This window comes from Flavobacterium sp., from assembly GCF_031422135.1.
Classification (GTDB): domain Bacteria; phylum Bacteroidota; class Bacteroidia; order Flavobacteriales; family Flavobacteriaceae; genus Flavobacterium.
Genome location: NZ_JANOQD010000098.1, coordinates 1 through 57,671, shown reverse-complemented (window position 1 = coordinate 57,671; position 57,671 = coordinate 1). Strand labels below are relative to the sequence as shown.

The following is a 57,671-nucleotide window of genomic DNA, read 5'->3' as shown; positions in this document are numbered from 1 at the left end:
CAGATTAGACAAATACGCAAAGCAAGCCAAAATTATTCATTTGGATATTGATCCAGCCGAAATCGATAAAAACGTACAAACAACAGTTTCCGTTTGGGGCGATTGTAAAGAAACATTACCATTATTAACCCATTTAATTCAAAAGAAATCACATCCAGAATGGTTACAGGAATTTCATAACAGATTGAAAATTGAAAATGAGAAATTAATTTTCAACGAATTAAACCCAACAACCGAAGGTTTGACAATGGGAGAAGTTATGAATTTATTGAATGAATTGACTAATGGTGATGCCATAATTGTTACAGATGTTGGTCAGCATCAAATGGTTGCTTGTCGATATACAAAACAAAACCTAACCCGAAGCAATATTACAAGCGGCGGATTGGGCACAATGGGTTTTGCACTTCCTGCGGCAATTGGAGCAAAATATGGAGCGCCAGAAAGACACGTGATTGCCATAATGGGCGATGGTGGCGCGCAAATGAATTTACAGGAATTAGGAACAATTATGCAATTTCAACCCAATGTAAAAATCTTGATTTTAAATAATAGTTTCTTAGGAATGGTGCGCCAATGGCAAGAATTATTTCACGAAAAACGCTATTCATTTACAGATATTAAAAGTCCAAATTTCGTAAAAGTCGCTGCTGCTTATGGTATTGATGGCAAACAAGTTTCTGAAAGACACAACCTGAAATCTAGTTTAAAAGAAATGCTAGATTGCCCTAACTCATATCTTTTGGAGGTAGCGGTTATTCATGAAGATAATGTTTTCCCAATGGTGCCACAAGGAAAAGGCGTTTCAGAAATTATACTAAGTAAAGAAGAAATTTAATCGCAGATTTTAAAATAAAACTTTCGCCTTTCGGCAAATAAAAATGCTATGAAAAAAGAATATACATTAACAATATATACCGAAAATCAGGTTGGTTTAATCAACAAGATTGCGATTATGTTTTCCCGCAGGAAAATTAGCTTAGAGAGTATGAATTCGTCTCCAAGTGAAATTGCTGGTATTTACAGATTTACAATTGTAGTTTCAGAAACCGAAACTGTGGTTAAAAATCTTGTCAAACAATTAGAAAAACTAGTAGATGTTTTCAAGGTTTTTTTTAATACCAATGATGAAATTATTTGGCAACAAATGGCGTTGTACAAAGTGCCAACATCAATAATTATGAAAGATGTAAAAGTCGAAAGATTACTTCGCGAATTTGGGGCAAAAGCCGTTGTTATTAGAGACGATTATACCGTTTTTGAAACAACAGGACAAGACGACGAAATCAATAATTTATTAGAGGAATTATCAAAATATGGTTTGATTGAATTTGTAAAAAGTGCTCGAATTGCAATCATAAAATCAAGCGAAGGCATTCACAAAAAAGTACTAGATATGGAGTTGAATGATCCAAGCAAAAAACCAATTAACAACGAATTTTTAAATCATAAAAGTATGATTTTTGAAATGTAATTCTTTAAGATTAACATCAAAAATCAAAGCAATAACACTATAAAATAAAAAAAATGTTAAATTATTTCAATTCGCTTCCACACCGATTAAAAGTTCAAGAATTAGGAAAATGTAATTTTATGCAAAGCAGCGAATTTGCTGATGGTGTACATAAACTTCTAGGAAAAAAAATAGTAATTGTAGGTTGCGGCGCACAAGGTTTGGCACAAGGTCAAAACCTTCGTGACAGCGGACTTCAAGTGGCGTATGCATTGCGACAAGAAGCCATTGACAACAAACGCGCATCGTATATAAACGCTACCGAAAACGGTTTTGAAGTAGGAACATTTGAAACTATAATTCCAACTGCGGATTTGGTTTCAAACCTTGCTCCAGACAAACAACACACAGGCGTTGTCAATAAAATTGTGCCTTTAATGAAAAAAGGTTCGTGTTTATCGTATTCGCACGGATTCAATATTGTCGAAGAGGGCATTCAAATTCGTGAAGACATTACAGTCATTATGATTGCCCCAAAATCACCAGCCTCCGAAGTTAGAGCAGAATATTTGCGTGGTTTTGGTGTGCCCACATTGATAGCCGTTCACGCTGATAACGATCCAAACAACGATGGTTTAGCAATAGCAAAAGCCTATTGTGTAGGAACTGGCGGACACAAAGCAGGTGTTTTATTATCGTCTTTTGTAGCCGAAGTAAAATCTGATTTAATGGGAGAACAAACCATACTTTGTGGCTTGCTTCAAACAGGTTCGATTTTAAGTTTTAACAAAATGGTCGAATCGGGAATCGATGCAGGTTATGCTTCAAAATTGGTGCAATATGGTTGGGAAGTAATTACCGAAGCCTTGAAAATAGGTGGAATTACAAATATGATGGACAGATTGTCTAATGTTGCCAAAATAGAGGCTTTCAAATTATCAGAAGAATTAAAAATCATAATGAAGCCTTTGTTCATTAAACATATGGACGATATTTTGTCTGGAGAATTTTCAAAAACAATGATGGAAGATTGGGCAAATGGAGATAAAAACCTATTGACCTGGCGTCAACAAACTGGAGAAACAGATTTCGAAAAAACAGTTGCTACCAATTTAGAAATCTCAGAACAAGACTATTTTGACAAAGCAACTTTGATGGTTGCGTTTGTAAAATCTGGTGTTGAATTGGCTTATGAAACAATGGTTTCTGCAGGAATCAAAAACGAATCAGCCTATTACGAATCCTTGCACGAAACACCACTAATTGCAAATACAATTGCTCGCAAAAAATTATTCGAAATGAATAGAGTAATTTCTGACACGGCAGAATATGGTTGCTATTTGTTTGACCACGCTTGCAAACCACTTTTAGCAGATTTTATGAAAAAAATCGAAACCAATTTGATTGGAAAAAACTTTAATGAAACGGCTAAAAACCAAGTTGATAATTTCGAATTAGTAAAAATCAATGCAACAATTAGAAACCATCCCATAGAAATTTGTGGTGCTGAACTTCGGGAAGCAATGACCGCAATGAAAAAAGTTGTAGAATAGAAAATTTATTTTTTGGGCGTGACCCCGAAGAAAAATCGGGGTCGGGCTTTCCGTTCCAATCTTTTGCTTTTGAAAGAAAAAAGCAAAAGGATTTCCACTTAAATCCCTCACGCAAACACAATATCATACAAAATCAACATCAGTTTCAAAATGGACGTTTTCAAAGAAATAGTAGCAGCACAAAATCAATTAAAAGGAGTTGTTCAAGCAACCCCATTAATCGAAAATATTAATTTATCCGAAGAATTCGACGCAACAATCTTACTCAAACGTGAAGATATGAACGTGGTGCGCTCCTATAAAATTCGTGGCGCCTATAACAAAATAAGCACCCTTTCTGAAACCGAAAAACGATTTGGAATTGTCTGTGCATCAGCTGGAAATCACGCGCAAGGCGTTGCTTATTCTTGTAATTTATTACAGATTTTCGGCAAAATTTATATGCCAAAAACGACACCAAAACAAAAAATAAAACAAGTGCAACTATTCGGAAAAACATTTGTAGAAATTGTTTTAACAGGCGATACATTCGACGATTCTTATGCGTCAGCAGTAGAAGATTCTTTGCAAAACGGCACAATTTTGATTCCACCATTTGACGATATAAAAGTCATTGCAGGTCAAGGAACCGTGGGTTTAGAAATTCTTGAAGCACAAGAAAAATTCATTGATTATGTTTTTGTACCCATCGGCGGCGGCGGATTAGCCTCTGGTTTATCAACGGTTTTTAAAATATTGAGTCCAAAAACTAAAATCATTGGAGTAGAACCACTTGGCGCTCCAGCAATGAAAGTGTCTATTGAAAAAGGCACTATCACCAGACTTGAAACTATTGATAAATTTGTAGATGGAGCAGCGGTCAAACAAGTTGGAAAACTCAATTTTGATATTTGCAGAGAAAACCTTGATGCTATAATTCTAGTTCCAGAAGGAAAAGTGTGTACTACAATTTTAAAATTGTATAACGAAGAGGCAATGGTTGTAGAGCCCGCTGGTGCATTATCCATTGCGGCTTTAGATTTTTATAAGGATAAAATAAAAGGTAAAAATGTAGTTTGCATTCTCTCTGGAAGCAACAACGACATTGAACGTACCGAAGAAATCAAAGAACGTTCATTACTTTATGAAGGTTTGAAACATTATTTTATGATACAATTTCCGCAACGACCAGGTGCCTTAAAAGAATTTGTAAACAACATTTTAGGCGATGATGACGACATTACTTATTTCCAATTTACCAAGAAAAACAGCCGAGAAACTGGAGCCGTAATCGTTGGTTTAGAACTCAAAAACAAAACTGATGTTGAGCCAATAACTGCAAAAATGTCAAAATATGGTTTTGAGTTTACCTATTTGAACGAGAATAAAGCGTTGTATGCTCAAATGGTTGGCTAACTAAATTCAGTAGCTTAAAAACTTGCAATTTCACTCTACTCCCTTTAAAAGGAAACGGTTTAAAATAAATATCTTATAAATATATCTACCTCAACAATAATTTAGACTTTTGCTGAATGACAAACGCAACAGATTTGTTTTCGAGTTTACTTTCCAACCAAGAAATAATGTCCAAATATAGAAAAGCTCTTTTTTCGTAGGGATGATTCTCGAAAACTTTTAATGTTTTGTGTATTTTTTCAAACTCGGATTTCAGATCATTCGGATAAATATTTCCAAGATTTTTCAAAAATTTAATTATCAATTTTTGTACTTCATGCAAGTCGTTCATTTTAATTAAAAATTTGTATGTACTTTTTAACTGTACTTCTAGCATATAATCTTGACCTGAATCATAATGTGCAATTAAACTTAAAATTCGGGCGAAACACATTAAATCTTCACGAATAGATAGGTTTTTATTTTCGATAATCTTTTTTAAATAGGCAATACATTTTTTATTATCGCCCATCCCAAAATACAAGCAAGCAATTTTATAATAGAAAACCATTACGTGATGCTCATCAATTCTATCTCGATTCTCAATAATTTTTCTTAAAACTTCATCAACCAAATGTAGTCCTGCATTAAAATCTCCGTCGAGAAAATACAAATTAAATTTATTGTTATAATAACAAATAAAATACTGCGAACTTAAATTATCGTTTTTTGGAAACTGTTCTAATGCAATTGTTTTTTCAAGATTTTCAAGTACAATTTTCATTTTAGTTTTGTGCTTGATTAAATACAAACTTTCTAACAAATAACTATTCCCTTTAATATACCATACTGGATTCAAAAAAATCATTTGCTGATTCTCATCAAACAAGCAAAGCCACTTATTAGCATATTTGTAACAAGACAAAAAATCTTGAATCAAAAAACTATACCATAAGTGGGCCTTAAAAAGCCAAAGTTTTTCTCGAAAACCTAAGGTTTCGATTTTTATTTTAGGGAGTTGTTTATTAAAATATTTTGTTATTTTGCTTGCCTCCTCATCGCTTTTAGCATATCCGCTTTTAAGCATAATGCTATATAATTGCAACGACAAATTAGAAAGTTTGCTTGCAATAACATTTTGTTTACTCAATTCCTTAGCTTGAATTGCTAATGCATCTGCTCGAGTAGTAATACTTCGAGTAATATACTGTGATTCGATTACTTTTTCAAGTTCTACAATTTCAAATGCAATATTTTTCTCTTCATATTCAATGGCTAGAATTTTAGCCTTATCAAGAATTTTTAAACTTTGTTTGTATAGACCCTTATGGTATAATATTGTAGCAAAATCTAACTGTTCTCTAATCAAAATTCTAATATTTTGATTGACAGGATTCATTCTCAAACTCACTAATATTTGTTTGTATAAGTGTGCTTTCAGGTTAGACAGTTGTAGTTTAGTAACAATATTGCTTTTTAAAATTTTCTCTTCGTTATAATCGTCCATTTTCTCAAGAAGATTAAAAAGCAATAAAAACTTAGCATCAATATTGTCACCCAATCGATTTACATACAATTTGAAATGTCGCTTTTCTGAAGGAGACAACGATTGAATTAATACAATTAAATTATCTTTTAAAAGGTTTGCCATTGTAATTAAATTGTAATTAAATCATTGAAAAAGTGTAAGTTACGAATATATTTTTTCGATTAAATATTGTAAACTAAGTTATTTTGGATAATTTTTAGATACAAATCTATATAAATTAGTGTTATAATGACCCAATTAAATCAATTATTGATAATGGATAATCAAAAAATACAAATTTTCGATACAACTTTGCGCGATGGAGAACAAGTCCCTGGATGCAAGCTAAACACTGACCAAAAGGTTGTCATTGCACGCCGGTTAGACGAGTTGGGTGTAGATATAATAGAAGCTGGTTTTCCAATTTCTAGCCCAGGAGATTTCAATTCGGTCGTCGAAATTTCAAAAATTGTTAGAAATGCAACTGTTTGTGCTTTAACTCGAGCCGTCAATGACGATATTATCTCCGCTGCCAATGCCTTGAAATTTGCCAAAAAACCAAGAATTCATACTGGAATTGGAACTTCTGATTCACATATAAAATATAAATTTAATGCTTCTAGAGACGAAATAATAAATCGTGCTGCAGAAGCAATTTTTTTTGCTAAAAGTTTTGTTGACGATGTAGAATTTTATGCTGAAGATGCTGGTCGAACCGATAACGATTTTCTTGCCAAAGTATGCACCGAAGCAATTAAAGCAGGTGCAACAGTGCTAAATATTCCTGATACAACAGGATATTGTTTGCCAGACGAATATGGAGCAAAAATAAAGTATCTAAAAGATAACGTTGCTGGCATCGAAAAAGTAATTTTATCCTGCCACTGCCATAACGACCTTGGCTTAGCAACAGCCAATTCAATAGCAGCTGTTCGAAATGGGGTGCGACAAATTGAATGTACAATCAACGGAATTGGCGAACGTGCTGGAAATACATCACTCGAAGAAGTAGTGATGATTTTAAAGCAACATCCAAGCTTAGGATTTGACACCAATATTAACACCAAATTATTATATGACACAAGCAGATTAGTTTCAGAAAATATGGGTATGCTAGTGCAACCTAACAAAGCAATTGTAGGCGAAAATGCATTTGCACACAGCTCGGGAATTCATCAAGATGGAATCATAAAAAATCGTGAAACATATGAAATCATAGACCCAAGAGACGTAGGTGTTACTGAATCAGCAATAATATTAACCGCCAGAAGTGGTCGAGCTGCACTTGCTTATCGTGCCAAAAAAATAGGCTATGAACTTACAAAGTTGCAACTCGACTTAGTCTATTTCGAATTTTTAAAATTAGCCGATAGAAAAAAAGTAATTATAGACAGCGATGTGCATCAAATAATAGAAATTAGCAATCTTGGACTTTTAGCATCATAATATATATGAAAAATAAAACATTATTCGATAAAGTTTGGGATGCTCACGTTGTTACCACAATAGAAAACGGCCCACAAGTTCTTTACATAGATAAACATTTGATTCACGAAGTAACAAGTCCGCAGGCATTTGAAGAGTTAGAACAACGTCAAATTCCAGTATTTAGAGCACAACAAATAGTAGCAACTGCTGATCATAATGTGGCAACAATAAATCAACACCTGCCAATTGTTGATGATTTGTCAAGAAATCAAATAGAGCAATTAACGCAAAATTGCAATAAAAACAACATAACACTTTACGGACTTGGTCATCAATATCAAGGGATAGTGCATGTTATTGCTCCTGAATTGGGTGTTACACAACCAGGAATGACAATGGTTTGTGGGGATAGCCACACATCGACCCATGGAGCATTTGGTGCAATTGCCTTTGGCATAGGCACAAGCCAAGTCGCTCAAGTATTTGCAAGTCAATGCCTTTTACTCGAAAAACCCAAAAGTTTACGTGTCAATGTAAACGGAAAATTAGAAAAAAACGTTTCACCAAAAGATGTAATTCTCTATATAATCTCAAAAATCGGAACCAATTCAGGAACTGGCTATTTCTGTGAATATGCTGGAAATATCTTTGAAGAAATGACAATGGAAGGCAGAATGACAGTTTGTAATATGAGCATAGAAATGGGTGCTCGTGGCGGAATGATTGCTCCAGATGAAACTACTTTTGACTATTTAAAAAACAAAAAATTTGCCCCAAAAGGTGATGAATGGAATAAAAAAATGGAGTATTGGAAAACACTGCCTTCTGACGAAAATGCAGTTTTTGACAAAGAATATTCATTTGATGCTGCCGATATTGCACCGATGATTACATTTGGAACCAATCCTGGAATGGGAATAAAAATTACCGAAAACATACCCGTTTCAAACGATGTTTCGTTCGAGAAATCATTAAAATATATGGGGTTCGAAAAAGGCGAATCACTTATAAACAAACAAGTAAATTATGTTTTTATTGGAAGTTGTACCAACTCTAGAATTGAAGATTTTAGAGTAGTTGCACATTATATCAAAGACAAACAAAAAGCTAAGAATGTAAATGCGCTCATTGTACCTGGATCGCAACTTGTGGCACAACAAATACGTGACGAAGGATTGGATTTGGTTTTTGCTAATGCAGGATTTGAGATTCGACAACCAGGATGTTCTGCTTGTTTAGCTATGAATGACGATAAAATTCCCGCAGGCGAATACTGCGTTGCAACCTCTAATCGAAATTTTGAAGGCCGACAAGGTCAAGGATCACGGACTATTTTGGCAAGTCCGCTTGTTGCAGCAGCAACAGCAATTGCAGGAAAAATTATTGATGTTTCTAAATTAAATTAAAATGATAAAATTCATAAAACTAAAATCTACTGCTGTTCCATTACCAAATGAAAACATTGACACGGACCAAATAATTCCAGCGAGATTCTTGAAAGTTACCAACAAAATTGGTTTTGGTAACAATCTATTCAGAGATTGGCGATTTGACAAAAACAATAATCCTATCAATTCATTTGTATTAAATACTAAAAAATATTCGGGAAATATTCTTGTTGCTGGCAATAATTTTGGTTGTGGTAGTAGTCGCGAACACGCTGCTTGGGCACTTACTGACTATGGATTTAAAGTAATTGTTTCGAGTTATTTTGCAGATATTTTTAAAGGAAATGCGCTGAACAACGGATTGTTACCTGTTTTAGTATCTGCCGAGTTTTTGGCTACTATTTTATCCAATATTCAAATAAATCCAGATAGCATTTTAATAGTAGATTTAGAGAGTCAAACAATTTCGATTGAAAATACTGACTTATATGAAACATTCGAAATCGATGCCTACAAAAAAATATGCATGACAAACGGCTACGATGATATTGATTTTTTGATTAACAATAAAGAAAAAATCGAAGCATTCGAGCTGAGTCGAGCATTTAGTTTTTAAAAATAAAATCTCATTTCGGTATACTTTATTTGATAGTTTGTTGCTTTTATTTTCAATATTATATTAAACCGACTATCTTTTATTACATAATCTTTGTCAAAGTTTAAAACTTTGACAAAGATAGCAGGATAATTAATTGTAAGATGTAAGGTTAATTATTCGGTTTAATATAATAATTCGCAAATTAACTATTACAAATCATATTTATAAAATTCACAAACAATGAAACTAAAAATAGCCGTATTGTCAGGAGATGGAATTGGTCCTGAAGTAACAAATCAAGCCATAAAAATTCTAAAAGCAATAGAACAAGTATTTTCACATCAGTTCGAATTTCAAAAGGCATTAGTTGGTGCAATTGCTATTGACAGTACTGGAAATCCGTTGCCTGTTGAAACTTTGAAATTGTGTTCAGAATCGGATGCTGTTTTATTTGGAGCAATTGGCGACCCAAAGTATGACAATAATCCCGATGCAAAAGTCCGTCCAGAACAAGGATTGTTGCGACTCAGAAAAGAGCTGGGTTTGTTTGCAAACATCCGTCCAATTAAAGCATTTGACTCATTGATTGAAAAATCACCTTTGAAACGAAATATCATCGAAGGAACCGATATGGTAATTTTTAGAGAATTAACTGGAGGTATTTATTTCGGAGAAAAAAAATTGAGTGACGATGGTAAAATAGCATCTGATTTATGTGAATATTCACAACTAGAAATAGAGCGAATTGCTCATTTAGCTTTCAAATCAGCACAAATTAGACGTAAAAAACTAACCTTAGTTGATAAAGCTAATGTTCTAGAAACTTCCAGATTGTGGCGTAGAGTTGTAACGAATCTTGCCCAAGAATATCCAGATGTTTTGTTAGATTTCTTATTTGTTGACAATGCCGCTATGCAAATGATTTTGAACCCAAGGCAGTTCGATGTGATTTTGACTGAAAATCTTTTTGGCGATATTATTTCTGACGAAGGAAGTGTTATTGGTGGATCAATTGGTCTATTAGCCTCAGCATCAATTGGGCACCACAATGCAATGTTTGAACCCATACACGGTTCGTATCCGCAGGCAAAAGGAAAAAATATTGCCAATCCAATTGCAGCTATTTTAAGCGCAGCAATGTTGCTTGAGCATTTTGGTTTAAAACAAGAATCAGAAGTTGTTCACAAAGCAGTTGAAGAAGCTTTAGAGATGAATATTGTTACTCCTGATTTGAATGTTGTTCGTAGTTTTTCAACAGATTATGTTGGCGATTTCATCACTACAATCATTCTAAATGGCACTGAAAACAGCTATTGTAATCTAGAAAACATAAGTTTGGGAAAATCGAGTTTGATTTGAAAACAAACAACTATTAATCAATTCGCTAGTTGTTAATTAACTCCTTAACAGAAAAATTGATTGTTACTGTTACATATGATAAAAACAAGTTCTTGCTAGAGAATGAAAATTAGCATTATAGATTCAATAATCATTTATTTAGGAGTTTATTTAGAAACCTAATAGGTCTTAGAGACCTGTTAGGAGCTGCTATCTTAACAGGTTTTGAAAACCTGTTAGGTATAAATTGAAGAGCATTTTTCCTTAATTAAACGACATTGATTTTAGATTCCAAAATGGAAAACGAAGAAAGAAAATTCATTTTACACACCACACCAATGGCAAAATTCGTATTGACGTTTACTTGCAACAAGAAAGTGTTTGGCTTACTCAAAAAGCAATGGAAGAACTTTTTGATAAAGATTATTTCAAAACTTCAAACCAACAAAAAGTCGATAACCGAATACGAAAAGTTCAATAAAAACCAAAAAATAATTTCTGATTTTTATAAAAAAATTTGAAAGTTGAATTAGAACCGTAATAGAGCTATTTTCGATTTTTTATCCTGAAAGATTTTTTTAACCTTGTAGGATTTAAGACATTCTATAAAAAGGTAAATATTAACTAATGAATTATTAGCTTCTTCAGACCACACTAAGTTCATTATTTAGAAGAGAAAATACGATTTCTAACCTCTTCTGTGGTGAAAGTTTTTGCACCATTTGCAATGGATTCACTTATTGATTCTATGTAATTTACATATTGGTTCTTGGTCAATGGTTTGCCATCAATGGTGTATGCAACAATATAATTGCCATTTAAAACAGTGTCAATTTCATCCAACAATTTTTCATCTTGAATGTTTAGCACTTTTTGAATAATTTTGGTTTTATGTTGCTCTATATTCATAATCAAAATTTTAATAAAGTAAAGATAATAAAAATGCAATTGGGTTTTGGGTTTATCCTGCACAGTTTTTTTTAACGTTGTAGGATTTTAATTTTTATAAAAACAGTAAATTACGGTTTCCCGTAAAATTTAATGTTTTAGAGGTTTTAGTTTTACTGAAAATGTTTATAACTAAAATTGAATGTGAGTTTTAGAAATGTTAAATTTACAAACCATCGAAAAGCAAAACTATGTATATATCAAAATTAAAACTTTGGAATTTTAGGAAATATGGTTCAGTATCTGATTTAAATAGAGAACCTGATTTAATTGTACCTTTTAACAAAGGTTTAAATATTTTAATCGGTGAAAATGATTCTGGCAAAAGTGCTATTTTAGATGCAATCAAGTTAGTTCTCAAAACTCACGCTTATGAATGGATAAAAATTGAGAAAGAAGATTTTAATTCTGAAACCGACAAGTTAAGAATAGAATTAGAATTTTCTGGAATTTCTGATGATGAAGCCAAACATTTTATTGAATGGTTGGGTTGGGAAGATGAAGAAATTGAAGAAGGAAAATTTGAAAAACGACCTAAACTTATTTTAATATATCAAGCTGAATACAGAAACAATAGAGTCATTCCATCTGATGTAAAAGCTGGAATGGATGGAACTGGACACTTATTAAATGCAGATGCAAGAGATTATTTAAAATGCACCTATCTAAAAGCATTGAGAGATGCAGATAGTGAATTAACTGCAAAGAAAAACTCCAGACTTTCTCAAATTTTGCAGGAGCACGACCTCTTTAAAAAGAAAATTGGAATTCCTCACGAGTTTGAAGATCAATTTAAAGTAATAAATGAGAAAATTACTAAAGACTTTAAGGAGGATAAACAAAAACGCGGATATAAAGAAAAAATAAAAGATGTTATCGACGATTTTTTAGAAGGTTTTATTGATGACAAACACAAAGGAAAATTTTCTTTTGGAAATCCTGACATAAAAAACATTTTAGAAAAATTATCTTTAGGAATTGAAGAGCAAAATGGTTTAGGACTTGGAACAATGAATCGTTTGTATATGGCTGCCGAATTGCTGCACTTAAGAAAAGAAAATTGGGACGGATTAAAACTTTGTATGATTGAGGAACTTGAAGCTCATCTGCATCCACAAGCACAGATGAAAATCATTGACAAATTAAGCAAAGAAGTTAACATTCAATTTATCTTAACAACTCATAGCCCAAATATTGCATCAAAAGTTGATTTGAAATCTTTAATAATCTGCAAAAATAAAGATGTTTTTCCTATGGGCGAAGGAAATACAAAACTAGAAAACAAGGATTATATTTATCTAAAACGCTTTTTGGATGTTACAAAATCAAATTTATTTTTCGCAAAAGGAATAATAATAGTTGAAGGCTGGTCAGAAGAAATTTTAATTCCTGAAATAGCAAAAAATCTAGGTCTTGATTTAACTAAAAAAGAAGTTTCAATAGTTAATGTGGCATCAGTTGCATATTTGCATTTTGCAAAAATATTTTTAAGAAATGACAGCACTAAAGACATGAAAGTTCCTGTTTCAATTGTAACCGATTTAGACAATAGACCTGATGAAAATGGAGATTTTAACGACGCAGATGAAAAAACTAAAACAAAAAGAACGAATTTAGATTTACTTGAATCAGAACTAAAAAATACAAGTGTTACTCTAGGACTTGCTAAACAATGGACTCTAGAATGGTGTCTCCATAAATCTACTAGTTTATCAAAACTATTCCTAGAATCAGCTTTAGAAGTTCATCCGCAAATATTCAATGCTGAAAAAGTGAATTTTGAAACTGAATTGATGATTAGATTAAAGAATAAAGGAATTGACAAAGTGAAGATTGCATCAACATTAGCAGAAAAAATAGAGAATTCAAAAGATTTAACAATTGATGAAAATGATGAATATATAGATTATTTAATCAAAGCAATAAAACATGCTTGCAATGAAAATTGAGATAGATGATAAACTCATTAAAGAAGCCGAAAGCATTTTTATTGGCGGAAACCCTTTCGATAAAGAACGTATTAATTTTATAAAAAAACTTGATACTTGTGATTTACTTGCAGTTCCTGGAAGTGGAAAAACAACTGCCTTGATTGCAAAGCTATATTGTTTGGCTCAAAAAATGCCTTTTGAAGATGGTGCTGGAATTTTGGTTTTAGCGCATACAAATCATGCAGTTGATGAAATAGAAAATAAACTAAAAAAAAATTGTCCACATCTTTTTGAATATCCCAATTTTGTTGGAACTATTCAGAGCTTTATAAATCGTTTTTTAACAATACCATTATACAATCAAAAAAATAATAATAAATTTAAGATTATTGAATACGAGGACTACATAAAAGAGTTTGATTACCATTTAGCACATACAAAAGAAGCAGTAGCTTATTTTAAAAACAACAATCCTTCAATTTATTATTCTGCAAATCTTAATATTAATCTTCATGGAACTATTTATGTATGTACCGAAAATAAGGATGAAGAAATTAATTTAAAATGCCCTCAAAAATGGATTAAAGAAAATACTTCGGAAACAAAAATTGAAGAGGTAAAAAAATTCATTAAAGAAACTAAAATTAAAATATTTCAAAAAGGTTATTTAAACTATAGTGATTGTTACTTTTATGCAAAAAAGAATATTTTTGAAAATCTTATTTTAAAAGAGATACTTCAAAAACGGTTCAAATATGTTTTTATAGATGAAATGCAAGATTTGGAAGAATTTCAAATTAATATCATTGATAATATTTTCTTTAGCGAAACTTCTAAAACTGTAATTCAAAGAATTGGAGATGTTAATCAATCCATTTATAGTTCTGGAAAAAAAATAAAAGTAGAATGTGATTGGAAACCAAGAAAAATAGAGTATCTAAAAAGCTCATACCGTTTAACAGAAGAAATTGCAAACTTAGTAAATGGCTTTACTTTAGACCCACAAAAAGATGAAAATAAAAACCCGCGTTTTGTTGTAAAAGGATTAAATAAACTTGAAAAAAACATAAAACCACATCTGATATTATTTAATAAAGAAACAACAGGTGAGCAATTACAGCGAAAATTTGAAGACTTGATAAAAGCAAATAATTTACTTGATTGTGGAGAAAACATTAGGAATGGTTTTAAAATAATAGGTTGGACTACTGTTTGGGATAAAGATGAACAAAAGCAAGACAAAGAAGGTAATAACAAAATTCGTCTAAAAGATTTGTTTAAAACATATACAAAAGAAGGTAAAGCAAAAAAAGAAGATTTTGATTGTTTAAAAAAACATTTGCAATTGTTTAACCAAGAAAAACAAACTTTAGAAGCAGTTAGAAAATCTATATTAAATTCGTTCATAAGAATTTTAAGGTTTGAAGATATTTATTTTGATTTAGAAACAAAAAAGCATTTTAGAAAAAGTACATTAATTGTTTTTATAAAAAATCAAGGCGAAGATGTTTATAATAATTTTAAAGCAAATCTCTTTGATTGGTGTTTTTGTCTAGTAACAAAAAATGATTATGAAAATATTTATCAAAAAATAAATGAATATATTTCAAATACTTTTATAAAATGGAATTGGTATAACGAAGAAAGTTATATTCCGAAAACTATAAATAAATCAATTGATTTTATTTGTAGTAAAGATTATCAATTTACTGAAATTAATAATACTGAATCAGCTAAAAAAGAAGAACTAAAAAACGGAATTAATATTGAAATAAGTTCCGTTCATTCAGTAAAAGGTCAAACACATTGTGCAACAATGTATATAGAATCAGCTTATAAAACACCTGTTTACGAAACTAAAAAATTGATGAGCCAAACAACAATGAATCCTCTTTTCTTTCAAAATCACGATTGTAATAAACCAACCGGTAAAGAAGCAATAAAAATGATGTATGTTGGTTTTTCACGTCCAACACATTTATTATGTTTTGCAGTTTTAGACGAAAATGTACTAAAAGAGAAAGAGAAATTTGAAAAAGCTGGTTGGAATTGGGATAATGATTTAATAAGATGAATCCACACCTACAAGGTTCAAAAAACCTTACAAGAGTAGAAAAAAATGAACCTCATTCAACTCCTCAACCCAGATCGCAACTAAAATCCTTTTAACAAAAAACCTATTTTCACTGATTTTACCATATGACCAAACGAAGTGTATTTTAACAATTGATAAGTTCGTCACTTCGATTCTTCTTTAAGCTATACCGATTAATTTTTAAAAACACTGAAGTATTTATTGATAATATTGTCATTTCGACGAAGGAGAAATGTCAAGCATTACGAATTGTGAGATTACTCCTTTGTCGAAATTGACAAACGGTGTGTTTAATTGTTCCCATAAATTCAAATATTAAAGAGTATTACTAAAAAATAACCTGTCAGAAGTAATTATTTAGAAACGTCACTTCGAGTGTTTTTTGTGGAGAGAAACGGAACAAAAAATGTATCGAGAAGTTATATAAAATAAGGCTTCTCGATACATTTTTGGCAATGAAATATTTTTATAAAATTCAAAATTATATGCCAAAAACACTCGAAGTGACGAAAAATTAGTATTGAAAATCAATTGTATTTAAAGTATTTAATAAAGAAAAAAAACACTTACAAAGTTCAAAAAAACCTTACAAGAGTAAAAAGAAAATGAACCTCATCCAACTTCCCTAGCCCAGATAGCAACGGAAATCCTTTTGATTAAAAAACCCTTTTTTCTTGTAATTCTAGAACGACCAGAGGAAGTTCCTAGAATTGCTTAGAAAAAAAGGGTTTTTTAACAAAAGATTGCAGTGAATAGCTGGACACGAACAAAGTGAACTGGCGAAGCAAATTGCTCCAAATAATTTTTGTATTTTTACTCCAAATTACAAAGCAGACACTATGGAAGCGCAATTTGAGAGTAACCCACTTATTGACAGATTACCAAAGCATTTAAAGCAGTTTATCAAACCGCAGGATTATCGCGATTATTCGCCTATAAACCAAGCGGTTTGGCGGTATGTGATGCGTAAAAATGTAGATTATTTGTCGAAAGTAGCTCACGAATCGTATCTGGACGGTTTGCAGAAAACAGGTTTGGAAATTGAAAATATTCCAGATATGTATGGTATGAACCGTATTTTGAAAGATATTGGTTGGGCGGCTGTGGCTGTTGATGGGTTTATTCCGCCAAACGCTTTTATGGAATTTCAGGCGTATAATGTGCTGGTTATTGCTTCTGATATTCGTCAGCTGGAGCATATCGAATACACACCTGCACCAGATATTATTCACGAAGGTGCTGGTCACGCGCCTATTATTGCCAATCCTGAATATGCGGAATATTTGCGTCGTTTTGGCGAAATAGGCTGCAAAGCGATTTCATCTGGACGGGATTATGAGTTGTATGAAGCGGTGCGATTGCTATCGATTATCAAAGAAGCAGAAGGCACGCCTCAAGCGGAAATTGATGCCGCTGAGAAACAAGTGGATTATTTACAAAACAATATGGGCGAACCTAGCGAGATGGCGCAAATACGCAACTTGCACTGGTGGACTGTAGAATATGGTTTGATTGGCGAGGTCGAAAATCCAAAAATATATGGTGCTGGATTGTTATCGTCTATTGGCGAAAGCGCTTGGTGTATGACGGATAATGTGAAGAAATTGCCGTATTCGATTGATGCGGTAAACCAAAGTTTTGATATTACCAAACCGCAACCACAACTCTATGTTACACCCGATTTCGCATTTTTGAGTCAGGTTCTGGAAGAGTTTGCAAACACGATGGCGTTACGAACTGGCGGATTATCGAGTGTTAAAAAACTAATCCATTCTAAAGCGATTGGCACTGTCGAATTGAGTACTGGTTTGCAAATTTCGGGTTTGTTTACCAATGTAATTGAAGAAGAAGGTAAACCCGTGTATATTCAAACCACTGGAAAAACAGCTTTGTCCTATAGAGAAAAAGAATTGGTTGGTCACGGAACAAATACGCACGCGGAAGGTTTTGGTTCACCGATAGGGAAACTCAAAGGAATTAACTTGGCGATTGAAGATATGAGTCCACGTGATTTACGTGCTTATGATATTTATGAAGCTGGGAAAGTCACTTTGGAATTTGAAGGAAACATTACTGTTTCGGGCGAAATTATTACAGGTTCACGCAATTTGCAAGGCGAAATTATTTTAATTAGCTTTAAAAATTGCACGGTAACTCATAACGAAACCATTTTGTTCCAACCTGATTGGGGCATTTATGATATGGCAGTGGGCAAAAAAGTGATTTCGGCGTTTTCTGGTCCTGCTGACGTGCATAGTTTTGATATGATTACTCATATTCCGTCGTCAAAAACGATTAAAGCTTCGAAAACGGAAAAACGTCTTGAATTGGAAAATTTATACCAAAATATTCGGGACATTCGCACAGGAAAACCTACTGATGCCTCATTAGAATCTATTTTTGAAAAACTAGCGGCAAATCATCCTAAAGACTGGTTGCTTGCTGTTGAAATTGCGGAATTGTGTGCTGAAAAAAATCCTGTTTTGACTTCAAAAATAGTTTCTCATTTAGAACAATTGAAAATTTCTCGTCCTGAAGTGGCAAAGTTAATTAGCAATGGATTGGAATTGCTATTGGAAAAGGAAAGTGTATGATTATAACTTAAACTGATTTTCGGAAGTTACTTCTTGTCCTTTGTAGGTTACTTTCCAGCCAATAGAATGAGTGACTAATAAGATTTTAGACAATTCAGAAATTAATCTGTTTTTGGCATTGGATTTTAAGGATGATTTCTCTATTTTTTTAGACAATGAAGCTTTTGCCGACTTGTTTATTCTGTTATAATCGTCGCCTGTAAAAGGATTGAGTTTGCTTTGATCGACATCATAAAACTGAATATCTGGCGAGATTTTTATTTCTTCTTTTGGGATGTTTAAAATCGTAATGGTTTTATTTTTCTCGTCAACATTATATTTCATTTGACGCAAATCGTAAGCAACCGAAACATCGGCATTGACAACAATCAAAGCTTTTTTATCAAAAGCGACTAAGCCTCCAAAATAGGTGTCTTGATCCTTATATGTTAAAACCTCAGCAAAATGTCCTTCAGTAACCACTAGTTTTCCAACATTGACAATTTGTTGTTGAATAAGATTGGTGTTGTTTTCTAATGAAAAAGTATCATTTTTTTTGAATTCGCAGAATTTGAATAATAAAGCAATGGCAACTATTGTGGTAATAATGATACTGATTTTGTTTCGCATTTTTAAAATTTTACAAATGGATATTCTGCTACAAGTTTAGTTATTTTATCTTGAATTTTTATTAAAAACTGTTGATGACTTTCAGAATTTGGATTAAAAGGTCTGTGAAGCAATGCTTTTTGAATGGAATCAACTTCTTCCATTATTGAAAAGACTTTGTCTGAAACTTGAGTCAGAGAAAACCTTTCCCAAATATAATCTATTGCGGTTTGATTGGGATGCAACATATCTGGGGCATAAAAACGGTAATCTCGAAGTTCGTCAAGAAGTATTTCGTAGCTTGGAAAATAGTTGATAGTTGACGGTTGAAGATTGATGGTTGCGAAAATTGCCGATAACAAGTGTGATTTACTCACATTATTCTCTACAAAACCATCTTTGATATGACGAACGGGGGAAACTGTAAAAATAAATTTTACTTCTTTATTAATAGAATGAATCAGCCTAATTGTATTCTCGATTGATTTTTGGATTGTTTCTACTGACAACAATTCTTTTGTGAAATTCTTTTGAGGCACTTTATGGCAATTTGCAACAATTTGGTTGGTTTCTATGTTTCTATAAACCCACGAAGTTCCTAATGTGATAATAATATGTTTGGATTCGTTGATTTGTTGATTCGTTGACTTGATTATCTGATTTAGGTTTTCAATAAAAATATCTTTATTTTTATGACTCAAATCCGAATGCACTTCAAAAGAATGCCAACATACATTGTGATAAAAAACATCTTTTTCAGTAAAATAATGTTGGTGTATAATTCTGAAAATTAATTTTTCTAACGAAACTGGATTAAAAATTATCCCGAAAGGATTGGTTGTGTTTTGGAATTTAAAATAGTCGAACTTCTCTCCTATATTTTCTGCAAAGCAAGAACCTAAAGAAACAATTTTAGAATTATAATCAATTGGATTATTACTATTTGAAATTGGTATTTTTGTAGTGAAGTTCATATCTATTTTAATGTGTTTCAAAAATACAAAATTAGGAATCAATTAACAGTAGTAATTTAGTTTAGCCTATTTATTTGTTATTTTTGTACAACTTTAAAAAAACTGGTTAACTGTTTTCCTAATCAATTCATCCTATGAACATTCTATATTCTTACTTAAAAAAACATAAATTATTATTGTTTTTTGCATTGTTAATGGCCGCTATAAATATTTGTTTTAGTTTAAGTGATTCGATTATTACAGGAAAATTAATGCAGGATTGCGGTGTGGGAATTGCCAAATACAAAGGCAACGAAATGGGTTTTTTGAAAGCGGTTGGTTTCTGGATTGGACTTTCTCTTGGAGCTGCAATGATTTCTAGAATTACTAAAAATTTTCAGGATTATTTTACCAACTTAGTCATTCAAAGAACTGGTGCCGAAATGTATACTGACGGAATTAAAAAATCGTTAGACTTGCCATACGAAGATTTTGAAGACCAACGAAGCGGCGAAACTTTAAGCAAATTACAAAAAGCACGCACTGATTCGGAGAAATTAATAACACTTTCTATTTCATTAATCTTTCAAACCATTATCGGATTTATTTTTGTGATTGTTTATATTTCAAGAATAGATTATCGTATTGCGTTTGTTTTTGTGTTTACGGCGCCGATAATTGCTTTTATAAGTTCTTTTTTAGGAAAAAAAATAAAAGCGGTTTCTAGAAAAATTGTAATGCAAACCAACTCGCTTGCAGGCTCAACAACGGAGAGTTTAAGAAACATAGAATTAGTAAAAAGTTTAGGCTTGACGGACCAAGAAGAAAGTAGATTGAACTCGAACACGCATAAAATTTTAAGTTTAGAAATCCAAAAAATTCGTTACATAAGAAGTTTAAGCTTTATACAAGGAACTACGGTTCATTTTATGAGAACTTGCGTAATTTTTACTTTATATTATTTCTTATTTGGCAATAAAATATTAGTTGGCGATTTACTAACGATGGTGTTTTTTACCTTCTTTATTTTCAATCCATTGCAAGAATTAAGTGCCTTTATAATTGCAAAAAATGAAACTAAAGTTTCGATGGAAAATTTTGAAAGTTTGTTAAATGCAAAATCAGAATTTCGTCCTAAAAACCCAAAATCGATAGGTAAAATAGCTACTTTACAATTTATAAATGTTGGTTTCAAACACAAAACGGCAAAATATGCAGCAGTCGAAAACATCGATTTTCATATCAAACAAGGAGAAACAGTTGCGTTCGTTGGCCCATCAGGTGCTGGAAAAACGACTTTAGTTAAACTATTGGTTGGATTGTATCCACCAGCAGAAGGAAAAGTATTGTATAATTCCGTAGATTCTAGCGAAATAGATTTGTTAGATTTACGTCAACAACTGGGATTTGTAACCCAAGACGCACAATTATTTTCAGGAACTATTCGTGAAAATTTATTGTTTGTAAAACCTGACGCGACCGATGAAGAACTACATAATGCGTTAAAACGAGCTAGTTGTCAAAATTTATTACAACGTGCTGAAAACGGTTTAGATTCGACCATTGGCGAAGGCGGAATTAAAGTTTCTGGGGGAGAAAAACAACGTTTGTCTATTGCTCGAGCTATTTTGAGAAACCCTAATTTATTGATTTTTGATGAAGCAACTTCAGCATTAGATTCCATTACCGAAGAAGAAATTAATTCAACAATCAGAAGCATTTCCAACCAAAATAGAATTACGGTTATTATTGCGCATCGACTCTCTACAGTTATGCATGCGGATACTATTTTTGTGCTAGAACAAGGAAAAATTATCGAACAGGGAAAACATGAGGATTTACTCGTAGAAAAAGGGTTGTATTATGCAATGTGGCGACAACAAATCGGGGAACGGAAGTAACCTCTTTTAATCTTCTATGCCTGAAAGACTTATTTCTGTCAAGAAATTTTTAATTTCGTCTTCTGTTGGCGGATTTGGGATTAGAAAAGTAACTTCTTCACTATAATTTATACCTTTAAAATAGCCAAGTTGTGCTATGAATTGTTTTTCAATAAATTCTTCTTTGAAAATTTCTTTTGCTTTAATAGAAATCTCTACAAATGAGTGATGAAATTTTAAAATAAAATACAAATCTAAATAATCTTTCCACTTTGATCTATGACCCAAAGCAAATGCTTTCATTGCAGCGAGTGTTAGCAAATCTGGCATTTTCATAAAACCTTTCAATTCTGAATGCAAAGGCACATTATAAGGAAATGAAAAAAAGTAATCTTCACACCACTTAACAACATATTAATTTGGTTGTAATCAACAAAGGAAACTTTATAATCAATATTTTTAAGTTTAGTATAAACCGTTTTTTTGCGAATGTCTTTTGAGGCACTTTATGGCAATTGGTAACAATTTGGTTCGCTTCTATGTTTCTATAAACCCACGATGTGCCATACGTAATTATAAAATGGGAAAATTTGAGAATTTCTTGTTTTGTTGATTCTAGAATTATATTTAAGTTTTGCAAAAACAAATCTTTATCTGAAGTACTCAACTCAGAATGAACTTTGAAACAATGCCAGAGTTCGTTGTGATAAAAAATGTCTTTTTCAGTAAATAATTTTTGATTAACTATCCTATCTATAATTCTTTCGATAGAAACTGGATTAAAAACAATTTCGAAAGGATTTGTAGTGTTTTGAAATTTAAAATACTCTAATTTGTCAGCCATATTTTCTGCAAAGCACGAACCCAAAGATAACATCCTAGAATTGTAATCTATGAGATGATTACTTTTAGAAATGAATATTTGGGTTCGGAATTGCATTTTTAGGATTTTTACAAACTTATGAATTTATTTGTAAATGTATAATACGACAGTATCAATCAATTAACCTTTTTTATAGTGTCAAAAATACAATTCACAAAAGTGGTGTCATTTTCAGTTTCAAAATAAATTTTCCTATTCTCTTTCCCCTCCAGTTCAAGATTACCATTGACTGAAAACTTGATTTCCGAACACAATCTACCCGTTTCAAAATTTATTATCATACGATACAAACTGTCTTTGACTATTTCTTTCATAGCATAATCTGTATCCCAAGACAATGGATTTTCCGCTCCACGTACTCCAACTGTTTTTATGTTCTTAATTTTTGACACATCGAGTGTCAATTCTACGATTTTTTTGTGTGTTTTTTGGACGCAACTTGACAATCCAAAAACTAAAATTAGTGAGACAATAAGATACTTTTTCATTTTTATTTATTTTTTGTTATTAAATAATCCACTCCAAATCGTCCAGATCCTAAAATCATATAGAAAAGACCTACCCAAAGAAAGCCCATTGCGGCCAAACAATTCCATAATCCATTATCTATTTGTTGCATAAAAATAGCAACTAACATTGTGCACAGTATTAGGAATGAAGCTATTCTAGTTTGGATACCTAATGCTAATAAAACACCTCCAACACCTTCAGCAAAGGCTCCCATCCAAGCAAAAAAACCAGGAAGCAATGCAAATACTCCACCATATTGAGCAACATCTTGCGGGAACCAAAAAGCAACTTCAAAAAGACCTAATCCATTGTCAGGAGGCGACCAAGGCAAGCCAAATTTTGGCGAACCAAATTCTACGGTTAATAAATAGCCGCATACAATTCTAGGTATGGCTAGTAGTAAATCTTGCGACCAATGTGGCAATAAAATTGGGTTTGTTATTTGTTTTAATAATTTCATAATTTATAATTTTGAATGTTATGATTTATGATTGAAACTTTATTTGTTAATCAATTCTCCGTTTCCTTTTTTTGATGAATTTGCATTGAATTTTGCTTGTCCAACATTTTTAATATCGCCATTTCCAGATAAAATTCCAGTTAATTCTTTAAAAACATTTATTGTTACATTTCCGTTTCCAGTACTTTTTATTTCGGCATTTTGAGTCATTAAATTCACTGCATTAACGTCGCCATTTCCTGTTTTTATAATATCTAATTTATCAACAGAACCTGTGATTTTGGTTTCACCATTTCCTGTATTTTCTATTCTGAAATAGCGCCCAAAAACATTTTTTACTACCAAATCACTATTCCCTTCGTGTTTGATTACACTAGCTTCTGGCATAGTGATTTTAATTTTTAAATTTGTATTTTCTATGTACATTTTATTGTTTCTGTTATTATCAAATGTAATTTTTAGTTCGTTTTCCGGTTCGTTTAATTTGAATGTTAAAAGTTTTTCTAAATTATCATCAATTGTAACTGAAATACTCCATAACATACCTATTTCAACCTCAATTTTCCCATCTAAATCCTGAAAATTAATTTTGTCAAAATTTTTGTAATCATAGGTTTTAGTAATTGTTTTACCTGAACCTTTAAGTTGTGCGTTTGCAAAAGTTGATACTAGAGTCAAAGCGATTGCGAGAATTAGTTTTGTCATGATTTGTGTTTTAAGAATTGATTTTGTGATTTATGATTGAACCTTTAATTATTATAAGTCATTCCTAAGTTCAAATCGCCTTTTACTTTTAGAGTTACCGATGCAAATTCGTTTCCTGTATTTTCTATTATTAAAGCAGTATTTTTCTCGGTTTTAATGGTAGCCGTTTCTTGTGGTTTAATTAAAACAGGAGAATGTGTTCCTCCATCAATTGGCGCTTGATATATTTTTAATATTGTTACGCCTTCGTTCTTTAAATATGTTTGAAATGAACCGTGTTGGTTGTTTCCCAAAACAAAACTTTGTTTAGGTTTAATAGAAGTATTGGAATTTAATGATCCCAAAATACCACAAGAGAAAGTTGTTAAAGTAAGTGCAAATAATACTACAATTTTTTTCATCTTTTTTTAAATTTTATGAAACATCAAAAAATGAGTTTCTGGTTATTTGATGAACCAAAATTGCAACAACTAAAAATCAATAACGTTTCAAATTATAATTTGAGCCAAAGTAAATAGGTATCAAATTATGAATTGATAAAAAAGTGATTATAAATAAGGGGGTTCTATATAAAATCTGAAAAGCCTCAAATCATATTTAGATATTCTTTAGGAGAATAATTGGTATTTTTCTTAAAAGCACGATTAAAAGTCGCTTTTGAATTAAAGCCACAATCGTAAGCAATTCCAAGCAGAGTAGATTTTTTGTGTTCCCCATTTTGAAACATTACTTTCACAGCTTCAATACGATAATTGTTTATAAAATCGTTAAAATTCATTTGAAAACCTTGATTGATTGCTTTAGAAATAACTGAAGTATTGGTTTGCAATTTTTTCGAAACTTCTGTCAATGACAATTCAGGATTTTGATACAATTTATCTTGTTGAATTAAATCTTCAATCTTAATTTTCCATTGGATTACTTCATCCGATATGCTTTCGATAAAAGTTTCATATTCAATATCAATCGTATTGTTTTCAATATTAAGGTCTTTTGTGTTTTCGCTTAATAGCAAAATAGGTTTTTTATCAAACACTGACATTTCAAAACCAATTTTTGTATGCACTGAATTTGAATATCCCGTTACTGCAATGTAGTATAGCACTAACGAAAAAAACAAATAAAACCACCAACCTTCTTTGTATTCATTGGGATTTGGAAAAAAATAATTGAAAATCTCAAAAAAATAGGGTAGCAAAATCATAATCAAAAAAGCTATCAGGTAATTTTTTATCCATTTGAACAGCATAGCATCCGCATTACTAGCCAATTGAACAATCAATCTCCGATACAAATTATAATATCGAATAGTCAAAATAAAATAGACCACCATTGAAGCCTGACCTGTGATTTGATACCATTGATCAAAATCTTTATCTATACCGTTTTGATAGAAATAATAGTCTTTAAGAATTATTTTATCGTACACATAAATAATGAGATTATAAACAAGATACATAACACCAGGCAGAAGATGAAAAAACTGCTTTCTATGAAACTTAAATGCAGGATTCAATAGACTTTGTGTATAAAAAAAGATTACAGGTCCAATGAAAAACAAATGTTGAAATGGCACATAAAACATAAAATCGCGATACGGTTGATTGTCGTACCATCCTGCAAAACCTAGCATCCAGGGAGCAATGTATAAACTACATAAAAACACAAACAAACTTAACCAGTAATTGGATTTATTTTGGGTTTGAATCGCTTTTTTAAACAATAGTAAACTGTAAATTATTCCTTGTGAGAAAGTAATAAGCAATAGCGAACTATAGAAACCAAAATCAAAGTGCATCTAAATAATTTTGACTAAAATTATGTTTTTTTTTAATACTAAATACCCAGCATAGTGAAATTTTAGTTTTATCTGCAAATAAATAAGATCTGAAATTTACTTTTTTACACCATATCTAACATAAACATTAGATAAAATATTAAATAGATTAAGAAAAATCTTACTTAAAATAAAGGAAATCAGGTATTTTACACATAAAAATGTGTGTTTCAGCACATTATTTTTAGGTTGTATCTCCATAAGTAGTATTTTTGAGATATTAAAATAATCAAAATCATCATCAAATATTGTCAATGAGAAAAAAATTATTCTTACTTGTCGTTTTATTTATAGCATATACGAGCAATGCAGCCATTTATTATGTAAAACAAATAGCTTCTGGAACAGGCGATGGCTCTTCTTGGGCAAATGCAAGTTCAGATTTACAAGGCGCAATCAATTTAGCTACAACAGGCGATGACGTTTGGGTGCAAATGGGCGTTTATTTGCCAACTTTAGATGTAACAGGAAATATACCACTTACTGACAATCGAGAAAAAACATTCTTAGTGAAAAGTGGCGTATCGATTTATGGTGGCTTTAATGGAACAGAAACCCAACTCATTAGTAGAAATCCAACAGTAAATCTAACCGTTTTGACTGGCGACATTGGCACAACGGGATCCAATACTGATAATTCGTACCATGTGGTTACTTCAAACAACCCGATTGAGGTTTCGCTTTTGGACGGATTCACAATTCAAGATGGAAAAGCGAATGGAATTTCTGATTTTTTAACTATTTCAGGGGCAAATCGAAGTGGAGGTGGCGTTTTTATTAAAGGTACAACTGGTAATTTTACCATTTCAAAATGCATAATCAAAAACAATAGCGCTCTTGGTGACGGAGGAGGAATATATAACTTAGCTTCTGGTTTACTTGACACTATTACTATTTTAGACAATGCGGCAAGTAAAGGTGGCGGTATATATAACAACGGAACACCTACATTGTTCTATCTATCAATTGTAAACAACATCTCTGATTTTGGAGGAGGAATGTACAATGTAAATTCCCCTTCACTAAATAATGTATTAATTACTGATAATTATGCTGATATAAACGGTGGTGGTATATATAACCTGTCTTCGTCACCAACACTTAATAATGTAACATTAAGTAATAATGATGCCTTCCTTGGAGGAGCAATATATAATAATATTTCAGCCTCCTCAGTGTTAACTAATGTATTAATTATAGATAATTTTGCAGATTCTGGAGCTGGAATTTACAATAGACAATCGTCTCCAACGTTAATAAATGTTACCATTCACAATAATTCTGCAGATGCAAATGGTGGTGGGTTATACAATTTTGACAATTCAAATCCAATTCTGAAAAATTGCATAATTTGGGGTAATACTGGTGGAAGCACTTCAGGCATATTCAACAGCACCTCTACTCCTACTATGAGTAATTCAAACATACAAGGAATTGTAGTTACTGGCTCAAATATTAGCACCAATCCATTGTTTATGAACAATGCAGACCCAAACGGAGCAGACAATGTTTTTATGACTTCAGATGATGGTTTACAACTTAGCTGTGGCAGTCCAAGTTTTAACACAGGCAACAATACTAGCACAACAACGCTTGATATTCTTAACAATCCGAGAAGGCAATTTACAATAGCCGATATGGGTGCTTATGAAAGCACTTTAGATTTAGCTGTAATACCAGCTGGGCTAACGTCGCAAACTATTTCGATTACTAGTGGTGTAGATGCAACAATTTCTGATATTTTAATAAATCCAACAAATGCGGTTTGGTATAGCACATTGAGCAATGCTTTAGCAGGAACTAATTCGTTACCCTCTACTACAATAATTACTGATGGCAGCACCTATTATGCAGTAAACATTGTAGGGTCTTGCTCCAGTGCTCCACTTGCTGTTACGGTAACATTTACATTGGGTAAGTCCGAATTTAATGATTTTAATTTTAGATATTCGCCAAATCCAACAACTTCAATTTTGAATATTAGCTACTCAAATAATATTTCAGATATTATAGTAACCAACATTTTAGGACAACAAATCATCAAAATGAACTCAAGCTCTAATAGAGTTCAATTGGATTTGTCTTCAATTCCAAATGGGACTTATTTTGTAAAAGTAATTTCTGAGAATAAAGAAAAAATAGTTAAAGTCATTAAGCAAAACTAATTTGATTTGTACTTTTTAAATTTTCCTATCAACTACTTAAAAGGATTTCGCTCAATCCAAGTTACTTTAGGGTCAAAATAACGAAACAATTTACCTATATACCTATTAATAAATTGGTTAGAATGATTAATAAAACCAACCATTTCAATAGGCTTGGCACCCACAGAACTTTTAATTTCTAAAGCTGTTCTTGAAAAAATTAATTTAGAATATTTTTTAGCAATCGAATATCCAATCATATCGTATAGCATATTCAAATACAACATTTTATCCTTCTGATGTTGGTTATCATATCCTAAAAAATAAGTGTCAAGCGAAGTTCCATTAACAATTATTGTATTAAAGCCAATTAATTTTTCATCTAAGAAATAACCATAAAATAGAAATTTATCTCCCAATACATCTTTCAAATTAGCAAAATGATTTTCAGCTAAATAAAAAGTATTAAAAGGTGCATTTTTGGTCACATTAAGGTAGAGTTCATTTATTTTTGGATTATTTTCAGTAATTTCCTCTAATGTCATTTGCCTTTTGACAACCATTTCTGATTTTTTTCGGGCTCGTTTGTAATGATCTCTGTATTTTTTAGAAAGTGCAGTTACATAATCTTCTTCGGTTTTCCAAAAGTCCAAATTAGTAAAAACCATATTGGGTTGGGTCGAAAATATGGAATATTTTTTAAAACCTTCCAACTTAAAATTTTTACTTTCTTCGATTGTGAAATCTTTAAACGAGGTAATATGAATTTTCTTGCCTCGAGATTTAAATTCCATTTTAAGATGAGTAACTGCTTTTTTCAATATGGAAAGTCCATCTGTAACTGAAATTTTATCAGAAAAAATAAAAGCATTTTGCCCAGTTAGCATATTATTACCAACTAAAAGAACATTTTTAGCAAAATTCTTGAAAACAAAATCCCTAAGTTTTGATTTAATACAACTTTTGTTAACACCAAATGATGATACTTCGGTCAATGTGAGCATTTGAGTTATGACGAGACCTACAATTTCTTCATTTTTATACAACCCAATATAATTACAAATCATATTTTTAGGAGATGATTCGTCAAGAACTTGAAGGTATTTCTTCGAAAGAAAAATGTTTTCAATGGCTAACGCATCCCAATTTTGAGGAAGACTGCCAGCACTGGAATAAATTTTAAAGGAAAATGAAAGATCCAAATTTTGAATTATATTTTGGACAAAAATAATCAATAATGTTAAAACATTACGAGTTAGTATTTAAAATAACTAATTTTATTAAAAATATAAATTATGACAACTTATAATGTAGAATCAGCAAATATAAAATTAGAAGATTTACCAGATTGGAATTTTGAAAACAATGGGATTGAGAAGAAATTTGAATTTAAAAACTTCTCACAAGCACTTGGTTTCATAGTTCAAGTAGGTGTTTTAGCAGAAAAAGCTAACCATCATCCAGAATTATATAACGTGTACAACAAAGTCAATATCCGTTTAACCACACATGATGCAGATGGCGTAACGGATAAAGATTTTAATTTGGCTACAAATATTGAGAAATTATTTTAAACCCAACCGCAAATTATTGCACCCATAATGGTTAGTGTGATAACCCAATAACCCGCATGAATCCAAATGTATTTCCATGATTTTCTTTCAAATAACCCATTTATCGCTATAATTGGTAATGCAAAAAAGAGGCCCGTCATAAAACCGTGTAAAGCTCCGTGTTTAAAAGTCCTAAATGTGATTCCATAATCTGCCATAAAAGCAGCATAAGAAGGAAGTGCTTTAGTTGCATCGCCACCAATCATTCCCATTGCTCCAAACTGATGAATAACCAACATTTGCATTATAAAAGCTAGGAAGAAAGAAAACAGATAGGTAAAACCAAATATTTTGAGCATACTCCCTTTCTTTAAATCCTCTGGTGTAAGTCCTGTTTCTCGCATCCAAATTCCACCAAACATTTTTTCGCTATACCAAAGCATTCCTACTAGCAATGTGACCAATGCGCTTACCAAAAGTGCTATAAAATTAATTTCCATAATTTAGTTTTTTAAGAATTGTTTAATCAAATATAATAAATATATTGAAATAATTTAATTTTTCATAATATGTTCTTCTATCATATATGGTGTTATTTCTTTTAAAGTTTTTCCAGTTTCTGGATGTCGACCATCGTAGGAAAAATATTCAAGATTTCCCTCGAGAGATTTTCCATACCAAACACATGGTCTGCCATTCTTAAAAAAAATGGTATTCTTAGTGATTTCAATTTTTTGAAAATTATCAATCAAATAATCTTCCCTTTTAATATTTGAACTTGAGATTAATCCATATCCAGAAGTAGGTGTTTCATCACAAGCAATTGCTTCATAATGATTGTCTTTCCAAATCATACATTCTTTAGTAGAAAAAAAAACTTGCTTTGTAACAAAACCAGAAAAGAGGATAATAAAGAAAACACCAACTTTTAGTTTGTTTTTTTGAATCCAAGATTGTTTTTTTTGGTTTTCAAGAAGACCATTTGATTTTTGAATTTGATTTTTAAAATCCTCTTTCTTGTTAAGAGTTTCTTCAATGTTACCTATTGCTAATTCATTTATTATATCTTCTTTTTTCAAGTACTTACCTAAAGGTCTTGATTGAAAATTGACTAACAATGCCATTACATCAACTATGGATTGTTGGGGAACTTCAGTTTTTCCTTTAAAAAAATTACAAATTGGTCTAAACTTATCTATATCAAATTTGTCAATTGTATAAAACTTATTTAAAATTTCTTTGTCAATTGGAGAGATTTTAGAATTGTCTAATATGTTACATAAATCCCTTAAAGATGCAGGAGTGGGTTTAGATAAATAACTTGAATATTCTTCCGTTTTTTCTATCTCATATTTTGCTTTAATTTCAATCAAATAACTTTCTGGGGTACTTTTTTTCATACGCATTTATTGGAATTTATTAGAATCATCGGAATTCATCGGAATCATCGGAATTGCATTAAAATTATTCAACAAGAACGCCACATCTTTGCTTCAGAATTAGTTCTCGTGTTAACATGCTATTAATACAAATGTACAAAACTAGTTCTAAAAAAGTGATGCCTTACAGATTGGAATTTTTTTCCAGGGAAGTATAATTAAACCTTTCTGTAACGGCTCACTTCACTTCCCACAACAAAGCAGAGTACTCGCTTTTCTATCTGGATTGGTCGCTTAACAACATTCGATTTTAAATATCGAACGGCCAAATCTATGCTTAATTTTTAATACTAAATATTATGAAAAAACTGATTTATATCGCAGTATTTACTGTGTCGAGTTTAGGGTTTGTGTCATGCACAGCTGATAGTGTTTCTAAAGAAGAAACTCAACAAATTTCCGCAACAGAAGTTCCTGGACCCGGTGATGACCATATCATTATTAAACCACCAAAATAGTCTTATTAAAGGGCTTGTGTAATTAATATAATTACTAACTTCGGGGAAACTATCTTTTATGATGCGTTCCCCGATTTTTATTTTAATAGCTGTGTTTTTTGCGTTTTCTTGTAAACAGAATAATAAGATTAAATATGACACTTTAATTAATGCTAGCGATGCTAAAAAACACCTAGAGTTAGGTGAAGAATATTTTTTAAATCAAAAATACGATACGGCATTTTATTATTATAACAAATCAAATGATGCCTTTAAAATCAAAAAAGACAGTGCTTCAATAACATTTAATCTCATTAGAATTGCTCAAATCCAGCAAACCTATGGTGATTATAGCGGTAGTGAGGAAAGTCTTGTTGAAGCCTTGATTTACAACAATAAAAACATCACATATAAATCAGAAATCTATAACTCTTTAGGGATTTCTTCAAAAGAATTGTCAAATTACAACGATGCAATTAATTATTACAATACCGTTCTAAAAATAGCAAATGATACTCTATCAAGAGTTACACCAACAAATAATATTGCATTAGTTTATATCGAAAAAGGGAATTATTTAAATGCCATTAAGCTTTTGGAGCCAATTTCAAAGTTGCCACTTTTAGACACCATTGAAAATAAAAAAGCAAGAATAATTGACAATCTAGGCTATTCTTATTATAAAGCTAATTTCAATGAAAAAGGATTCTCTTTAATAAATCAAGCACTATTAATTAGGCAAAAAAACAGTGATTCCTATGGAATTATTAATAGTTATTTGCATTTAGCCGAATATTATCAAAACACAAACAAACTAAAATCCAAGCAAAATGCATTTGATGCTTACAAACTAGCAACCAAACTGAATAGTGTTGATGAGCGATTGGAATCATTAGTTTTTTTAATGTCATACAATCAAGAAAAGGGTCAAAATAACTACGCAATTCAATATGCACATCTAAACGATAGCATTACAAAGGTTCGCAATAATGCTAAAAATCAATTTGCTAAAATAAAATACGATTCTAGAAGTGCTATTGAAGAAAATCTAAAACTTAAAAATAAAAATACAGAAACCGATTTAAAACTTCAAAAACAAAAAAATCAAACTGATCTTTTTGTGTTTGGCTTTCTTTCCTTACTTGGTGGGATTGTATATGTTTATAGTCATTTCAAAAACAAAAATAAGCATGAACGTATTCAAGCTGCTTACAATACCGAAATCAGAATTGCAAAAAAACTCCATGACGAACTAGCCAACGATGTATACCAAACGATGGTTTTTACAGAAACCCAAGATTTATCTAATGATGATAAAAAAGAAGTACTGCTCAACAATCTCGAAAAAATATATGTCAGAACCCGAAATATTTCGCAAGAAAATAACACTATAGATACAGGTGTAAATTTTAGTAGTAATCTAAAAAAAATGCTTTCAAATTATCAAAACGAAAAAGTAAACATTATTATAAACGACAATAATAAAATCGATTGGTCAAAAATACAAGATTCAAAAAAGATAGACATACACCGCACCCTACAAGAATTAATGGTGAATATGAAAAAACACAGTCTTTGTAGCCATGTGCTTATTGGCTTTGAAGCCTCAGAAAATAATATAACAATAGAATACAAAGACAATGGAAAAGGATGTGATGTAACACAAATTTCAAAAAACGGACTCCAAAATGTGGAAAACCGTATTCTTGCTAATAACGGAACAATTACTTTTGACTCACAAATCGATAACGGATTTAAAGCAAGCATAAAATTTTTAATATAACCATTACAACTATGTTTCAGAAAGTAATTGTAGCCGAAGATCTAGACACAAACAATATTGCCGTCATACAAGCACTCGAAACGTTAGTTATTTCTGAGATTGAATATGCCAAATATTGTGACGATGCCCTACTCAAAATTAAAAAGGCGACTCAAGACCAGAAGCCTTTTGAATTGCTCATAACCGATTTATCGTTTATAGAAGACCATCGAAAAAACTCACTAAACTCAGGTGAAGAATTAATCAAAGCTGCGAGACAATTAAATCCAAACATAAAAATCATTGTTTTTTCGGTTGAGAATAAATCTTATCGCATACAATCGCTTTTTGAGCATTTAAACATTGATGGTTTTGTAGCCAAAGGTCGCAATAGTATTCCTGAACTTAAAAAAGCAATTGAATGGGTTTATAACAAAAAGGAAAGATATATTGCACCTGAGCATTCAGTAATACTTCATGACAAAACTGTTCAAGAAATAGATAATTATGATATTCAATTAATCAAACAACTCTCCTACGGTGTACCTCAAGAAAGTATGGATGCCAAATTTTTAGAACTAGGCATAACTCCAAATAGTAAAAGCACTATCGAAAAACGCATCAGCAAACTCAAAATTTATTTCAAAGCAAATAATCCAGCACATTTGGTTTCTATAGCCAAAGATTTAGGATTGGTGTAAAACAGCTTATTTCAATTACACACCTGACAGGTTTTAAAACCTGTCAGGTCATTGCGAGGAGGAACGACGAAGCAATCTTTGGAAAGCCTACAATATTTTTTTTTAGAAGCACAACACTCCCGCTTATTTCATCCATCCTCCCGTTTTACGTTGCAATCTTTTGCTTTTTGATTGCTTCGTAACCTCGCAAAGTCAAAAAAGCAAAAGGATTTCCACTTCAACCGGGGCTAAAATTCAAGATTATTACTTCTTTTAAAATTATTTTTCCTCTTTACGGTTTCCCGTAAGGAATAACTTTTTATTGGGTTTAAGTTTGGATATTATTAATTTAAAAATAGAAAATTATGAAAAAAATTATTCTTGCATTTACTTTATTCCTGTTCCTCGTTGGCGGCAGTGTAGATGCGCAAAGCGGACGCTATAAGAACGGCAAAGGAAGTTCGCATAAAGGAGGAAAATATAAAAATTCTAAAACTAATAATCACTATAAAAAAAAGAAAGTAATATAATCATGGAATATAAAGTAATACCATTCGTAGCATCAATCGATGCCAATAAAGGAACATCAGCACATGTAGCCGAACAATTACAAAGTTTGATTACAAATTTTGGGAATCAGGGCTGGAAATATGTTCGGTTAGAAAGTGTAATCACATTTGTACACCCAGAAACAGGATGTTTTGGATTGGGTGCAAAACCTGGCTATACTACAAACAGGCAAATGATTGTATTTGAAAAATAAAATGAAGTATTTAATCCTTTTAATGATTCGCATCTATTGGTTCTCAAAACCTAAAAATACTGAACCAAAATGCATTTTCAAGAAATCATGTTCTCATTATGTTTATGAAACAACTCAGAAAAAAGGTTTTCTAAGAGGATTAAAAGCCTTCCGTTTTAGATATAAAAATTGCAGAAATGGTTTTGAAATTTTTGAAAACCCAATGAATAACAAAACACAAATGCTGTTGCCATCTAGAATTGTAGTTGATAGTGAAGAGATAGCAGAAAGATTATTAATTAAATAAAAAAAAGATATTATGAAATATTATGTAAACAACAAAGCTCAATCAAATGGAGATCATGAAGTTCATACTGAAATTTGTACTTATTTGCCTTCCGATAAGAAATATCTAGGAGATTTTTCAAATTGTAAAGATGCTGTTAAAGAAGCAAAGAAAACTTACGATGATGTAAATGGATGTTATTATTGTTCGAATAGTTGTCATACTAGTTAAATATTTACAAATGAAAAATCAAATATATACCATTGCGTTATTTTTTGTATCATCACTATTGTCTGCGCAAGAAATCAAAAAAGAGGTTGAGAATTTAAAAACTAAAATGGATGTTTTTGCATCTAAAACTGGAACAATTGTAAAATTTATCGATTCAAATCTTAAAGGAATTAAAACTTCTTATGGTGGTTTGACTGAAACTCGAATTAGAAAAGTCGTTAGTGGGTCATTAACTAGTTATTTTTTTCAGATGGAAAAGGAAGGTAAATATGGAAGTCAAACAGCATCAATAGAACATTCGGATTTAGTTGAGTTATTAAAAGCATTAAAATCTTTGAGAGGAGAATTAGAGAAAGATTTGTTCTTAAATCCAGATTATCTAGAAAATAAATTCACAACTACTGATGGTTTTAAAGTTGGATATTATATCAGTAAAGGGAAGCCGACTTGGTATATAAATCTTGAAAGATACGGGTCAGATAGCACCATTTTTATTGAGAATGCCGATTTAATTGAAAAATCTTTTGACGAAGCCAAAAATAAAATAGAGGAATTAAAAATAAAATAGATTATGAAATTTCAACATTATGAATTGAATAATCTCCAAGGTGGAGAAATTATTGAGGTAACACTTTCAGGAAACTCAGCCAATGTAAAACTATTGAATTATAATAACTTTCAATATTATAAAACTGGAAAAAAACATGAATATTATGGAGGACATATAACTAGATCTCCATTCAGAATTACTGTGCCAAATTCAGGACATTGGTTTGTAACGATTGATTTAGGAGGTTACAAAGGTAACGTGAGTTCTTCAGTGAGAATTTTATAATTAAACAACTAATAAATGAAAAACATAATCGCATTATTTGGAGTTTCTAGCATAGGAAAATCTGAAACTATAAAATTACTGTATGCAAAATTAATAAATGAATTTAAAGATTTTTCATTTTTAAATGATTTTAATCAAATTACAAACGACAAAGGAGACATTAGAGTTATAATTGTCATTAATGGAAAAATAATTGGTATTGAAAGCCAAGGTGATCCCAACTCTAGAATATTTAATTCACTTCCATTATTTGTTAAATTGAATTGTGACACCATCATTTGCGCTACTAGAACAAGAGGCTCGTCTACTCAAGCTGTAGAAAAATTGAGTACTGATTATGAAATAGAATGGGTGAAAAAAAATCCATCTGAAAATAATTTTAGAATCGAAAATGATAAAGATGCGAGTCTAATTTTTGAAAAAATAAAAACAATTTTAACCCATTAATAAATATAAAAATGGCAAATCAAAAACCACCCAACGCACCAAGCAAAACTGGAAAACCATCAGGCGGAAATAGAGGTAATAATCCTCCAAGACCATCGGTGCCAAAACCATCGGTGCCAAAAAAGTAAAACATTCATAAAACTCCAAAATGCAACATTTTGGAGTTTTTAATGATGTTCTTTCCAAAGATTGCTTCGTCGTTCCTCCTCGCAATGACCTAAAAACGAACCTTGATATTTAAATCATCTGCATTCCATTTTGGAAAGTAAATTCACTTATTGCAACAATTAATTTATACGGATTCGTCATGGCGAGGAGGAACGACGAAGCAATCTTTGGATTAATCAATTTTTTATAATAACTACCAAATCATTATGTCTTTTATTTCCTCATGTAAATCTCTCCATTCAGGATTTATAGAAGCAATTAATAACTCTTTCTTTTTTCTTGAACCACCTTTAATTTGCTTTTCTTTTCCAATAGCATCTCCTATCATCTGGAATTGTTCAAAATAAACGAGTTTGCATAAATCGTATCTAGCAGAAAAAGATTTTTTATAACGCTTTTCTTTATGATCTTCAATTCGTTTGGGAAGATTTGAAGTAACACCTGTGTACAATACTGTATTATTTTTGTTTGTAATGATGTATGTAAATCCTGGTTTCATAATGCAAATATAATATTTATTAAATGTGATGAAAAGATAACAAATAGCGCTTTTTATGATATATTTTTTTGATACATTTTTTTAATTTCCAATATGAGGTTTCCCGTAAGGAAATCATTTTTGCCCAAATTACATTTGAGTAAAAATAACACTATGATTACAACCCTACGAGCTTTATTTTTAGTTTTAATAATAACTACAATAAGTTGTAAAAAAAAACAACCACAAATACCATCATTTCAAAAAGAGATTATTAAACCTAATGACATAAAGACCATAACACCTTATGAAGCAAAAACCTATCATATTGACAAAAAATACAAATACGAATACCGCACAGGAATTTCAGGTGACTATGAATACAATTATAAAGTGATTGGAACAGATAAAAATGGGATTCCTATTTCTGGAAACATTAATATTGATGGCAATCAAGGTGCAGGAATCATTACAAACAAATACGGGGAAGAAATCGAAATCGAAGCCGAATGGATGGACTATGGAAAACTAAAAGCCATTGACAACAAAGGAAATGAGTATGAACTAGAAGTTGACGTAGATTAAAATTGACTAATAGAACATTTAAAAAATGATGAAAAATAAAATTATGTTTTTTTTGTGTTTTATAGTGATGGCTTTCAATGTCACTAAAGTCGATGTATACATTTGTGGTCCATCAGGAGCCAAAAAATACCATTACTCAGAAACTTGTCGAGGTCTAGGCAATTGTAAACACGAGGTTGTAAAAAAAACATTACCAGAAGCACAATCATTAGGGCTCACTCTTTGTGGTTGGGAAGATTAAAATCTGTTATATTTGAAATTTAATCTTAATAATGAAAAAATACTTTTCCCTTCTATTATATGCTACATCATTTTATGCCCAAATAAATATTTGCTCTTGGAATGTTGAAAATCTGGGCAAATCAAAATCAGAGGAAACCATTGTTTTTATGGCAAATACTTTAAGGAATTTTGATGTCGTAGCAATTCAAGAAGTAGTTGCGGGTTATGGTGGCACACAAGCCGTAGCCAAACTTGCTGACGAACTTAACAGAAAAGGTGCGAAATGGGATTATACTGTGAGTGACCCAACTTCAAGTAGTGCATACAAAACGGAACGTTATGCTTTTCTCTGGAAAACGAGCAAGTTAAAAATAAAAGGAAAAGCTTGGCTAGAAAAAAAATACCATATTGAAATAGATCGCGAGCCCTATTACGCAACTTTCGAACATAACAAAAAGACATTTACTCTAGTCAATTTTCATGCTATAACTAAAAACAGAAATCCAGAAACTGAAATCAAATATTTCAAATTCATACCTCTAGAATATCCCAATTTAAATTTAATATTTGTTGGTGATTTTAATTGCCCTCAATCGCATACTGTTTTCAACCCATTGAGAAAAATGGCATACAAATCAGTTTTTGAAAATCAAAAAACATCTTTAAAAAAAGAATGCCATAAAGAGCAATGCTTGGCATCTGAATTTGATAATATTTGGCACAATACATCCAAAGTTGAGATTGAAAAAAATGGTGTAATTCATTTTTACAAACAATTTAAAACTTTAAAACAAGCCAGAGAAATTTCAGATCACATACCTATAAGTGCTGAAATTTTACTAAAATAAAAAAAGACCTTCTTTTCAGAAAGTCTTTCACTTATAATAGAATTACTATTTAATTAATCTTCGGCTGCTTCGCCAGATTTTCTGTAGATGAAATTTCCGTAAATGTGACGTTTTGCAAAACGGTTTGGCGATTCTGCATTGACCATTTTTACATATATATTTCTCGGCACACCAATATATTCGTACTCCATTCCATTAAAATATTTAATATGTAAAGTAGATTTTTCTAGACGAAAATCGTGAATATTTGAATTGGTAATCGTATCGGTATATTCAGGGAGGTTTTTTTCAACAGTTTCAGCAGAAATACTCACTAAAAAATGATACGCATTGATAATATTTTTACTCGTTTCTTCAGCAGCTAATTTACCCGCTTCGTCATTTACAAATTTATCAGGATGAGTGTCTTTCATACTGTTTCTGTAAATGGTTTTCAATTCTTTTAAAGTTACATTTTTATCAACTTCTAATAACTTTCTGTATTCAATAACTCTTTTCATAATTCCATTTTATAAAAAAAAGCCACTCATTTCTGAATGGCTTACCTAGTAGCGGGAACAGGACTCGAACCTGTGACCTTCGGGTTATGAGCCCGACGAGCTGCCTACTGCTCTATCCCGCGATATATATTTAACTTTCAAGTTTAATAAGAACATTTCTTTTTTAAAGAAATTGAAACAATTTGATTTGCTTATTGTTTCGAGTGCAAATATACAACGAATATTCACTCTCGCAACAAAAATCGCAAAATATTTTAAATTTATTTTAAAATACTGATAACTAAGTGTTTAAATAGCATTGTCAAATGGTAAAGTTCCGATTAACAAAAAGTATATTATATAAAATGAACAACTATTACACTGATATGATTACCTTTGCACCATAAAATTTAAAATAAATGTCACATAAAGCAGGTTTTGTAAACATCATAGGAAATCCAAATGTCGGAAAATCGACCTTAATGAATGCCTTTGTTGGAGAACGATTGTCAATTATTACTTCCAAAGCACAAACCACACGTCATAGAATTTTGGGAATTGTAAACGGTGAAGATTTCCAAATGATTTTGTCTGATACACCAGGAATTATCAAACCAGCATACGAAATGCAGGAATCGATGATGAATTTTGTGAAATCAGCTTTTGAAGATGCTGATGTTTTGATTTATATGGTCGAAATTGGCGAACAAGATTTAAAAGATGAAGCTTTCTTTAATAAAATCATTCACGCAAAAATCCCTGTTTTATTGTTATTGAATAAAATAGATACTTCAAACCAAGAACAACTAGAAGAGCAAGTGGCGTTCTGGACAGAAAAAGTGCCTAACGCAGAGATTTTTCCAATATCTGCTTTGCAAAATTTTAATGTACCCGAAGTTTTTGATAGAATCATAAAATTATTACCTGAATCTCCAGCATATTACCCTAAAGATCAATTGACTGACAAGCCTGAACGTTTCTTTGTAAACGAAACTATTCGTGAAAAAATCTTGTTACATTATAGTAAAGAAATTCCGTATGCGGTAGAAATTGTAACCGAAGAATTTTTCGAAGATGATAACATTATCCGAATTAGATCTGTTATTATGGTAGAACGTGATACGCAAAAAGGAATTATTATTGGTCATAAAGGTGAAGCTTTGAAAAGAGTTGGTGTTGAATCTCGTGCCGATTTAGAGAAGTTTTTTGGCAAACAAATACATATTGAATTGTATGTAAAAGTGAACAAAAATTGGCGAAGCAATGCCAATATGCTGAAGCGATTTGGATATAATCAATAACGTTTATTCGTGGATTCGGTTATTTATTTAATCCAAAACCCTGAATTGTTGACAAAACCCTAACCCTGATAGTAGTGGAAATCCTTTTTCTAGTAAGTTCGAGTTCCTCGATTTTTTGAGAGGAGTATCGAGAACAAGAGGAAAAGATTACTTCACTAAGATTACATTTAATAGGAGTTCAGTGAACTTCGTTTGCAACGAATAGCAGGAATAGCTCCTAAAAAAAACTATAAATACTTAGAATCTTAGTTACTTAGCAACTTAGTCGCTTTTTTGACTACCTTTGCAAAATATTTGAAAAAGCATTATGAATAACATTGTAGCCATTGTAGGAAGACCTAACGTAGGGAAATCGACACTTTTTAATAGGTTGATACAAAGAAGAGAAGCGATTGTCGATTCGGTTTCGGGAGTAACTCGTGATCGTAATTATGGCAAAAGCGAATGGAACGGAAAGGAATTTTCTGTAATAGATACAGGGGGTTACATTAGAGGATCTGACGATATTTTTGAAGGAGAAATCCGTAAACAAGTGGAATTAGCCATTGACGAAAGTGATGTGATTATTTTTGTAGTTGATGTGGAAGAAGGCATTACTCCAATGGATGATGCAGTTGCCAAAATGTTGCGTAAAGTAACCAAACCTGTTTTACTTGCTGTAAATAAGGTTGATAATGCAATGCGCGAGAAAGATGCAATTGAATTTTACAACCTTGGATTGGGTGAATATTATACTTTTGCGAGTATTTCAGGAAGCGGAACTGGAGATTTACTAGATGCACTAATTGATGCGTTTCCTATAAAACCTGAACCAGTTCAAGAAGAAGTGGTTTTGCCTCGTTTTGCGGTAGTGGGTCGTCCTAATGCTGGAAAATCAAGTTTTATCAATGCATTAATTGGCAAAGAAAGATTTATGGTTACTGATATTGCAGGTACTACTCGTGATGCAATTGACACCAAGTTTGACCGTTTTGGATTTGAATTCAATTTGGTTGATACCGCGGGAATTCGTCGTAAGGCTAAAGTAAAAGAAGATTTAGAGTTTTATTCCGTGATGCGTTCAGTTCGTGCTATTGAACACGCAGATGTTTGTATCTTAATTATTGATGCTACTCGTGGTTTTGAAGGACAAGATCAAAGTATATTTTGGTTGGCAGAAAAAAACCGCAAAGGGGTTGTAATTTTAGTAAACAAATGGGATTTGGTTGAAAAAGATACGATGTCAACCCGTGATTATGAAGCTAAAATTCGTGAAGAATTAATGCCGTTTGTTGATGTGCCGATTCTTTTTGTGTCCGCATTAACCAAACAACGTTTGCTTAAAGCATTGGAAGCTACAGTTCAAGTTTATGAAAACAGACAACAACGTATTCCAACTTCAAAATTCAACGATTTTATGTTGAAACTCATCGAAAATCATCCACCACCAGCTTTGAAAGGAAAATTTGTGAAAATTAAATATTGCATGCAATTGCCAACACCAACGCCACAGTTTGTGTTTTTTGCTAACTTGCCACAATATGTAAAAGATGCATATAAACGATTTTTAGAGAATAAAATTAGAGAAAATTGGGATTTTTCAGGCGTTCCAATTGATATCTACATTAGGGAAAAATAATTTTTAATTCCATTTTAAAAAAGTTCATTAAGTTTACAAAACCTAATGAACTTTTTTTATGCCATCAATAAACAACAAAATAATCTGGATAACAGGCGCTTCCTCAGGAATTGGAGAAGCTGTGGCTTACGAATTATCTGAAAAAAACTGCAAACTCATCCTCTCTGGAAGAAATATTGAAGCCCTAGAAAAAGTAAAATCAAAATGCAATTGCGAAGTTGCCATAGTGCCATTTGATTTAGCCGATTTTGATAATGCTCAAAGTAATACTAAAAAAGCCATTGAAGCTTTTGGAAAAGTAGATGTTCTGATTAACAATGGCGGAATAAGTCAACGATCACTACTAGCAGAAACTGATTTTAGTGTAGACAAAAAACTCATTGAAATTGATTATTTGGGAACAGTTGCTATAACAAAAGCTATTTTACCACACTTTATTCAAAACCAAAATGGTCATTTTGTAACCATAACGAGTTTAATGGGGAAATTTGGCTCCCCTTATCGCTCTGGATATTGTGGAGCCAAACATGCTTTGCATGGTTTTTTTGATGTGTTACGAATGGAACATCAAAAAGATGGAATTGATGTCACATTAATTTGCCCTGGATTTATTCAAACCAATGTAGCTAAAAATGCGCTAACTGCTGATGGCTCAAAACAAAATACAGATGACAATGCCACCCAAAACGGAATGCCTGTTGGTGTTTTTGCAAAAAAGTTTGTCAAAGCGGTTGAGCGTAATAAATTTGAAGCGTATATAGGTGGAAAAGAAACAATAGGCGTTTTCTTGAAACGATTTTTCCCTAAGTTTTTGCACTATTATGTATTGAGGAGTAAAGTCAGGTAGCTATTTAAAAATTGGATAAAAATATAGTAGCAAACAAGAAATAGATACTCAAATTAAAAAAATATGAAAAGGGCTGTGATACTAATTTTTATCTTCTTGTGTCAATTCTCGTTCGGGCAAGTTCAAGATTCTATAAAAGCAAAAGTGCCTTTTGAAAATCGATATGGTCAAACTAAAATTTTTAATTGTTTAAGAACAGGAATTGGTTTTCAAAAATCATTTCAAACTGAAATTGGATATTCAAGAATGAAATACACAACAGGTTGCACTGGTTTTTTCTCAAAGACTTATTATTCATCCTTAGAATATATTCCTGAAACAGCAAATTTTGATGATGTTTTTGGGCTAAAAGTAGGACTTGAATACAATTTATCAATTATTGCAGTTGCTTTAGAGGCCAAATACCAAACCGATTTTGTTACTAAAGATTTTGTAATAACACCAAAAATAGGTGTTGGTTTGAGTTATATCAATTTATTTTACGGATATACTATTTCGACTAATAAAAATCCGTTTCCGAATTTCGGCAATCATCAAATTTCTTTAATTATCAATTTGCCTTTAACATCAAAAAACCAGACCCAATGAACAAAATATTAATTACACTGTTTTTTCTGCTTTTTTTGAATGTAAACGCACAGAAAAAAAACTCGAATACTAAAAAGAAAACCGTTCAAGAAACAATTACATCAAAAAAAGATGATTTCAGCGGAGACGATTTTCGAGTGCCAATTTATGCAGATACGGTATATATAAAAGCAGGAAATCCGAAAATTATAATTTTCGATATTTTTGCGCAAAATCGGCATCACACAGCCAATATGTTTACTGAACAAGAAATAAAAGAGTTAAAAGCAAATTTCAAAGAATTCAATCTTGAAGTTTCGATTGTCAACAAACACAGCTATTACATCTTCGATAATGGTCAATATATAGATGCCTCTGATGCAAACAATTCGTATCAGAGTGCTGTTTTTTGGAAAGACAATGACAATGAATTAAAGGTTCATGAAGGTTTAAGAAACCTAACCGATTTTGCATCAGTATGCTTAGGAGTCGATATAAAGTCAAACTTTGAGGATAAAAATAGAAAAAACGGCGAATTAGCAATTTCATATTTATCCAAAAACAATCGAACAAGTAATTCAGAAATAGTTTTAAAACGATATTTGAATAATATTAGATGGGTTGCAGGACTGGAGAATATGGGTGATATATTCAAAACAAGTTGTTCGAAACTAAAAAGCATTCGTGTCTTAGAAACCCAAAAATCGAATAAAAGTATTTTAAAAACCGAACTTCAACTTAATAATTTGCAACAACCAACTTTAAAAATTGATTTCGATGACACAAAAATTTACGAAAAAAACTATACTTATGAAGGAAGTTTTTTAATAGCATCAAACTGGAATGATGAAATTTATGAAAAAATAAATTATGATGACCAAGAAATGATTGTGTATAATGATGCAAAAGTTGATCAAGTAAAGACCATTACAGTTTATAGTATTATGAAAGAATCAGAAAATTTAATCTATAAAAAATTTATGGTTTATGACACCGATTATTCTAATCCAATTAATTTTATTTTTGAAGACAAACATAACGGCAAGTATTTTGAGAATTATAAAGATGATGAATTATTAAGTAAAAATTATACTTCTAAAAAAGGAGTTTTTCCCTATTTTGAAGAGTATACATCGTATCAAGATGGCGTTTTAATGCAAAAATTGAAATCTAAAATCGAGAAAGTTACCGAAACGTGTTTTAAATTATATTATGAAAATCAAGAAAGTAAAAAATACGAATTGAGCAAAACATATTTTGTAAACAATCACAAAATGTTAACCAAAGTTATTCCTGCAAGCAATCAAGACCCAATAATAACTTTAGAATATTCTTACCACGATTAAAAAATGAAAAAAATAGTTAAAATAATTATTTATAGTATTGTCATTCTAATAATCACATCGATTTTAAGCTATAATGACAACAGAAACGTTGATGGATTAATGGGCATTGGTTTTCCGTTTTCAAATTACGAATCCTGTGGAGATTGTGTCGAAGGTTTTAAAGAGGGTTACCTTTGGGGAAATGTTTTAAAAAATTTAATCTTCTATGTTTTAATAGTTAGTCTCGTTTTTATGCTAATTCAAAAATTCAAAAAATGAAACATATCAAATCATTAAAAATTCAGTTTATATTGCTGTTTTTTACAACGAGTGTTTGTGCACAATACATCAACCAAGCAATGAACAGTGATTTGATTGTCATAACATCAGATGGAAAATTAATTACCGATTTAGAAAACAAAAAACCTTATAATGAATACAAACCAAATTTGGTATATAAGTTTAAAGTAAATAATATAATAAATCCAGAAAAACCATACACTCAAGATAAATATGGAACATACACTTTTGGCGAAAGATCAAAATTAGACAGTATAAATGTGGAATATCGAAATAGTGAAGGATTCAATTCAGAAATACATTTGCGTAACGTAAAAAACAGTTTTATTCAAGAAAAAGAGCAAGTTTTATTACTCAAAAAAAGCAAAAAGAAAGGGTACTATTTTTTACTGGTTAGTTTTTCGGCGGACAAAAACACATTGATTTATCAAATTGATTTAATTAAAAAATATACTCAAATCAGTAAAATCAAAGATGATAATGAAAGGTTAAGAAATGAAATTGATTTTTTTGTAAATTCCTATGCAGCGAGTAGTTCCAATAATTTATTTTTAGAAAATCTGTATTCAAATAGTAATTTGGTAAATTATTATCTTAAAAAAGAGGTTTTAAAAACTAATGATTTAGCATCGATTTTATCAATATCTCAAAAAAAAATAATTTTTGAAGGATTGATAAATGAAAAAAACAATACCAACACTTTTTTGAATTTCGAGGAACTAAATTCTGGATTCAACTTGACACTTCCAGAATTCAAAATTCAAAGAAATGAATATTATATTCATTTACTCAATTCTAAATATGTAGTTTCTAGTTTAGCAGAAAATATTGACGATGTGTTAATTTTGATGCATTTTATTGCTAACCAATATCCAGATTTACAAGAAAATTTAGAATCTAAAATTATAGAATTAAAAAATCTTCAAGAAAATATAATTGAAAACGAAAAAATTGAAGAAGCAAAAACGATAATTCAAGATTTTATAAAAATAATTGTCGAAAAATGAATTACTCATTTTAATTCTACCCATTTTATTTTTGGTAACCTTCTTAATTCTATTTAAAGGAACACGAAAATGGAAACAATGATTTGTATCGCAAAAGTTATGCGTTAATTGAAATTATTTATCGAGCTTATCCAATTTAGACCAGTAATCCAAAATCTCTTTTTTTATATTTTCATCTAATGAGTCAAAATTATCGGAGAATATGTCTGTTTCAAAATTATCTGAAATATTGGCTTCAATAGTATAAATTTTATCAAATTGAGAAAAAATCAAATGCACAGTTTGTTGCTTAAAGCCAGCATCATAAAGTCCATAAATAAAAAATGCATCAACACTTTTGTCTTTATTAAAATCGCCAAATGCTTTTCTGCTTCCCCAAGATGAAATAATTCCTTTGTGTTCAATTGTCGAAAGTATTTTGAGTGTCCATTTTCCATCTATTTTAGTAAATCGCTGAAAATACATTATATCCGGATTGGCATTTTTTTCTACTTTAGAGAAAATAAAAACATTTTCTTCGTGATCAGGCGAACTCACTTCATCTATTTGAATGGCTCTAACTCCTTTGTACGGAAAAATTTCCTGAGTATAACTTTCTTTATTTCTTGTAAAACTAGAAACTTGAGCAAAAATTGCATTTGAAATCAGAAGGATTGGAAACAGTAAAAAAAATCTTTTCATTATTTTATTTTTTAAATAGGCTGATTGTAATTATGCCTATTTTACCAATCACCACCACTTCCGCCACCAGAAAATCCGCCACCGCCAAAACCGCCACCGAAACCGCCGCCAGAAGAACCTCCAAAACCACCACCAGAAGAACCGCCACCGCTTCTACCAAGGCTACTGAGAATAATCATATCAAACAAATCGATTCCGCCTCCTCGGTTGCCCGAGTTGCCACCATTATTTTTACTTCTTGAAATAAATATCAATATAAAAACAACAACAATAATAATTGGCAAAATTGGAAATCCTTTTTCTTTCTCTCGTTTTCTCTCGCCTTTGTATTTTCCTTTAAAAATATCAAAAATCGCATCAGTCCCTTTATCAAGTCCATTGTAGTAACTTCCAGCTTTAAATTCTGGAATAATAATATTTCGGGTTATTTCACCACCAATTCCTGCTGTAAGTCTGTCTTCTAAACCATAACCAGCGGAGATCCAAATTTTTCTTTCAGCTTTGGATAGCAAGATAATAACGCCATTGTCGTTTTGCTTGGTACCACCAATGCCCCATTCTTGTCCCCATTTTGGCGTTAAAATCCCTATGTCTTCCCCTTTAAGAGTTTCAATAGTGATGACTACAATTTGAGTTGTAGTGGTATCGGCATATTTAATGAGTTTTTCTTCGAGTTGGCTTTTTTCGTTTGCACTAAATACATTTGCATAGTCATAAACCGAGGTTTGAAATTCAGGTTTTGGTGGAATTGTAAATTGTGCTACTCCATTTTGGCTAAAAAAAGCACCGAAAAGCAACAGCCAAAAAAACAGAAGTTGTAATTTTTTCAAAATATTATCCTTTAGAAATTTCGTTAGACAATTCATTGGTATCATTATCATCAAAAGGAAAATATTTTTTGAGTTGTTCACCAGCTTTCAAAATACCATCTACCAATCCTTGTTTGAAGTTACCGTTTCTGAAATGATTTGCCATCACATTTTTTGTAGTTTCCCAAAAATCATTTGGAACAACCTCATTTATTCCCTTGTCTCCGCAAATCGCAAATTGTTTACTTTTGACAGCAACGTAAATCAAAACGCCATTAGCCTCTTTGGTTTTGTGCATTTCAAGGGTGTTAAAAACTTCTGTTGCGCGATCAATAGCTACAACAGAAGTTTCTTTTTCTATATGTATACGAATTTCTCCCGAAGTATTTTTTTCAGCGACACGAATGGCTTCAATAATTTCGAGCTCTTCTTCTTTGGTTAAAAAATCTTCAACTTTAGACATTATTATACATTTAAAAATGATTTACTGTACATTCGAAAATTTGCTATTTATTTTTTTTAAAACTTAACTTCTACAGGTTTTTCTGCACCTTCTACTGCTTTGAAGTACGCTTTTTCAGGATATTTACCTAAAAACATATTTCTTGGTTGTGCTAAAACATAACTATTATATCCTTGAACAGATTCGTTAAAACGAGTTCTAGCTGTCAAAATTTGATTTTCAGTACTAGCCAATTCATCTTGTAGTTTTAAGAAATTTTCATTAGCTCTTAAGGCAGGATAAGCTTCAACACTCACCAAAAGTCTTGATAAAGCAGATGAAACTCCGCTTTGGGCTTGATTGAATTGTGCCAATTGTTCTGGCGTGATATTTTTTGGGTCAATTGTAACTGATGTTGCTTTAGCTCGCGCTTCAACAACAGCTGTTAGCGTGCTTTTTTCGAAATCAGCAGCCCCTTTTACAGTATTCACTAAGTTTCCTATTAAATCATTTCTTCGTTGGTACGCAGTATTTACATTTCCCCATTCTTTTTCAGTGGCTTGATTAAATCCCAAGGCTGTATTTTGTATTCCAAAATACCACATCGCTAAAATTAAAATAGCTCCCAATCCGATTATCCAAGGTAAAAATTTTTTAAAATCCATTTTTTCTGTTTTTAAAGTTAGTTTGTTATATTAGTCTTCGTTTTATTTATTCGTTACAATTATAAATCATTTTTAATTGCGGTCAATTGCGATTTTACAATTTCCAATTTACGAATTATTTCAAATTTATTTAATGTTTTTTGTTGTCCTTCTTTCAAATGTACTTTTGCACCTTCGAGCGTAAAACCTCTTTCTTTGACCAAATGATATATCAACTGCAAGTTTTTGACATCATCAGGAGTAAACATTCTATTGCCTTTAGCATTTTTTTTAGGTTTCAGAATATCAAATTCTTTGTCCCAAAACCGTATGAGAGATTGATTCACGTCAAACGCCACGGCGATTTCGCCCATACTATAATATCTTTTATTTTCAGGTAAATTGATGTGCATTAATCTAAGGATTGATTTTCTTGTGTTGCTAATTTAGCAATAGCAGAATATTCCACTGCTGATATATTTCCATAATAAAAATTAATTGGGTTAACAACCAGCCCATTTTTATGCACTTCATAATGCAAATGTGGCGCTTGACTTCTTCCCGTACTACCCACAAAACCTATAATATCACCACGATTTACTTTCTTACCCACTTTGCAATTGTAGCGACTCAAATGCGCATAAATCGTTTCGTAACCATAACCATGATCTATCACAATATGATTCCCAAAACCAGAAGCGCCAGCATCAGCACGTTTCACAATTCCATCGCCCGAAGCATAAACAGGCGTTCCAGTTGGTGCTGTAAAATCCATCCCTTTATGCATTTTCCTAGCCTTGGTAAACGGGTCACTTCGATAACCAAAACCAGACGCCATTCGTCTTAACTGCTCATTTTTAACGGGTTGAATTGCAGGAATCGAAGCTAAAAATATCTCTTTTGATTTGGAGAGTTTCAATATCTGATCCAGTGATTTTGACTGCATAACCAATTGATTTGCAATCATATTCACCCTTTCAGAAGTACTAGAAATCAATTTTTCGTTGTTAAACCGTAACAATTCTTTAAACCTTCTATTAGTTACAATCGTTTTTTTTGTCGAAACCTCACTTATGGGAGCATTGTTAAAATATACTTTATAAATATTATTATCTCGATCTTCAATAGTAGCTAAAACCGCATCCAATTCATCAATCTCTTTATTCAAAATGGTATAATTCAATTTCAAATTCTCGATTTCACGTGCCTGCAAACGGTCTTTTGGAGTTTCAAAATAGGAAGTATTGATTAAAGCAACAAAACACAAAAAACCAAACAATGCAGAAGCCAGTAAAAACAAACCTATATAACCCAAATTTTGTCCTTTTTTGGGTTTTATCTTGCGATACGCTAAATTTTCAGAATCGTAATAGTATTTTACTTTCTTCATATCTTAAAAAAAACCTATTTTTGCAGTCATTATTACAAAGTAACAAAATATTAGACGAAATAATGTAGAAAATGTTTCAAATAGTAAACAATTCTTCATTATTTATGTGCCTAATCTAGCTATTCGTTCAAGTTCTCGTTCAGAAATCTTTTTTTCTACGAGCCAGCAGGAGCTTCCTTTGGTCGCTCTGCCAGCTCAAGAAAAAAATAAATTTCTAAAACTCGAAGCTTTTCACTGCTATCTAGGGCAAAAGAAACTAAAAGATTAAACAATTAGAAGATTGAAAGATTCAATCCCAAATAATTTTTAAATCTTTAAAACTTTAAATTAAAAAAATGACATCAAAAGAAATTCGCACCCAATACCTCAAATTCTTTGAATCCAAAGGACATTTAATAGTACCATCAGCACCAATTGTCCTAAAAGACGACCCAACCCTAATGTTTAACAATTCAGGGATGGCACAATTCAAAGAATTTTTTCTTGGAAACGGAACGCCAAAATCACAACGTATTACCGATACCCAAAAATGCCTTCGCGTTTCAGGAAAACACAACGATTTGGAAGATGTAGGTTTTGACACCTACCATCACACGATGTTTGAAATGCTAGGCAACTGGTCTTTTGGCGATTATTTCAAAAAAGAAGCTATTACTTGGGCTTGGGAATTGTTGACCGAAGTATATAAAATCCCAAAAGAAAATTTATATGTTTCCGTTTTTGAAGGAAGCCAAGAAGACAATGTGCCTTTCGATCAAGAAGCTTGGGATATTTGGAAAACATTAATCGACGAAGACCGAATTATTCTAGGAAACAAAAAAGACAATTTTTGGGAAATGGGAGATCAAGGACCTTGTGGACCTTGTTCTGAAATTCATGTTGACATTCGTTCAACATTAGATAAATATAAAATTCCTGGCAAAGGTTTAGTTAACAAAGATCACCCTCAAGTGGTTGAAATTTGGAACAATGTTTTTATGGAATTCAATCGAAAAGCTGATGGTTCTCTAGAAAAATTGCCAGAGCAACACGTCGATACCGGAATGGGATTTGAACGTTTGTGCATGGCCCTACAAGGAAAAACTTCCAATTACGATACTGATGTTTTTACTCCTTTAATACAAAGAGTTGAATCTATTGTTGGATATAAATATGCTTCAAATGAAGACTTATCAACTAGATCTCCATCAAGGGAACTGGATGAATTAAATAAAAAAAATATTGCTTTTAGAGTAATTGTAGATCACATTCGTGCTGTAGCTTTTGCCATTGCCGATGGGCAATTACCATCCAATACAGGTGCAGGTTACGTAATTCGCAGGATTTTACGTCGTGCCATTCGTTATGGATTTACTTTTTTCAATATGAAAGAACCTTTTATCAATCAATTGGTTGAAGTTCTAGCGAACCAAATGGGCGAATTTTTCCCAGAAATCAAATCGCAACAACAATTGGTGACCAACGTAATTCGTGAAGAAGAAGCTTCATTTTTAAGAACTTTGGATCAAGGATTACAATTGTTGGATTCTGTGATTGATAAAACTTCAGGTTATGAAGTCTCAGGCGAAAAAGCATTCGAATTATACGATACTTTTGGTTTCCCAAAAGATTTAACGGCTTTGATTTTGAAAGAAAAAGATATGTCATTCAATGAATTAGAGTTTGACAAAGCAATGCAGGAACAAAAAAATCGTTCACGCTCCGCATCAGAAATGTCAACCGACGATTGGACAATTTTGGTTGCAGGAAACACGGAACAATTTGTAGGTTACGATCATTCAGAAAATGACGTAAAAATAACTCGTTACCGAAAAATAGATTCTAAAAAAGACGGCGTTTTATATCAAATTGTTCTCGATGCAACACCTTTTTATCCAGAAGGTGGTGGGCAAGTTGGTGATAAAGGAACATTGGTTTCTGCAAATGAATCAATAGAAATAGTAGATACCAAAAAAGAAAACAACCTAATTTTACATTTTTCTAAAAAATTACCAGAAAACGTAAACGGCAGTTTTTCTGCAAAAGTTAATACCGATTTAAGAGATTTATCTTCTCGAAATCATACGGCTACGCACTTGATGCATTTGGCTTTGCGAACCATTTTGGGAACGCACGTCGAGCAAAAAGGAAGTTTGGTCAACCCAAATAATTTGCGATTTGACTTTTCTCATTTCTCGAAAGTTACAGAGGAACAATTATTAGAAGTTGAAAATTTTGTAAATACTAGAATTCACGAGCAATTACCATTAATAGAAAGACGAAGCATTCCAATAAAACAAGCGTTAGAAGAAGGCGCAATGGCTTTGTTTGGTGAAAAATATGGCGATAATGTTCGTGCTATTAAGTTTGCAGAAAGTATGGAATTGTGTGGAGGAATTCATGTGAAAAACACTGCTGAAATTTGGCATTTCAAAATTGTTTCAGAAGGAGCAGTTGCGGCGGGAATACGCCGTATTGAAGCCATTACTAGTGATGCTGTAAAATCGCATTTTGCTTTGCAAGAAAATACACTTGATGAAGTTAAAGTCGCTTTAAAAAATCCACAAGATGTTTTGAAGGCAGTAAATTCTTTGCAAGACGACAACACGAAACTGAAAAAACAAATCGAACAATTATTGAAAGAAAAAATTGATGGTTTGAAAAAAAATTTGGTAGCAGAATTTGAAGTTGTAAATAACATTAATTTTCTGGTAAAACAAGTCGATTTGAGTATGAGTTCCACTAAAGATTTGACTCTAGCTTTAGGAACTTCAAAGCCAAACTCATTTGTGGTTCTGGCATCCATTGAAGACAATATGCCAAATATTCATTGCTATATTGCTAAAGAATTAGTTACCGAAAAAGACTTAAATGCAAACGCAGTAATTAAAGAATTAGGACAATACATTGACGGAAACGGAGGCGGACAGCCATTTTTTGCATCAGGAAAAGGTAAAGATGTTGCTGGAATTAAGGAAGCTTTGGAGAACGCTGTAACTTTTGTGAAATAAAAACTTTATAAAATTTAAAACGCTAATAAACAATCAATTGGGTTATCCATTAGCGTTTTTTGTTGTTTTTTAGTGCGATTATTCACGCAACCATTTTCTATTTTTTCGTCTAATTAAAAACTAAACTTATTTAATTACGAAAAAATCATTCATTTTACTCGCCAGCTTTTTATTCGTTTTAATTTCTTGTTCAGATAACGAGGCTATTACAAATTCTTTCGCAAAAACTGTATTACCAAATACTATAACAACTTCTGAAAATGGAGCGGTCATTTCGACTAGTACTTTTATTTATGAAGGAAATAAAATTTTACGAATTGACAATACTGATATTTATAAAATTTCAAAAACTGAATTCACATACCTAGATGATTTAATTGTTGCTGAAAAATGGTTCTATAAAATAAACCCAACTGACAACTATATCCTATCAAACGAAAAATATTATACCTATTCCCAAACAAAAGAGTTAAAACACATAAAGAATCAAGACCTGGAATGGGTTCGATAAGTAAATTTGCTTATCAATACAATACTGATGGAACTACTTTGTGTACAAAATCAACAATTAGCATTATTGGCGGAATGGAGTATTTGCATTCAAGAACCACTATTAACGAACAAAATAACAATTTTGTAACTGCCAATAAATCTATGTACAATCATTCGACAAATGCGTTTATGAATGTTGCTTTTGAAACAAGTTACATTTATGATAACAAAAATAACATAAAATATTATTGGTTACAATGCTCTATTAAATCACAAACACTCTTACTCATTAAATAATAATTGTTTAACATCTACAACAAGAACCTTGAATACTGGTGAGGTTGGAACGACTAGCATTGCTTATTCATACAACGAAGATGATTATCCTATTTATTCTGGCGGTAATGGAACACCAATTTCAACAGTGATAACTTATTATTAGAAGATAACTTTGAAAATATAAAATCAGGAATCCAAGTAACTAATTATCTTAAGGTATTACTTGGGTTTTTCACTAATAAAAAAATTAATTTAATAAGGGGGTTTTACAAGCAACAATTAGATTTCATAATTTATATTGCTACTTTTGCAAAAAATTAATATCAAATATTAACTATGAAAAAAATAATTTTATTATTAAGTCTTACAATTATCGCTACAACTTCTTGCTCGAAAAGCGATGATACAGTACCAGTTGCAACAACTGGAAATTTAGCCAAAAGAATTGTTTACTTCAATGTTTTGAGCAATGGAACAATTGAGACTGAAACAATTGATTTAAGTTACAATGGTAATAAGTTAAATAAAATAACTTATGCTGATGGCGGTAAAGAAGTATATACCTATACTGGAAATAATATTACCAAAACTGAAACTTTTGGAACTGATGGTTTATTGGATGAGACCAAAACCTTTACATATGTTAATAATGTTTTAATTTATAGCCTTATAGCAGAAGTAGGTTCTCCTTCAAATTATAAAACTGATTATGTACTAAATACAGACGGAACTATAACCGAAACCCAATCTAGTATTGATAATCAAACGGGTACTGTAACTGTAAATTCATCTTATGAGAAAACCTATACTAATGGCAATCTAGTAAGAAGCGAATTATTAGGCGTTCCTTCTTTTACTATTGTCGAGTCCTATGAGTACGATACCAAAAACAATCCGTTAAAAAACATATTAGGGTTTGATAAAATAGAGTTTATTGGCAGTAACAATCAAACAAAAGAAACAGCTGTAACAACAGTAACTTTTAATGGAGGGTCTACAACTACAGACATTAGAACCACACAGTATGTTTATAATGCTAATGGTTATCCTACTGAAGAAAAAAGGTATCAAAATAACGTTTTAGATGAAACCGTAGTTTACACCTATTAGATTATTTAAAAAACCGTTTTAAAACCCTTTCAATGTAAAATCTTGAAAGGGTTTTAAATTTATAGTGGATGTCAATTAATTCAAAATCATAAAGTATCAATCTCTCCTTGAACAATTTCCCAATCTTCCAGCAATTTATCCAAATCACCTTTTTTCTTGTTGTATGCTGTAAAGAAGGAGGCGTCTTCAATATGTTTGTCATAGTTAGAGGCCAGAGCTTTGTCATCTTGCTGAATGTTTTTTTCCAATTCTTTAATCTGACTTTCAATTTTACTCAATCGATTTTGCAATGATTTGCTTTTCTTTTGATCCTCATAAGAAGCTTTTGAATTTGTAACTGGCGCTTCCTTTTTTTCAATATCTTTTTTCTCGACTTCACGCATATTTTCAAGGTTGCGTTGCTCCAAAAAGTAATTAATATCGCCTAAATATTCTTTGATTTTTTGATCTTTAAATTCATACACAATATTCGACATATTCTGAAGAAAATCTCTATCGTGAGAAACCAACAAAAGTGTTCCTTCGTATTTTTGCAAGGCCGCTTTCAATACATTTTTAGATTTGATATCCAAGTGATTCGTGGGCTCATCCATCACCAAAACATTAATAGGCTGCAACAATAATTTGCATAACGCCAATCGATTGCGTTCGCCTCCTGAAAGTACTTTTACTTTTTTCTCCACATCGTCACCGCGAAAAAGGAACGAACCTAACATATCTCGAACTTTGGATCTATTGGTATCCGTAGCGGCGTCTTCCATTGTTTGTAATAAAGTAATCTCTCCATCAAGATATTCGGCTTGATTTTGTGCAAAATAGCCAACTTGAACATTATGTCCTAATTTGATTTCGCCTTTGAATTCAAACTCATTTACAATAGCTTTAATAAAAGTGGATTTACCTTGTCCATTCTGACCCACAAAAGCAATCTTACTTCCTCTTTCTACCAAAAGAGAAATATCTTTTAAAATGGTTTTATCTCCATACGCTTTGGTTACTTTATCTGCTTCAATAACCACTTTACCTGGTACTTTAGACACAGGAAACGAAATATTCATAACTGAATTATCGTCTTCATCGACTTCAATTCGTTCTACTTTATCCAGCTTTTTAATCAACGATTGCGCCATAGAGGCTTTGGAGGCTTTGGCACGAAATTTTTCAATTAATTTTTCGGTTTCTTCAATTTTTTTGGCTTGATTCTTTTGAGTTGCTAGTTGTTTTTCACGAATTTCGTGGCGTAATTCTAAATATTGCGAATACGGCTTGTTGAAATCGTAAGCTTTTCCTAACGAAATTTCGATGGTTCTGTTCGTCACATTATCTAAAAACATTTTATCGTGCGATACAATAACTACAACTCCAGGATAATTACGAAGAAAACTTTCCAACCAAATGATACTTTCTATATCCAAGTGATTGGTTGGCTCATCAAGAAGCAAAATGTCGTTCGCTTGCAATAATAATTTTGCCAATTCAATACGCATACGCCAACCTCCAGAAAATGTCTCCGTTTGATTGTTGAAAACCTCTCGTTTAAAACCCAATCCAAGTAGAATTTTTTCGGTATCACCAACATAGTTGTAACCGCCTAAAAGTTCAAATCGATGCGTATATTCAGATAAGTCTTCAATAATTTGAGAATATTCGTCACTTTCATAATCGGTTCTAGTGACCAATTGATGATTGATGTGTTCCAATTTTTTTTCAACTTCTTTTATATCCGTAAACGCTTGATAGGCTTCTTCAAGAACGGTTCTTCCTTGTTCAAAGTCGATATCTTGACGTAAAAATCCAATTCGCACTTCTTTTTCAGTAGCAATTTGACCAGAATCAGCCTTTAAATCACCTGATAAAATTTTAAGCATTGTAGATTTTCCAGCACCGTTCTTCCCCACGAGTCCTACTCTATCGCCAGCGCCCATTCGGAAAGTTACTTCTTCAAACAAATAAGTTCCTCCAAAGGAAACCGACAAATTGTGTATGTTTAACATTACGTTTTAATTAAAAGATTGAACGATTTTAAGATTAAAAGAGTACTCTAAATCATCTTATAAACCGTAAATTTACAATGCCAAAAAAATGGCAAACTAAATTTTTTGCAAATGTTAAAAAAAGGATCCACATTTTATAGTATTTTAACAGGAAGTTGTCCACGATGTAATGAAGAAAGTATGTATAAAGGCAAAAATCTTTATAATCCGTCAGAAACCATAAAATTAAACCCCAAATGTAGCCATTGTGGATTGCATTATAATATTGAGCCTTCCTTTTTTTACGGTTCAATGTATGTGAGTTATGGTCTTGGAGTTTTGGTTGGAGTTGCTGTATTTTTGATTTGCTATTTTGTATTCAAAACCAACTTGAAAACATGTTTTATTACGATTCTTATTTCGCTCACGGTCTTAATGCCATTTATAATGAGGCTTTCTAGAAATATTTGGATCAATTTGAATATTGGTTTTGATAAAGATTGGAGAAAAAAGGTT

61 protein-coding genes and 1 tRNA gene (1 of these 62 running past the window's edge) are annotated in these 57,671 nt (G+C 31.6%); 38 read left to right on the top strand and 24 right to left on the bottom strand.

What is annotated here, in order from left to right:
• The 4 genes from ilvB to ilvA form a co-directional block, all read left to right on the top strand.
• Positions 1 to 838 carry the 3' portion of a biosynthetic-type acetolactate synthase large subunit gene (gene ilvB / locus RMO70_RS12830; protein ID WP_310556837.1) on the top strand. The gene continues 911 nt to the left of window position 1, outside the view, so the window shows 838 of its 1,749 coding nt (coding positions 912–1,749); the start codon falls outside the window, past its left edge; it ends in the stop codon at positions 836 to 838.
• A 48-nt stretch (positions 839 to 886) separates the two neighbouring features.
• The gene (gene ilvN / locus RMO70_RS12825; protein WP_310556836.1) at positions 887 to 1,474 is read left to right on the top strand and encodes an acetolactate synthase small subunit; all 588 of its coding nucleotides are present in this window, start codon (positions 887 to 889) and stop codon (positions 1,472 to 1,474) included.
• Between the two features lie 53 nt (positions 1,475 to 1,527).
• Positions 1,528 to 3,006, top strand: coding sequence for a ketol-acid reductoisomerase (gene ilvC, locus RMO70_RS12820; protein WP_310556835.1), 1,479 nt, complete (start codon positions 1,528 to 1,530; stop codon positions 3,004 to 3,006).
• A 150-nt stretch (positions 3,007 to 3,156) separates the two neighbouring features.
• Positions 3,157 to 4,401: a threonine ammonia-lyase IlvA gene (ilvA, locus tag RMO70_RS12815; protein ID WP_310556834.1), complete on the top strand. Its 1,245-nt coding sequence runs from the start codon at positions 3,157 to 3,159 to the stop codon at positions 4,399 to 4,401.
• An 85-nt stretch (positions 4,402 to 4,486) separates the two neighbouring features.
• Here ilvA and RMO70_RS12810 read toward each other — a convergent pair whose 3' ends face one another.
• On the bottom strand, positions 4,487 to 6,031 hold the full coding sequence (locus tag RMO70_RS12810) for a hypothetical protein (protein ID WP_310556833.1): 1,545 nt from the start codon (positions 6,029 to 6,031) through the stop codon (positions 4,487 to 4,489).
• 153 nt (positions 6,032 to 6,184) lie between these two features.
• Here RMO70_RS12810 and RMO70_RS12805 point away from each other — a divergent pair, with 153 nt between their 5' ends.
• From RMO70_RS12805 to RMO70_RS12785, 5 genes are all read left to right on the top strand, one after another.
• On the top strand, positions 6,185 to 7,354 hold the full coding sequence (locus tag RMO70_RS12805; RefSeq protein ID WP_310556848.1) for a 2-isopropylmalate synthase: 1,170 nt from the start codon (positions 6,185 to 6,187) through the stop codon (positions 7,352 to 7,354).
• A 5-nt stretch (positions 7,355 to 7,359) separates the two neighbouring features.
• Positions 7,360 to 8,742, top strand: a complete 1,383-nt coding sequence (leuC, locus tag RMO70_RS12800) for a 3-isopropylmalate dehydratase large subunit (RefSeq protein WP_310556832.1) — start codon at positions 7,360 to 7,362, stop codon at positions 8,740 to 8,742.
• A 1-nt stretch (position 8,743) separates the two neighbouring features.
• Positions 8,744 to 9,340, top strand: a complete 597-nt coding sequence (leuD, locus tag RMO70_RS12795; protein ID WP_310556831.1) for a 3-isopropylmalate dehydratase small subunit — start codon at positions 8,744 to 8,746, stop codon at positions 9,338 to 9,340.
• Between the two features lie 222 nt (positions 9,341 to 9,562).
• Positions 9,563 to 10,681 (top strand): 3-isopropylmalate dehydrogenase, encoded by a 1,119-nt coding sequence (gene leuB / locus RMO70_RS12790; protein ID WP_310556830.1) that lies wholly within the window; start codon positions 9,563 to 9,565, stop codon positions 10,679 to 10,681.
• A 275-nt stretch (positions 10,682 to 10,956) separates the two neighbouring features.
• On the top strand, positions 10,957 to 11,181 hold the full coding sequence (locus RMO70_RS12785; protein WP_310556829.1) for a hypothetical protein: 225 nt from the start codon (positions 10,957 to 10,959) through the stop codon (positions 11,179 to 11,181).
• Between the two features lie 142 nt (positions 11,182 to 11,323).
• Here RMO70_RS12785 and RMO70_RS12780 read toward each other — a convergent pair whose 3' ends face one another.
• Positions 11,324 to 11,569 carry a hypothetical protein gene (locus RMO70_RS12780; protein ID WP_310556828.1) on the bottom strand — a complete coding sequence of 82 codons (246 nt, stop codon included), beginning with the start codon at positions 11,567 to 11,569 and terminating at the stop codon, positions 11,324 to 11,326.
• 230 nt (positions 11,570 to 11,799) lie between these two features.
• Here RMO70_RS12780 and RMO70_RS12775 point away from each other — a divergent pair, with 230 nt between their 5' ends.
• The 3 genes from RMO70_RS12775 to RMO70_RS12765 all read left to right on the top strand — a co-directional run bounded on the left by RMO70_RS12775 (position 11,800) and on the right by RMO70_RS12765 (position 18,228).
• The gene (locus RMO70_RS12775) at positions 11,800 to 13,557 is read left to right on the top strand and encodes an AAA family ATPase (protein ID WP_310556827.1); all 1,758 of its coding nucleotides are present in this window, start codon (positions 11,800 to 11,802) and stop codon (positions 13,555 to 13,557) included.
• Positions 13,547 to 15,613: a UvrD-helicase domain-containing protein gene (locus RMO70_RS12770; RefSeq protein ID WP_310556826.1), complete on the top strand. Its 2,067-nt coding sequence runs from the start codon at positions 13,547 to 13,549 to the stop codon at positions 15,611 to 15,613. The genes RMO70_RS12775 and RMO70_RS12770 overlap by 11 nt, the downstream gene beginning before the upstream one ends.
• A gap of 860 nt (positions 15,614 to 16,473) precedes the next feature.
• Positions 16,474 to 18,228, top strand: coding sequence for an aromatic amino acid hydroxylase (locus tag RMO70_RS12765; RefSeq protein WP_310556825.1), 1,755 nt, complete (start codon positions 16,474 to 16,476; stop codon positions 18,226 to 18,228).
• Here the strand turns inward: RMO70_RS12765 and RMO70_RS12760 are convergent, their stop codons facing one another.
• Together RMO70_RS12760 and RMO70_RS12755 are read right to left on the bottom strand one after the other, a co-directional pair.
• Positions 18,229 to 18,837 (bottom strand): DUF4230 domain-containing protein, encoded by a 609-nt coding sequence (locus tag RMO70_RS12760; protein WP_310556824.1) that lies wholly within the window; start codon positions 18,835 to 18,837, stop codon positions 18,229 to 18,231. It abuts the gene before it with no gap.
• Between the two features lie 2 nt (positions 18,838 to 18,839).
• Positions 18,840 to 19,790: a GSCFA domain-containing protein gene (locus tag RMO70_RS12755; protein WP_310556823.1), complete on the bottom strand. Its 951-nt coding sequence runs from the start codon at positions 19,788 to 19,790 to the stop codon at positions 18,840 to 18,842.
• Between the two features lie 134 nt (positions 19,791 to 19,924).
• On the opposite strand from RMO70_RS12755, the gene RMO70_RS12750 reads away from it, so the two are divergent.
• Complete coding sequence (locus tag RMO70_RS12750) at positions 19,925 to 21,670, top strand: ABC transporter ATP-binding protein (protein WP_310556822.1); 1,746 nt, start codon at positions 19,925 to 19,927, stop codon at positions 21,668 to 21,670.
• Positions 21,671 to 21,676: 6 nt separating this feature from the next.
• Here RMO70_RS12750 and RMO70_RS12745 read toward each other — a convergent pair whose 3' ends face one another.
• From RMO70_RS12745 to RMO70_RS12715, 7 genes are all read right to left on the bottom strand, one after another.
• Positions 21,677 to 22,015: a nucleotidyl transferase AbiEii/AbiGii toxin family protein gene (locus RMO70_RS12745; protein WP_409025088.1), complete on the bottom strand. Its 339-nt coding sequence runs from the start codon at positions 22,013 to 22,015 to the stop codon at positions 21,677 to 21,679.
• A 37-nt stretch (positions 22,016 to 22,052) separates the two neighbouring features.
• Positions 22,053 to 22,589 carry a GSCFA domain-containing protein gene (locus RMO70_RS12740; protein ID WP_310556820.1) on the bottom strand — a complete coding sequence of 179 codons (537 nt, stop codon included), beginning with the start codon at positions 22,587 to 22,589 and terminating at the stop codon, positions 22,053 to 22,055.
• A 59-nt stretch (positions 22,590 to 22,648) separates the two neighbouring features.
• Positions 22,649 to 23,020, bottom strand: a complete 372-nt coding sequence (locus tag RMO70_RS12735; protein WP_310556819.1) for a hypothetical protein — start codon at positions 23,018 to 23,020, stop codon at positions 22,649 to 22,651.
• A 2-nt stretch (positions 23,021 to 23,022) separates the two neighbouring features.
• Positions 23,023 to 23,502, bottom strand: a complete 480-nt coding sequence (locus RMO70_RS12730) for a DoxX family protein (RefSeq protein WP_310556818.1) — start codon at positions 23,500 to 23,502, stop codon at positions 23,023 to 23,025.
• Between the two features lie 39 nt (positions 23,503 to 23,541).
• A complete protein-coding gene (locus RMO70_RS12725) occupies positions 23,542 to 24,207 on the bottom strand; it encodes a GIN domain-containing protein (RefSeq protein ID WP_310556817.1) in 666 nt (221 codons plus the stop codon).
• A 44-nt stretch (positions 24,208 to 24,251) separates the two neighbouring features.
• Entirely contained in the window at positions 24,252 to 24,608 is a 357-nt protein-coding gene (locus RMO70_RS12720; protein WP_310556816.1) for a hypothetical protein, read from the bottom strand.
• 185 nt (positions 24,609 to 24,793) lie between these two features.
• Positions 24,794 to 26,005: a helix-turn-helix transcriptional regulator gene (locus RMO70_RS12715; protein ID WP_310556815.1), complete on the bottom strand. Its 1,212-nt coding sequence runs from the start codon at positions 26,003 to 26,005 to the stop codon at positions 24,794 to 24,796.
• 293 nt (positions 26,006 to 26,298) lie between these two features.
• Here RMO70_RS12715 and RMO70_RS12710 point away from each other — a divergent pair, with 293 nt between their 5' ends.
• Positions 26,299 to 28,209 carry a T9SS type A sorting domain-containing protein gene (locus RMO70_RS12710; RefSeq protein WP_310556814.1) on the top strand — a complete coding sequence of 637 codons (1,911 nt, stop codon included), beginning with the start codon at positions 26,299 to 26,301 and terminating at the stop codon, positions 28,207 to 28,209.
• 32 nt (positions 28,210 to 28,241) lie between these two features.
• Here the strand turns inward: RMO70_RS12710 and RMO70_RS12705 are convergent, their stop codons facing one another.
• The gene (locus RMO70_RS12705) at positions 28,242 to 29,390 is read right to left on the bottom strand and encodes an 8-amino-7-oxononanoate synthase (protein WP_310556813.1); all 1,149 of its coding nucleotides are present in this window, start codon (positions 29,388 to 29,390) and stop codon (positions 28,242 to 28,244) included.
• A 93-nt stretch (positions 29,391 to 29,483) separates the two neighbouring features.
• Between RMO70_RS12705 and RMO70_RS12700 the strand changes: the two genes are divergently transcribed.
• On the top strand, positions 29,484 to 29,762 hold the full coding sequence (locus tag RMO70_RS12700) for a 4a-hydroxytetrahydrobiopterin dehydratase (RefSeq protein ID WP_310556812.1): 279 nt from the start codon (positions 29,484 to 29,486) through the stop codon (positions 29,760 to 29,762).
• Here RMO70_RS12700 and RMO70_RS12695 read toward each other — a convergent pair.
• Positions 29,759 to 30,241, bottom strand: coding sequence for a DUF1761 domain-containing protein (locus RMO70_RS12695; RefSeq protein ID WP_310556811.1), 483 nt, complete (start codon positions 30,239 to 30,241; stop codon positions 29,759 to 29,761). The two genes, RMO70_RS12700 and RMO70_RS12695, sit on opposite strands and share 4 nt — an antisense overlap.
• A gap of 54 nt (positions 30,242 to 30,295) precedes the next feature.
• Entirely contained in the window at positions 30,296 to 31,141 is an 846-nt protein-coding gene (locus tag RMO70_RS12690; protein ID WP_310556810.1) for a hypothetical protein, read from the bottom strand.
• A gap of 555 nt (positions 31,142 to 31,696) precedes the next feature.
• Between RMO70_RS12690 and RMO70_RS12685 the strand changes: the two genes are divergently transcribed.
• From RMO70_RS12685 to RMO70_RS12645, 9 genes are all read left to right on the top strand, one after another.
• Entirely contained in the window at positions 31,697 to 33,400 is a 1,704-nt protein-coding gene (locus RMO70_RS12685) for a hypothetical protein (protein ID WP_310556809.1), read from the top strand.
• Between the two features lie 11 nt (positions 33,401 to 33,411).
• Positions 33,412 to 34,080: a response regulator gene (locus RMO70_RS12680; protein ID WP_310556808.1), complete on the top strand. Its 669-nt coding sequence runs from the start codon at positions 33,412 to 33,414 to the stop codon at positions 34,078 to 34,080.
• A gap of 344 nt (positions 34,081 to 34,424) precedes the next feature.
• On the top strand, positions 34,425 to 34,589 hold the full coding sequence (locus RMO70_RS12675; RefSeq protein ID WP_310556807.1) for a hypothetical protein: 165 nt from the start codon (positions 34,425 to 34,427) through the stop codon (positions 34,587 to 34,589).
• Between the two features lie 2 nt (positions 34,590 to 34,591).
• The gene (locus RMO70_RS12670; protein WP_310556806.1) at positions 34,592 to 34,822 is read left to right on the top strand and encodes a hypothetical protein; all 231 of its coding nucleotides are present in this window, start codon (positions 34,592 to 34,594) and stop codon (positions 34,820 to 34,822) included.
• A 1-nt stretch (position 34,823) separates the two neighbouring features.
• The gene (gene yidD / locus RMO70_RS12665; protein WP_310556805.1) at positions 34,824 to 35,108 is read left to right on the top strand and encodes a membrane protein insertion efficiency factor YidD; all 285 of its coding nucleotides are present in this window, start codon (positions 34,824 to 34,826) and stop codon (positions 35,106 to 35,108) included.
• 12 nt (positions 35,109 to 35,120) lie between these two features.
• The gene (locus RMO70_RS12660; protein ID WP_310556804.1) at positions 35,121 to 35,318 is read left to right on the top strand and encodes a hypothetical protein; all 198 of its coding nucleotides are present in this window, start codon (positions 35,121 to 35,123) and stop codon (positions 35,316 to 35,318) included.
• Between the two features lie 10 nt (positions 35,319 to 35,328).
• Positions 35,329 to 35,886, top strand: coding sequence for a hypothetical protein (locus RMO70_RS12655; protein WP_310556803.1), 558 nt, complete (start codon positions 35,329 to 35,331; stop codon positions 35,884 to 35,886).
• Positions 35,887 to 35,889: 3 nt separating this feature from the next.
• Positions 35,890 to 36,153, top strand: coding sequence for a DUF1883 domain-containing protein (locus tag RMO70_RS12650; protein WP_310556802.1), 264 nt, complete (start codon positions 35,890 to 35,892; stop codon positions 36,151 to 36,153).
• A 15-nt stretch (positions 36,154 to 36,168) separates the two neighbouring features.
• Positions 36,169 to 36,600: a hypothetical protein gene (locus RMO70_RS12645; RefSeq protein ID WP_310556801.1), complete on the top strand. Its 432-nt coding sequence runs from the start codon at positions 36,169 to 36,171 to the stop codon at positions 36,598 to 36,600.
• A gap of 361 nt (positions 36,601 to 36,961) precedes the next feature.
• Here the strand turns inward: RMO70_RS12645 and RMO70_RS12640 are convergent, their stop codons facing one another.
• On the bottom strand, positions 36,962 to 37,267 hold the full coding sequence (locus tag RMO70_RS12640; protein WP_310556800.1) for a GIY-YIG nuclease family protein: 306 nt from the start codon (positions 37,265 to 37,267) through the stop codon (positions 36,962 to 36,964).
• 153 nt (positions 37,268 to 37,420) lie between these two features.
• On the opposite strand from RMO70_RS12640, the gene RMO70_RS12635 reads away from it, so the two are divergent.
• Genes RMO70_RS12635 through RMO70_RS12625 form a run of 3 tightly spaced genes read left to right on the top strand, consistent with a single transcriptional unit; the run spans position 37,421 to position 38,901 of the window.
• The gene (locus tag RMO70_RS12635) at positions 37,421 to 37,831 is read left to right on the top strand and encodes a hypothetical protein (protein WP_310556799.1); all 411 of its coding nucleotides are present in this window, start codon (positions 37,421 to 37,423) and stop codon (positions 37,829 to 37,831) included.
• A gap of 25 nt (positions 37,832 to 37,856) precedes the next feature.
• Positions 37,857 to 38,072, top strand: coding sequence for a hypothetical protein (locus tag RMO70_RS12630; protein ID WP_310556798.1), 216 nt, complete (start codon positions 37,857 to 37,859; stop codon positions 38,070 to 38,072).
• A gap of 31 nt (positions 38,073 to 38,103) precedes the next feature.
• Entirely contained in the window at positions 38,104 to 38,901 is a 798-nt protein-coding gene (locus tag RMO70_RS12625; RefSeq protein WP_310556797.1) for an endonuclease/exonuclease/phosphatase family protein, read from the top strand.
• A gap of 53 nt (positions 38,902 to 38,954) precedes the next feature.
• On the opposite strand, the gene RMO70_RS12620 is transcribed toward RMO70_RS12625, so the two are convergent.
• Together RMO70_RS12620 and RMO70_RS12615 are read right to left on the bottom strand one after the other, a co-directional pair.
• Entirely contained in the window at positions 38,955 to 39,401 is a 447-nt protein-coding gene (locus RMO70_RS12620) for a KTSC domain-containing protein (RefSeq protein ID WP_310556796.1), read from the bottom strand.
• A 49-nt stretch (positions 39,402 to 39,450) separates the two neighbouring features.
• Positions 39,451 to 39,523 (bottom strand) — tRNA-Met (locus RMO70_RS12615).
• A 276-nt stretch (positions 39,524 to 39,799) separates the two neighbouring features.
• Here RMO70_RS12615 and era point away from each other — a divergent pair.
• The 7 genes from era to RMO70_RS12580 all read left to right on the top strand — a co-directional run bounded on the left by era (position 39,800) and on the right by RMO70_RS12580 (position 46,345).
• On the top strand, positions 39,800 to 40,681 hold the full coding sequence (gene era / locus RMO70_RS12610; RefSeq protein ID WP_310556795.1) for a GTPase Era: 882 nt from the start codon (positions 39,800 to 39,802) through the stop codon (positions 40,679 to 40,681).
• Between the two features lie 307 nt (positions 40,682 to 40,988).
• Positions 40,989 to 42,299, top strand: coding sequence for a ribosome biogenesis GTPase Der (gene der, locus RMO70_RS12605; RefSeq protein WP_310556794.1), 1,311 nt, complete (start codon positions 40,989 to 40,991; stop codon positions 42,297 to 42,299).
• A 58-nt stretch (positions 42,300 to 42,357) separates the two neighbouring features.
• Entirely contained in the window at positions 42,358 to 43,146 is a 789-nt protein-coding gene (locus RMO70_RS12600; protein ID WP_310556793.1) for an SDR family oxidoreductase, read from the top strand.
• A gap of 63 nt (positions 43,147 to 43,209) precedes the next feature.
• On the top strand, positions 43,210 to 43,734 hold the full coding sequence (locus tag RMO70_RS12595) for a hypothetical protein (RefSeq protein ID WP_310556792.1): 525 nt from the start codon (positions 43,210 to 43,212) through the stop codon (positions 43,732 to 43,734).
• Positions 43,731 to 45,059, top strand: a complete 1,329-nt coding sequence (locus RMO70_RS12590; RefSeq protein WP_310556791.1) for a hypothetical protein — start codon at positions 43,731 to 43,733, stop codon at positions 45,057 to 45,059. Before RMO70_RS12595 ends, RMO70_RS12590 begins: the two co-directional genes overlap by 4 nt.
• Before the next feature lie 3 nt (positions 45,060 to 45,062).
• The gene (locus tag RMO70_RS12585) at positions 45,063 to 45,317 is read left to right on the top strand and encodes a hypothetical protein (protein WP_310556790.1); all 255 of its coding nucleotides are present in this window, start codon (positions 45,063 to 45,065) and stop codon (positions 45,315 to 45,317) included.
• Complete coding sequence (locus tag RMO70_RS12580; RefSeq protein WP_310556789.1) at positions 45,314 to 46,345, top strand: hypothetical protein; 1,032 nt, start codon at positions 45,314 to 45,316, stop codon at positions 46,343 to 46,345. Before RMO70_RS12585 ends, RMO70_RS12580 begins: the two co-directional genes overlap by 4 nt.
• Positions 46,346 to 46,459: 114 nt before the next feature.
• On the opposite strand, the gene RMO70_RS12575 is transcribed toward RMO70_RS12580, so the two are convergent.
• Genes RMO70_RS12575 through RMO70_RS12550 form a run of 6 tightly spaced genes read right to left on the bottom strand, consistent with a single transcriptional unit; the run spans position 46,460 to position 50,311 of the window.
• On the bottom strand, positions 46,460 to 47,026 hold the full coding sequence (locus RMO70_RS12575; RefSeq protein ID WP_310556788.1) for a hypothetical protein: 567 nt from the start codon (positions 47,024 to 47,026) through the stop codon (positions 46,460 to 46,462).
• Positions 47,027 to 47,067: 41 nt separating this feature from the next.
• A complete protein-coding gene (locus RMO70_RS12570; RefSeq protein ID WP_310556787.1) occupies positions 47,068 to 47,892 on the bottom strand; it encodes a TPM domain-containing protein in 825 nt (274 codons plus the stop codon).
• A complete protein-coding gene (locus tag RMO70_RS12565) occupies positions 47,861 to 48,298 on the bottom strand; it encodes a TPM domain-containing protein (protein WP_310556786.1) in 438 nt (145 codons plus the stop codon). Before RMO70_RS12565 ends, RMO70_RS12570 begins: the two co-directional genes overlap by 32 nt.
• Positions 48,299 to 48,354: 56 nt before the next feature.
• Positions 48,355 to 48,942, bottom strand: coding sequence for a LemA family protein (locus tag RMO70_RS12560; RefSeq protein WP_310556785.1), 588 nt, complete (start codon positions 48,940 to 48,942; stop codon positions 48,355 to 48,357).
• Between the two features lie 59 nt (positions 48,943 to 49,001).
• Positions 49,002 to 49,334, bottom strand: coding sequence for a MerR family transcriptional regulator (locus RMO70_RS12555; RefSeq protein WP_310556784.1), 333 nt, complete (start codon positions 49,332 to 49,334; stop codon positions 49,002 to 49,004).
• On the bottom strand, positions 49,334 to 50,311 hold the full coding sequence (locus tag RMO70_RS12550; protein WP_310556783.1) for a M23 family metallopeptidase: 978 nt from the start codon (positions 50,309 to 50,311) through the stop codon (positions 49,334 to 49,336). The genes RMO70_RS12555 and RMO70_RS12550 overlap by 1 nt, the downstream gene beginning before the upstream one ends.
• A 335-nt stretch (positions 50,312 to 50,646) precedes the next feature.
• Between RMO70_RS12550 and alaS the strand changes: the two genes are divergently transcribed.
• The 3 genes from alaS to RMO70_RS12535 all read left to right on the top strand — a co-directional run bounded on the left by alaS (position 50,647) and on the right by RMO70_RS12535 (position 55,182).
• Positions 50,647 to 53,301: an alanine--tRNA ligase gene (alaS, locus tag RMO70_RS12545; RefSeq protein WP_310556782.1), complete on the top strand. Its 2,655-nt coding sequence runs from the start codon at positions 50,647 to 50,649 to the stop codon at positions 53,299 to 53,301.
• A 498-nt stretch (positions 53,302 to 53,799) separates the two neighbouring features.
• Complete coding sequence (locus RMO70_RS12540) at positions 53,800 to 54,090, top strand: hypothetical protein (protein WP_310556781.1); 291 nt, start codon at positions 53,800 to 53,802, stop codon at positions 54,088 to 54,090.
• A 318-nt stretch (positions 54,091 to 54,408) separates the two neighbouring features.
• The gene (locus tag RMO70_RS12535) at positions 54,409 to 55,182 is read left to right on the top strand and encodes a hypothetical protein (RefSeq protein ID WP_310556780.1); all 774 of its coding nucleotides are present in this window, start codon (positions 54,409 to 54,411) and stop codon (positions 55,180 to 55,182) included.
• 86 nt (positions 55,183 to 55,268) lie between these two features.
• Here the strand turns inward: RMO70_RS12535 and RMO70_RS12530 are convergent, their stop codons facing one another.
• Positions 55,269 to 57,176: an ATP-binding cassette domain-containing protein gene (locus RMO70_RS12530; protein WP_310556779.1), complete on the bottom strand. Its 1,908-nt coding sequence runs from the start codon at positions 57,174 to 57,176 to the stop codon at positions 55,269 to 55,271.
• A gap of 111 nt (positions 57,177 to 57,287) precedes the next feature.
• Here RMO70_RS12530 and RMO70_RS12525 point away from each other — a divergent pair.
• A partial coding sequence (locus tag RMO70_RS12525; RefSeq protein ID WP_310556778.1) for a DUF983 domain-containing protein occupies positions 57,288 to 57,671 on the top strand: 384 nt, incomplete at its 3' end.

Excerpts from the sequence above, each read along its gene's own strand:
- ilvN (WP_310556836.1), top strand. The coding sequence starts at position 887 with ATGAAAAAAGAATATACATTAACAATATATACCGAAAATCAGGTTGGT.
- ilvC (WP_310556835.1), top strand. The coding sequence starts at position 1,528 with ATGTTAAATTATTTCAATTCGCTTCCACACCGATTAAAAGTTCAAGAA.
- ilvA (WP_310556834.1), top strand. The coding sequence starts at position 3,157 with ATGGACGTTTTCAAAGAAATAGTAGCAGCACAAAATCAATTAAAAGGA.
- RMO70_RS12810 (WP_310556833.1), bottom strand. The coding sequence starts at position 6,031 with ATGGCAAACCTTTTAAAAGATAATTTAATTGTATTAATTCAATCGTTG.
- RMO70_RS12805 (WP_310556848.1), top strand. The coding sequence starts at position 6,185 with ATGGATAATCAAAAAATACAAATTTTCGATACAACTTTGCGCGATGGA.
- leuC (WP_310556832.1), top strand. The coding sequence starts at position 7,360 with ATGAAAAATAAAACATTATTCGATAAAGTTTGGGATGCTCACGTTGTT.
- leuD (WP_310556831.1), top strand. The coding sequence starts at position 8,744 with ATGATAAAATTCATAAAACTAAAATCTACTGCTGTTCCATTACCAAAT.
- leuB (WP_310556830.1), top strand. The coding sequence starts at position 9,563 with ATGAAACTAAAAATAGCCGTATTGTCAGGAGATGGAATTGGTCCTGAA.
- RMO70_RS12785 (WP_310556829.1), top strand. The coding sequence starts at position 10,957 with ATGGAAAACGAAGAAAGAAAATTCATTTTACACACCACACCAATGGCA.
- RMO70_RS12780 (WP_310556828.1), bottom strand. The coding sequence starts at position 11,569 with ATGAATATAGAGCAACATAAAACCAAAATTATTCAAAAAGTGCTAAAC.
- RMO70_RS12775 (WP_310556827.1), top strand. The coding sequence starts at position 11,800 with ATGTATATATCAAAATTAAAACTTTGGAATTTTAGGAAATATGGTTCA.
- RMO70_RS12770 (WP_310556826.1), top strand. The coding sequence starts at position 13,547 with ATGAAAATTGAGATAGATGATAAACTCATTAAAGAAGCCGAAAGCATT.
- RMO70_RS12765 (WP_310556825.1), top strand. The coding sequence starts at position 16,474 with ATGGAAGCGCAATTTGAGAGTAACCCACTTATTGACAGATTACCAAAG.
- RMO70_RS12760 (WP_310556824.1), bottom strand. The coding sequence starts at position 18,837 with ATGCGAAACAAAATCAGTATCATTATTACCACAATAGTTGCCATTGCT.
- RMO70_RS12755 (WP_310556823.1), bottom strand. The coding sequence starts at position 19,790 with ATGAACTTCACTACAAAAATACCAATTTCAAATAGTAATAATCCAATT.
- RMO70_RS12750 (WP_310556822.1), top strand. The coding sequence starts at position 19,925 with ATGAACATTCTATATTCTTACTTAAAAAAACATAAATTATTATTGTTT.
- RMO70_RS12740 (WP_310556820.1), bottom strand. The coding sequence starts at position 22,589 with ATGCAATTCCGAACCCAAATATTCATTTCTAAAAGTAATCATCTCATA.
- RMO70_RS12735 (WP_310556819.1), bottom strand. The coding sequence starts at position 23,020 with ATGAAAAAGTATCTTATTGTCTCACTAATTTTAGTTTTTGGATTGTCA.
- RMO70_RS12730 (WP_310556818.1), bottom strand. The coding sequence starts at position 23,502 with ATGAAATTATTAAAACAAATAACAAACCCAATTTTATTGCCACATTGG.
- RMO70_RS12725 (WP_310556817.1), bottom strand. The coding sequence starts at position 24,207 with ATGACAAAACTAATTCTCGCAATCGCTTTGACTCTAGTATCAACTTTT.
- RMO70_RS12720 (WP_310556816.1), bottom strand. The coding sequence starts at position 24,608 with ATGAAAAAAATTGTAGTATTATTTGCACTTACTTTAACAACTTTCTCT.
- RMO70_RS12715 (WP_310556815.1), bottom strand. The coding sequence starts at position 26,005 with ATGCACTTTGATTTTGGTTTCTATAGTTCGCTATTGCTTATTACTTTC.
- RMO70_RS12710 (WP_310556814.1), top strand. The coding sequence starts at position 26,299 with ATGAGAAAAAAATTATTCTTACTTGTCGTTTTATTTATAGCATATACG.
- RMO70_RS12700 (WP_310556812.1), top strand. The coding sequence starts at position 29,484 with ATGACAACTTATAATGTAGAATCAGCAAATATAAAATTAGAAGATTTA.
- RMO70_RS12695 (WP_310556811.1), bottom strand. The coding sequence starts at position 30,241 with ATGGAAATTAATTTTATAGCACTTTTGGTAAGCGCATTGGTCACATTG.
- RMO70_RS12690 (WP_310556810.1), bottom strand. The coding sequence starts at position 31,141 with ATGAAAAAAAGTACCCCAGAAAGTTATTTGATTGAAATTAAAGCAAAA.
- RMO70_RS12685 (WP_310556809.1), top strand. The coding sequence starts at position 31,697 with ATGATGCGTTCCCCGATTTTTATTTTAATAGCTGTGTTTTTTGCGTTT.
- RMO70_RS12680 (WP_310556808.1), top strand. The coding sequence starts at position 33,412 with ATGTTTCAGAAAGTAATTGTAGCCGAAGATCTAGACACAAACAATATT.
- RMO70_RS12675 (WP_310556807.1), top strand. The coding sequence starts at position 34,425 with ATGAAAAAAATTATTCTTGCATTTACTTTATTCCTGTTCCTCGTTGGC.
- RMO70_RS12670 (WP_310556806.1), top strand. The coding sequence starts at position 34,592 with ATGGAATATAAAGTAATACCATTCGTAGCATCAATCGATGCCAATAAA.
- yidD (WP_310556805.1), top strand. The coding sequence starts at position 34,824 with ATGAAGTATTTAATCCTTTTAATGATTCGCATCTATTGGTTCTCAAAA.
- RMO70_RS12660 (WP_310556804.1), top strand. The coding sequence starts at position 35,121 with ATGAAATATTATGTAAACAACAAAGCTCAATCAAATGGAGATCATGAA.
- RMO70_RS12655 (WP_310556803.1), top strand. The coding sequence starts at position 35,329 with ATGAAAAATCAAATATATACCATTGCGTTATTTTTTGTATCATCACTA.
- RMO70_RS12650 (WP_310556802.1), top strand. The coding sequence starts at position 35,890 with ATGAAATTTCAACATTATGAATTGAATAATCTCCAAGGTGGAGAAATT.
- RMO70_RS12645 (WP_310556801.1), top strand. The coding sequence starts at position 36,169 with ATGAAAAACATAATCGCATTATTTGGAGTTTCTAGCATAGGAAAATCT.
- RMO70_RS12640 (WP_310556800.1), bottom strand. The coding sequence starts at position 37,267 with ATGAAACCAGGATTTACATACATCATTACAAACAAAAATAATACAGTA.
- RMO70_RS12635 (WP_310556799.1), top strand. The coding sequence starts at position 37,421 with ATGATTACAACCCTACGAGCTTTATTTTTAGTTTTAATAATAACTACA.
- RMO70_RS12630 (WP_310556798.1), top strand. The coding sequence starts at position 37,857 with ATGATGAAAAATAAAATTATGTTTTTTTTGTGTTTTATAGTGATGGCT.
- RMO70_RS12625 (WP_310556797.1), top strand. The coding sequence starts at position 38,104 with ATGAAAAAATACTTTTCCCTTCTATTATATGCTACATCATTTTATGCC.
- RMO70_RS12620 (WP_310556796.1), bottom strand. The coding sequence starts at position 39,401 with ATGAAAAGAGTTATTGAATACAGAAAGTTATTAGAAGTTGATAAAAAT.
- era (WP_310556795.1), top strand. The coding sequence starts at position 39,800 with ATGTCACATAAAGCAGGTTTTGTAAACATCATAGGAAATCCAAATGTC.
- der (WP_310556794.1), top strand. The coding sequence starts at position 40,989 with ATGAATAACATTGTAGCCATTGTAGGAAGACCTAACGTAGGGAAATCG.
- RMO70_RS12600 (WP_310556793.1), top strand. The coding sequence starts at position 42,358 with ATGCCATCAATAAACAACAAAATAATCTGGATAACAGGCGCTTCCTCA.
- RMO70_RS12595 (WP_310556792.1), top strand. The coding sequence starts at position 43,210 with ATGAAAAGGGCTGTGATACTAATTTTTATCTTCTTGTGTCAATTCTCG.
- RMO70_RS12590 (WP_310556791.1), top strand. The coding sequence starts at position 43,731 with ATGAACAAAATATTAATTACACTGTTTTTTCTGCTTTTTTTGAATGTA.
- RMO70_RS12585 (WP_310556790.1), top strand. The coding sequence starts at position 45,063 with ATGAAAAAAATAGTTAAAATAATTATTTATAGTATTGTCATTCTAATA.
- RMO70_RS12580 (WP_310556789.1), top strand. The coding sequence starts at position 45,314 with ATGAAACATATCAAATCATTAAAAATTCAGTTTATATTGCTGTTTTTT.
- RMO70_RS12575 (WP_310556788.1), bottom strand. The coding sequence starts at position 47,026 with ATGAAAAGATTTTTTTTACTGTTTCCAATCCTTCTGATTTCAAATGCA.
- RMO70_RS12570 (WP_310556787.1), bottom strand. The coding sequence starts at position 47,892 with ATGAATTGTCTAACGAAATTTCTAAAGGATAATATTTTGAAAAAATTA.
- RMO70_RS12565 (WP_310556786.1), bottom strand. The coding sequence starts at position 48,298 with ATGTCTAAAGTTGAAGATTTTTTAACCAAAGAAGAAGAGCTCGAAATT.
- RMO70_RS12560 (WP_310556785.1), bottom strand. The coding sequence starts at position 48,942 with ATGGATTTTAAAAAATTTTTACCTTGGATAATCGGATTGGGAGCTATT.
- RMO70_RS12555 (WP_310556784.1), bottom strand. The coding sequence starts at position 49,334 with ATGCACATCAATTTACCTGAAAATAAAAGATATTATAGTATGGGCGAA.
- RMO70_RS12550 (WP_310556783.1), bottom strand. The coding sequence starts at position 50,311 with ATGAAGAAAGTAAAATACTATTACGATTCTGAAAATTTAGCGTATCGC.
- alaS (WP_310556782.1), top strand. The coding sequence starts at position 50,647 with ATGACATCAAAAGAAATTCGCACCCAATACCTCAAATTCTTTGAATCC.
- RMO70_RS12540 (WP_310556781.1), top strand. The coding sequence starts at position 53,800 with ATGGGTTCGATAAGTAAATTTGCTTATCAATACAATACTGATGGAACT.
- RMO70_RS12535 (WP_310556780.1), top strand. The coding sequence starts at position 54,409 with ATGAAAAAAATAATTTTATTATTAAGTCTTACAATTATCGCTACAACT.
- RMO70_RS12530 (WP_310556779.1), bottom strand. The coding sequence starts at position 57,176 with ATGTTAAACATACACAATTTGTCGGTTTCCTTTGGAGGAACTTATTTG.